Origin of the sequence: Ruminiclostridium sufflavum DSM 19573, from assembly GCF_003208175.1 — a bacterium.
Taxonomy (GTDB): Bacteria; Bacillota; Clostridia; order Acetivibrionales; family DSM-1351; genus Ruminiclostridium; species Ruminiclostridium sufflavum.
On the sequence record NZ_QKMR01000023.1, the window covers coordinates 1 to 57,671 of the forward strand.

General features: G+C 39.3%; 45 protein-coding genes and 1 other annotated feature (1 of these 46 running past the window's edge). Of the genes, 6 read left to right on the top strand and 39 right to left on the bottom strand.

The genetic code is table 11. The annotated features are described in order from the left end of the window. Positions 1-567 precede the first annotated feature (567 nt). From LY28_RS15645 to LY28_RS15655, 3 genes are read right to left on the bottom strand one after another with little or no spacing between them, the layout of a single operon-like run. Positions 568-1,542 (bottom strand): D-2-hydroxyacid dehydrogenase, encoded by a 975-nt coding sequence (locus LY28_RS15645; protein WP_110463123.1) that lies wholly within the window; start codon positions 1,540-1,542, stop codon positions 568-570. A gap of 44 nt (positions 1,543-1,586) precedes the next feature. Further along, a complete protein-coding gene (locus LY28_RS15650) occupies positions 1,587-2,255 on the bottom strand; it encodes a DUF6320 domain-containing protein (protein WP_110463124.1) in 669 nt (222 codons plus the stop codon). After that, the gene (locus LY28_RS15655) at positions 2,242-3,531 is read right to left on the bottom strand and encodes a hypothetical protein (RefSeq protein ID WP_110463125.1); all 1,290 of its coding nucleotides are present in this window, start codon (positions 3,529-3,531) and stop codon (positions 2,242-2,244) included. Before LY28_RS15655 ends, LY28_RS15650 begins: the two co-directional genes overlap by 14 nt. Before the next feature lie 270 nt (positions 3,532-3,801). Between LY28_RS15655 and LY28_RS15660 the strand changes: the two genes are divergently transcribed. Next, entirely contained in the window at positions 3,802-4,644 is an 843-nt protein-coding gene (locus LY28_RS15660; protein WP_110463126.1) for a hypothetical protein, read from the top strand. Positions 4,645-4,872: 228 nt separating this feature from the next. Here the strand turns inward: LY28_RS15660 and LY28_RS15665 are convergent, their stop codons facing one another. The 5 genes from LY28_RS15665 to LY28_RS15685 all read right to left on the bottom strand — a co-directional run bounded on the left by LY28_RS15665 (position 4,873) and on the right by LY28_RS15685 (position 10,954). After that, positions 4,873-5,571, bottom strand: a complete 699-nt coding sequence (locus LY28_RS15665) for an SPOCS domain-containing protein (RefSeq protein ID WP_110463127.1) — start codon at positions 5,569-5,571, stop codon at positions 4,873-4,875. 365 nt (positions 5,572-5,936) lie between these two features. Beyond that, on the bottom strand, positions 5,937-7,256 hold the full coding sequence (xylA, locus tag LY28_RS15670) for a xylose isomerase (RefSeq protein WP_110463128.1): 1,320 nt from the start codon (positions 7,254-7,256) through the stop codon (positions 5,937-5,939). Between the two features lie 54 nt (positions 7,257-7,310). Next, entirely contained in the window at positions 7,311-8,510 is a 1,200-nt protein-coding gene (locus LY28_RS15675) for an ROK family transcriptional regulator (RefSeq protein WP_110463129.1), read from the bottom strand. A gap of 179 nt (positions 8,511-8,689) precedes the next feature. Further along, positions 8,690-10,216: a xylulokinase gene (xylB, locus tag LY28_RS15680; RefSeq protein ID WP_110463130.1), complete on the bottom strand. Its 1,527-nt coding sequence runs from the start codon at positions 10,214-10,216 to the stop codon at positions 8,690-8,692. Between the two features lie 327 nt (positions 10,217-10,543). After that, positions 10,544-10,954 carry a hypothetical protein gene (locus LY28_RS15685; protein ID WP_110463131.1) on the bottom strand — a complete coding sequence of 137 codons (411 nt, stop codon included), beginning with the start codon at positions 10,952-10,954 and terminating at the stop codon, positions 10,544-10,546. 408 nt (positions 10,955-11,362) lie between these two features. On the opposite strand from LY28_RS15685, the gene LY28_RS15690 reads away from it, so the two are divergent. Together LY28_RS15690 and LY28_RS15695 are read left to right on the top strand one after the other, a co-directional pair. Continuing rightward, on the top strand, positions 11,363-12,037 hold the full coding sequence (locus LY28_RS15690) for a response regulator transcription factor (protein WP_110463132.1): 675 nt from the start codon (positions 11,363-11,365) through the stop codon (positions 12,035-12,037). After that, positions 12,034-13,071: a HAMP domain-containing sensor histidine kinase gene (locus LY28_RS15695; protein ID WP_110463133.1), complete on the top strand. Its 1,038-nt coding sequence runs from the start codon at positions 12,034-12,036 to the stop codon at positions 13,069-13,071. Before LY28_RS15690 ends, LY28_RS15695 begins: the two co-directional genes overlap by 4 nt. 79 nt (positions 13,072-13,150) lie before the next feature. Here the strand turns inward: LY28_RS15695 and LY28_RS15700 are convergent, their stop codons facing one another. The 14 genes from LY28_RS15700 to LY28_RS15760 form a co-directional block, all read right to left on the bottom strand. After that, entirely contained in the window at positions 13,151-13,408 is a 258-nt protein-coding gene (locus tag LY28_RS15700; RefSeq protein ID WP_110463134.1) for a hypothetical protein, read from the bottom strand. Positions 13,409-13,697: 289 nt separating this feature from the next. Further along, a complete protein-coding gene (cimA, locus tag LY28_RS15705) occupies positions 13,698-15,263 on the bottom strand; it encodes a citramalate synthase (RefSeq protein ID WP_110463135.1) in 1,566 nt (521 codons plus the stop codon). Between the two features lie 163 nt (positions 15,264-15,426). After that, positions 15,427-16,968 carry a 2-isopropylmalate synthase gene (locus tag LY28_RS15710; RefSeq protein WP_110463136.1) on the bottom strand — a complete coding sequence of 514 codons (1,542 nt, stop codon included), beginning with the start codon at positions 16,966-16,968 and terminating at the stop codon, positions 15,427-15,429. An 86-nt stretch (positions 16,969-17,054) separates the two neighbouring features. After that, on the bottom strand, positions 17,055-18,050 hold the full coding sequence (ilvC, locus tag LY28_RS15715; protein ID WP_110463137.1) for a ketol-acid reductoisomerase: 996 nt from the start codon (positions 18,048-18,050) through the stop codon (positions 17,055-17,057). A gap of 55 nt (positions 18,051-18,105) precedes the next feature. Next, positions 18,106-18,615: an acetolactate synthase small subunit gene (gene ilvN, locus LY28_RS15720; RefSeq protein WP_110463138.1), complete on the bottom strand. Its 510-nt coding sequence runs from the start codon at positions 18,613-18,615 to the stop codon at positions 18,106-18,108. A 128-nt stretch (positions 18,616-18,743) separates the two neighbouring features. After that, positions 18,744-20,366, bottom strand: coding sequence for a biosynthetic-type acetolactate synthase large subunit (gene ilvB / locus LY28_RS15725; RefSeq protein ID WP_110463139.1), 1,623 nt, complete (start codon positions 20,364-20,366; stop codon positions 18,744-18,746). Beyond that, on the bottom strand, positions 20,335-20,457 hold the full coding sequence (locus LY28_RS19705; protein ID WP_278303811.1) for a hypothetical protein: 123 nt from the start codon (positions 20,455-20,457) through the stop codon (positions 20,335-20,337). The genes ilvB and LY28_RS19705 overlap by 32 nt, the downstream gene beginning before the upstream one ends. Positions 20,458-20,526: 69 nt before the next feature. Further along, positions 20,527-20,784 (bottom strand) — a binding site (T-box leader). A 277-nt stretch (positions 20,785-21,061) separates the two neighbouring features. Then, complete coding sequence (locus LY28_RS15730) at positions 21,062-21,421, bottom strand: hypothetical protein (protein WP_110463140.1); 360 nt, start codon at positions 21,419-21,421, stop codon at positions 21,062-21,064. Positions 21,422-21,660: 239 nt separating this feature from the next. Continuing rightward, complete coding sequence (gene tadA, locus LY28_RS15735; protein ID WP_110463141.1) at positions 21,661-22,137, bottom strand: tRNA adenosine(34) deaminase TadA; 477 nt, start codon at positions 22,135-22,137, stop codon at positions 21,661-21,663. A gap of 56 nt (positions 22,138-22,193) precedes the next feature. Beyond that, positions 22,194-22,580 (bottom strand): aspartate 1-decarboxylase, encoded by a 387-nt coding sequence (gene panD, locus LY28_RS15740; RefSeq protein ID WP_110463142.1) that lies wholly within the window; start codon positions 22,578-22,580, stop codon positions 22,194-22,196. A 47-nt stretch (positions 22,581-22,627) separates the two neighbouring features. Next, the gene (gene panC / locus LY28_RS15745; RefSeq protein WP_110463143.1) at positions 22,628-23,473 is read right to left on the bottom strand and encodes a pantoate--beta-alanine ligase; all 846 of its coding nucleotides are present in this window, start codon (positions 23,471-23,473) and stop codon (positions 22,628-22,630) included. After that, positions 23,470-24,312, bottom strand: coding sequence for a 3-methyl-2-oxobutanoate hydroxymethyltransferase (gene panB / locus LY28_RS15750; RefSeq protein WP_110463144.1), 843 nt, complete (start codon positions 24,310-24,312; stop codon positions 23,470-23,472). The genes panC and panB overlap by 4 nt, the downstream gene beginning before the upstream one ends. A 3-nt stretch (positions 24,313-24,315) precedes the next feature. Continuing rightward, positions 24,316-25,161 (bottom strand): Rossmann-like and DUF2520 domain-containing protein, encoded by an 846-nt coding sequence (locus LY28_RS15755; RefSeq protein WP_110463145.1) that lies wholly within the window; start codon positions 25,159-25,161, stop codon positions 24,316-24,318. Positions 25,162-25,424: 263 nt separating this feature from the next. Continuing rightward, positions 25,425-26,195, bottom strand: a complete 771-nt coding sequence (locus tag LY28_RS15760) for a type III pantothenate kinase (protein ID WP_242981368.1) — start codon at positions 26,193-26,195, stop codon at positions 25,425-25,427. A 239-nt stretch (positions 26,196-26,434) separates the two neighbouring features. Between LY28_RS15760 and coaBC the strand changes: the two genes are divergently transcribed. From coaBC to LY28_RS15775, 3 genes are all read left to right on the top strand, one after another. After that, positions 26,435-27,652, top strand: a complete 1,218-nt coding sequence (gene coaBC, locus LY28_RS15765) for a bifunctional phosphopantothenoylcysteine decarboxylase/phosphopantothenate--cysteine ligase CoaBC (protein ID WP_110463146.1) — start codon at positions 26,435-26,437, stop codon at positions 27,650-27,652. A gap of 566 nt (positions 27,653-28,218) precedes the next feature. Continuing rightward, entirely contained in the window at positions 28,219-29,331 is a 1,113-nt protein-coding gene (locus tag LY28_RS15770; RefSeq protein WP_110463147.1) for a hypothetical protein, read from the top strand. 48 nt (positions 29,332-29,379) lie between these two features. Next, complete coding sequence (locus LY28_RS15775) at positions 29,380-30,444, top strand: glycosyltransferase family 2 protein (RefSeq protein ID WP_110463148.1); 1,065 nt, start codon at positions 29,380-29,382, stop codon at positions 30,442-30,444. A gap of 154 nt (positions 30,445-30,598) precedes the next feature. On the opposite strand, the gene LY28_RS15780 is transcribed toward LY28_RS15775, so the two are convergent. The 17 genes from LY28_RS15780 to LY28_RS15860 all read right to left on the bottom strand — a co-directional run. Continuing rightward, positions 30,599-31,570, bottom strand: coding sequence for a carbohydrate kinase family protein (locus tag LY28_RS15780; protein WP_110463149.1), 972 nt, complete (start codon positions 31,568-31,570; stop codon positions 30,599-30,601). A gap of 133 nt (positions 31,571-31,703) precedes the next feature. Beyond that, positions 31,704-32,714, bottom strand: coding sequence for a zinc-dependent alcohol dehydrogenase family protein (locus tag LY28_RS15785; protein ID WP_110463150.1), 1,011 nt, complete (start codon positions 32,712-32,714; stop codon positions 31,704-31,706). 28 nt (positions 32,715-32,742) lie between these two features. Continuing rightward, the gene (locus LY28_RS15790; protein ID WP_110463151.1) at positions 32,743-34,047 is read right to left on the bottom strand and encodes an FAD-dependent oxidoreductase; all 1,305 of its coding nucleotides are present in this window, start codon (positions 34,045-34,047) and stop codon (positions 32,743-32,745) included. A 26-nt stretch (positions 34,048-34,073) separates the two neighbouring features. Continuing rightward, positions 34,074-35,378, bottom strand: coding sequence for an FAD-dependent oxidoreductase (locus LY28_RS15795; RefSeq protein WP_110463152.1), 1,305 nt, complete (start codon positions 35,376-35,378; stop codon positions 34,074-34,076). Positions 35,379-35,408: 30 nt separating this feature from the next. Further along, positions 35,409-36,248: a carbohydrate ABC transporter permease gene (locus LY28_RS15800; RefSeq protein WP_165835601.1), complete on the bottom strand. Its 840-nt coding sequence runs from the start codon at positions 36,246-36,248 to the stop codon at positions 35,409-35,411. Between the two features lie 59 nt (positions 36,249-36,307). Further along, positions 36,308-37,213: a carbohydrate ABC transporter permease gene (locus LY28_RS15805; protein WP_110463154.1), complete on the bottom strand. Its 906-nt coding sequence runs from the start codon at positions 37,211-37,213 to the stop codon at positions 36,308-36,310. 83 nt (positions 37,214-37,296) lie between these two features. After that, positions 37,297-38,589: an ABC transporter substrate-binding protein gene (locus LY28_RS15810; protein ID WP_110463155.1), complete on the bottom strand. Its 1,293-nt coding sequence runs from the start codon at positions 38,587-38,589 to the stop codon at positions 37,297-37,299. A 24-nt stretch (positions 38,590-38,613) separates the two neighbouring features. Continuing rightward, complete coding sequence (locus LY28_RS15815; protein WP_110463156.1) at positions 38,614-39,990, bottom strand: FAD-dependent oxidoreductase; 1,377 nt, start codon at positions 39,988-39,990, stop codon at positions 38,614-38,616. Between the two features lie 45 nt (positions 39,991-40,035). Beyond that, complete coding sequence (locus LY28_RS15820; protein WP_110463157.1) at positions 40,036-41,022, bottom strand: LacI family DNA-binding transcriptional regulator; 987 nt, start codon at positions 41,020-41,022, stop codon at positions 40,036-40,038. Between the two features lie 240 nt (positions 41,023-41,262). After that, entirely contained in the window at positions 41,263-41,682 is a 420-nt protein-coding gene (locus tag LY28_RS15825) for a VOC family protein (RefSeq protein ID WP_165835602.1), read from the bottom strand. A gap of 234 nt (positions 41,683-41,916) precedes the next feature. Beyond that, the gene (locus LY28_RS15830; RefSeq protein ID WP_110463159.1) at positions 41,917-43,089 is read right to left on the bottom strand and encodes an ABC transporter permease; all 1,173 of its coding nucleotides are present in this window, start codon (positions 43,087-43,089) and stop codon (positions 41,917-41,919) included. Beyond that, positions 43,076-44,227, bottom strand: coding sequence for an ABC transporter permease (locus tag LY28_RS15835; RefSeq protein WP_110463160.1), 1,152 nt, complete (start codon positions 44,225-44,227; stop codon positions 43,076-43,078). The genes LY28_RS15830 and LY28_RS15835 overlap by 14 nt, the downstream gene beginning before the upstream one ends. An 11-nt stretch (positions 44,228-44,238) precedes the next feature. Continuing rightward, positions 44,239-45,171, bottom strand: coding sequence for an ABC transporter ATP-binding protein (locus LY28_RS15840; RefSeq protein WP_110463161.1), 933 nt, complete (start codon positions 45,169-45,171; stop codon positions 44,239-44,241). A gap of 528 nt (positions 45,172-45,699) precedes the next feature. Next, entirely contained in the window at positions 45,700-46,668 is a 969-nt protein-coding gene (locus LY28_RS15845) for an alpha/beta fold hydrolase (RefSeq protein ID WP_110463162.1), read from the bottom strand. Between the two features lie 102 nt (positions 46,669-46,770). Next, on the bottom strand, positions 46,771-47,502 hold the full coding sequence (locus LY28_RS15850; RefSeq protein WP_110463163.1) for a 4'-phosphopantetheinyl transferase family protein: 732 nt from the start codon (positions 47,500-47,502) through the stop codon (positions 46,771-46,773). A gap of 202 nt (positions 47,503-47,704) precedes the next feature. Then, complete coding sequence (locus LY28_RS15855) at positions 47,705-56,236, bottom strand: type I polyketide synthase (RefSeq protein ID WP_110463164.1); 8,532 nt, start codon at positions 56,234-56,236, stop codon at positions 47,705-47,707. Positions 56,237-56,293: 57 nt separating this feature from the next. After that, positions 56,294-57,671 carry the 3' portion of a class I adenylate-forming enzyme family protein gene (locus LY28_RS15860; protein ID WP_110463165.1) on the bottom strand. Its footprint extends 110 nt past the window's final position, so 1,378 of the gene's 1,488 nt are visible here — the last part of the coding sequence; the start codon falls outside the window, past its right edge; its stop codon occupies positions 56,294-56,296.

Genomic DNA, 57,671 nt, shown 5'->3' on the forward strand with positions numbered 1-57,671 from the left:
TTATTAGCTCATTAAAATTGCTGACTTTTATTTCTAGTTCTTGTTTCCAAAAACCAGGTTGTAAAGTTCGCAAGTTACTCAATTTTTAAAATCTACTCGTGGATTTTAGTCTACTTTATAGATTTTGGAATTTTTCGAGTTCCTTTACATGGTCTTTCATTTGAAAGACTTGTCACTGTTTACTTTTCAAAGTCCAATCCTTTAAAGCGTTCTTACGTCTGCTTCTCAAGGTGTAGCTGTTTTGCTTGCCGCAATCAGCTTAATTATAATAACACGCTGTTATTATTTTGTCAACAACTAATTTCAAAAAAATTAGTTGGCACTGATAAAGAAGTAATTTAACGGCTATCCTTTAATATTCTCAGTTAGCCTGTTTTTATTCAATTATAGTATTTGCTTCAACTATTCCGCTTATTTATCTGGTACCGGCTATGGAAGCCCGGTAGAAAATGACTGCTTAGAATTGGCAGGCAAAAGCAGGAAGCACAGTACCAATTAAAGCAATTATTTCGGCAGCAGACAATTGCTAAATTTGAGAACCAATAGCCTTTTTATACGGAAAAGCTTTTAAACAGTAAAGGTTGATTTATTTACAACATTTATAGGCTTCTTATCCTTAAATGCCTGAATATTTTCAATCAAAGTGTCCATTAATCTTAGTCTGGCTTCTTTTGCTGCCCATGCAAAGTGCGGTGTCATAATGCAGTTCTTTGCCTTCAGCAATGGATTATCCTCCTGCACAGGCTCAGCTGACACCACATCCACGCAGACTCCGGCCAGCCTTCCGCTGTTTAATGCATCTGCAACATCTTGCTCAACTAACACAGAACCTCTGGAGGTATTAATAAGATATGCACCCTTTTTCATTTTAGCTATTGTTTCATTATTTATTAATCCTTTTGTCTCTTCTGTCAAAGGGCAGCTTAAGCTTATGAAATCAGACCTGCTCAATATCTCGTCAAGCTCGGCAAACTTTATTCTGTTTGTTTCAAGCTCCGGATGCTTAGTTCTGTTGAAAAATATAATATTCATACCAAATGCAGCTGCAATGCTTGCTGTTGTTTGCCCAATAGCTCCAAAACCAACAATACCCAATGTTTTCCCCTTTAGCTCTATCAAAGGATAGTTCCAGAAGGAAAAGTCTTTGCTGTTCGTCCATTCACCTTCATGAACCAGCCTATTGTGCTCGCCTACATGATGGCAAAGCTCAAGAATAAATGCGAATACCAGCTGTGCAACAGAAGCCGTACTATAAGCAGGAACATTTGCGACTATAATTCCAAGCTCTTGGGCCGCTATAATGTCAACAACATTGTAACCCGTTGCAATAACACCTATGTATTTAACTGAAGGTGTTTTCACTAATATTTCTTTTGTTAATACAACTTTATTGGTTAATACAATATCAGCATTACCAATTCTTTCAACTGTCTTCTCCGGAGGCGTTCTGTCATAAACGGCCAATTCTCCAAGCTGTCTCATTCTGTCCCATGACAAATCTCCGGGATTTAACGTATATCCATCTAAAACAACAATTTTCATAAATTTTTCTCCTTGCAAAAAGCCTAGCCGAAATGATAAGCACACTAAAAATGGAACCTTCTTTTCAGCTCGCTTTTAATAGTTTTATCTCCAAAAACAATCATTACCACCAGTACTAAAAATGATGTTGCCGTTGCTATCACGGCTGGAATCCAAGCTGTAATTACACCGCACAGCAAAAGAATGCCCGGAATCAGTCCGCATATTGCAATTACAATTTGATTTAACACATAAGTATGCCAATACATACGATTTACAAATACCAGAACCAAAACTGCTACATTGGCTAATATCATAATTTCAGGTATTACATTGTTTACAGACCAGCCAATGTATCCAACGGAATTGTCCATTACTACGGCAAGTATCGGCACACATATTACCTGCACCAATATATGTGATGTGATATTTCTATTACGTTTTATAGAGTAAAAAATTATCACCCAGAAATATATGATTGCCGAAATAGTAATTGCCGACCACATTACACCATTGTATGTCATATAATTTGTAATAGTTGATACAACAGCTGATAATATTGAAACAAACAGAAATAATCTTTTTATAATATTATATTTATGTGAATTTACTTCTATTTCAGGATACGTCGTATCAGGATTTTCACCGCCCATATCGGTAAGAACTGTTCTGCATAGAGGACATATGTCCGTTTCATCTCCGATACTAAGCCTGCATCTCTTACATGTTTTCATAATAAACACCGTTGCTTTCCAGTCTGACCTCCAGCCCTTCATCACTAAGATGCCTGAAAAAGGCCCTTTGCAAGTAGGGATACCTTAGGATTGAAGTAAATGAAAAAATAATCCTGTTATCAAAAGAACAAATAGTACACTTAATCGGCTCTGATTTTGAAACACCGATCAAAGCTTCAAAGCCATCAATATATTCCTTGAAGCCATCACAAACTTCAATCTTCCCCAGATTTGACAGCACAACTGTATTGGCCTTTGTTGAACTGACATATGCTATTTTTACACCAAGTTGCTTTAAAACCAAGGGTGAAAATCTCACAAAAATATTTTTTTCTGTTGATACATTGCTTGAAATCGTCTGAGATAAATTTTCTTTTGTAAGCTGCTTCTCAAATTGTCCTGAAACCGAGTCCAGCATTTCATCAAAGGTATACTCACTCTTTGTGCTTGTAATCCCGACATTAATATACGAAAAAAAATTCATCTCGGTTGTCGAACTGAAGAAGTGCCGTAAGTTTACCGGAACATTAACCTGTACAGGCTTTTTGTTTGCCTGTTCATTCATATACTCCTTGTAAATACACCAAATAAGAAGTGCCGCTATATATTGTGTGAGACTTACATTCTTCTTCTTGCAAAGTGCCAGCAATAAATCCATATTGACAATTCCGTGAATAACACCCATTGTAAATACAGGAAGCATGTCCCCCTTGAGCTTATATGCCCTTTTTGTTTTATATCTGGGATAAGAATGCTTCCTATAATTTTTATGATAGCTGTCCTCAACATCAGATACAACATCAACAACCGGCATTTTTAATAAAATCTCTGACAGTATCTCCTTGTATGCAAGCTTTATGTAATTATATGTTAATGCCTTTAGAAACTTCAAGGCTCCCGTTCCGTCTGTTATAACATGAAACACCTCAAGGTTAATGCGTTTTGCAAAGTAAGTGACCTTGAAAAGAAATTGATTATTACTGTTTGGGTCTATAAATGCACATGGATATTCCTGTTCCCTTTCAACTTTTGGCTGTTTTTTATTTGTTTCAAAATAGTGCCAAAAAACACCACGCTTTAACTTAACACCAAAGGATCTGAATAGAGGAAGCGTATTGACTAAAGCCTCCTGCAAAAGCTCTCCGTTAATTTCATTTTTAAGGCGAACAGAGACCCTAAAAACACTGCTATAGGTTTTATTTGATATTACAGGAAAAACATTAGCTGTGTTATCTAGCTTGTGCCACCTTATTTCAGAATTAGTTTTGTACTTCATTTATATTGACTCCTTATCACGCAGGGCAATCCCCAGAACCCTAACCATTGCCTACTGCTAATTTTACGTATATAGCAATCTAATGTCAAGGTGCTGATAATTTGTATAAAGACAAGACCTATTGGCTAAAAATCTTATATCATGCTGCCTGCTTAAAAAATAAACCAAGTACGTCATTTAATTGTGTAATATTTCTAAAATGAAACTCATAAGGATAAATAACGAAAAATAACCGTTATACAAAAATAATTTGTTAGGAGATGTAAACATATGGCTCTGGCATATGAAACCACTATAGCATTTTCAAGCACGATTCAATCACAGAAGCCCTATAACTCAATTATAATGAACTGCTATGCAAGTACTGACAGCGTATTCTCCAAAATAATCTCAGATAAGGAAGTCGCAGTCTTTGGAGAGTATAAGGTATTAGTTTTTTATAGACAACCTAATGCAGGCAGAGAATCAAGTTACAAAGCATTTACCTTACGAAAAAACTTTTGTGAAATTGTCCTTTTTGACACACCTGAAAAAGAAGAAATAAAGGCTGACCTCATATTGCAGTCAGCATGCAAGTTTAATTACATAAGCAAGAGCCGTCTCCGTTCCTCCTGGAACATTGATATTTCAGGAGAAATAAGAGTATCCGGTATTGGAAGCGATTCAAATAATACTACCAAAAGTCCTGACAAAGCCATACCTGACGAAGCCATGCCTGCTGAACCCGACAAAGTCGATATCGTAAAAAAGAATTCAAATAATATCAGTGAAATTACAGTCACTAATTCTGCCAATAATACAGGAAAAATAAATTTGGAAAAAATTATAATGTCTGTTAATGCCGATCACAGTAATGAATATAGCCCTTCGGATGCCAAGAGCTCTGCAGACAGTATCAACGCCGAACCTCCAGAAGAAGCTGCAATCGAGGATGATAACAGCCTAATTGATGATTCCGGCTCACTAAGAGAAGATTTAAGCATAAATTCCGAAAAAAATAATAAGTATAATATTACTTCAAAAGTATGGCAATTTGAAGACAGCGACAGTACTAAAGTCGAAGAATTGATGTATATGGATTTCGAAGCGCTGAGAAAAATGGATAAGGACTAAAGAGCTACCTCAGTAGCTCTTTAGTGCCAATAAATGCTGATTTATTCAAAAATCATATTATACTATTTCGCATTTAAAATATAGAAGCCTATACTTTAAATCACCGCTTTATGCGGTGCACTGCAGAAGCAACAGCTTATAGTATTGAACAGCATTTGCAGACTTTGCCCATTACCGCAGATGCGGATGTTTTAAGATGTGATTCCACATTTTAAATGCAAATTAGTATTATTCCAGGCAAGGCTGCGGACCACATTCAGGTTTAACTGTTACATGCTCAATTCTAACAACCTTTGCAGTTATGCGAATCAGCATTTTTTCAAGAAGCTTATTATATGTTACCGCCCATTCAGGTGCGCACTTATCAACAGGATTTGGATCTAACAGCTCCTCGTCTTCTCCTTCAACAATCGCACTTACAATTTCTGCTTTATCAGTCTCTTTAACAGGTTCCTTGGATTTAACTTCAATAAAGGTTGAGAAGTATACACGTGTGGTAATCTGGTTTAGTCCCCCCATTACGTCATCCTTGGTATGGCATGTAATTGTTTTGTATATAACATTTTTATCGACATACCCATTTATTATTATTTTACTCCAATATTCCTTAACAGGGCTGCATGTAGGGATATCTGATTCTATCCTTGGAACTAATTTCGTTTTTGTTATAACTACTTCCTTATCTACATCTACGATTCTGAAAATAGCTGCAGGCAAGCATGGCTGTTCCGGACCTATTCCTTGCTCCGGGGCCGGGCCTATATCTGTTCTTGGTCCGCATCCCTTACCTACGGTTATCTCTTTAACTACTAATTTTTGTTTTTCACCCCAACCTATTATAACAGGAACCTGCAATGTTTTCTTTGTCGGAGGTGGCAATGGCGGTGGCGGTGGAGGAGGAAATCCTCCCATAAATTCATTTGACATAATGACAAGTCACTCCTTTTTACTTTTCTAATTTATAATATGTCAGATAAACATTATGTGACACCATTATGCAAACAAAGAAAGCATTTATAATGTTCCGGCCGCCCCAGTATTATAGAACTCAATTTCTATGGCTTACCGCCGGCTGAACTTCCCATAAGGCTCCTCACAGTACAAGAAAAAGGCATACCGGCAATCACAGAAGAATTTTGCAAAATTTCCTTCTGTAATTTCAAGCATGCCCTTTTTAAGCGTTGAAGCCTTCACAAAATTACTTGAAAGCAGTATTATCAAAAGCAATACATATCATCACGATATTTTATTGTGCGAAGACTCCAACTGTAATTGATTTATGATAGCCTGCATTATTTTGTTTCATAGATATATTGATTTAATAATGCTTCTAACATTTCTTGACGTCCGGACTTGTTCTGCACTGTGATATTCAATGCATACTTTTCCAATTCCTTTAAGCCAACCTTGCCCTCAACAATATCCTTGCCGATTCCTGCAGTATAGCTTGAATATCTGTCAGCGACAAACTTCTCTAATTTACCGTCTTCTATTATCTTATCGGCAACAATAAGTCCCTTTGCAAATGTATCCATTCCGGCGATATGTCCGTAGAACAGGTCTGTTGGGTCAAAGGAACCTCTTCTTACTTTTGAATCGAAGTTTAATCCACCCTTATTTAATCCGCCTGCTTTTAATACTTCAAGCATTGCAAGAGTTGAATCGTAAATATTTGTAGGGAATTGATCTGTATCCCAGCCCAACATTACGTCACCCTGATTTGCATCTATACTGCCAAGCATATTGTTTATTCTGCAGGAAGCAAGCTCATGCTGGAAGGTGTGTCCTGCCAGAGTCGCATGATTTGCTTCTATGTTCAGCTTAAAGTACGGGTCCAAGCCGTAAGTTTTCAGGAAACCGATAACTGTTGCTGCATCAAAGTCATACTGATGCTTTGTAGGTTCCTTTGGCTTCGGTTCAATCAGGAATTGTCCTTTGAAGCCAATCTCCTTTGCATAATCTACTGCCATCCTTAAAAATCTTGCAAGGTTATCCAATTCAAGCTTCATATCTGTGTTCAAAAGAGTTTCATATCCTTCTCTGCCGCCCCAGAACACATAGTTTTCTCCGCCTAATTCATAAGTTATTTCCATTGCCTTTTTGACCTGAGCTGCGGCATATGCAAATACATCTGCATTTGGTGATGTTGATGCACCATGCATAAATCTTGGGTTACCAAAAGCATTCGTTGTCCCCCAGAGAAGCTTTATGTCACTCGATTTCATTCTGTCTTTAATAATAGCCGTAATAACATCAAGATTTTTATTGGTTTCTGCCAGATTAGCCCCTTCCGGTGCGATATCCCTGTCATGGAAGCAGAAAAATGGTGCTCCTAACTTTTCAACAAATTCAAAATTTGCTTCAACCTTGTATTTAGCCATTTCCATGGCATCTGAAATTGTATTCCAAGGTCTCTCATATGATCCTGCTCCGAACATATCTGCACCCGGTGCCGCAAAGGTATGCCAATATGCAACTGCAAATCTCAAATGCTCTTTCATTGTCTTTCCGCCTATAACCGCATTTTCGTCATAGTACTTGAATGCCAAAGGATTATCTGATTTGCTTCCTTCAAACTTAATTTTGCTGATTCCCTTAAATATTTCTGACATAATAAACCCTCCATAAATTTTTTATTTTAAATCTGTCAAGATATTTATATTGTTCTAAATCTGATAGCCAAACAGCTTTTTCAGAGGTATGATTGCTGCTCCAAGGGCAGATGTATCCTCACCCAGCTCTGATGTAACTATTTCAACCCGCGACACAGGATATTTAAGAGCTTTGGCAAACGCTATATTTTTTAAGTGCTCCAAAACATCCTCAGGAAACTTATCCAGCTCCTTGCCCAATACTATTTTCGAAGGGTTAATGGTATTGATTAAATTCGCCACAGCCAATCCCAAGTACCCCGAAGCCTCAATCAAAATTACTCTCGTAGCTTCATTTCCTGCTTTTGCCGAGCTGATAATATCGTCAACGGTAATTGAATCAATATCCGTCAAATCAGCTATCAAACCTTGCTTTATTTGCTTTTGAGCCTTTTCCACCATTGCTCTTGAAGAAGCCAGCGTTTCAAGGCAGCCATAATTCCCGCATCCGCATTTCGGACCATTTGGGTCTACCATTATATGTCCTATTTCTCCTGCACTTCCGCTGCATCCTCTGTATAAATTACCACCTGCAAATATACTTGAGCCAATACCGGACTTCATGTTTATACATACAAAATCCCTTTGGTTAACACAGCAGCCAATCCAGTTTTCACATATCGCAGAACAGATAGCCTCATTGTCAACATAAATAGGAAAGCTCCCCGTACCGGACATCATATTCTCCAAGTCTATCCTTTCCCATCCCAGATTGGGGGCAAAAACAACTTCATGTGTTAAATTATCAATGATTCCGGGGATAGAAACCCCGACACCTAACAGCCTGCCCTCTTCGATCTTATATCTATGTATAATTTGCTTTATTTTTTCTTCAACCAGTTCAATATAGACAGCTGCCGAATAGTTTGCCTTGCTGAGAAATTTGTCCCTGTAAACCACTTGCCCGGTGATATCCATTAATATAAATCTGACAAAATCCACATCAATATCTACACCGATAGAATAATAGCTTTCCGGAATCAGTTCATATAGGACAGGTCTTCTTCCTCCGGTAGATATTCCAATACCTGCTTCGCTGATATAGCCTTTTTCAAGCAGGTTTGTTACTATAATCCCGCATGCAGTCGGCGATAATCCCGTCAGCTGCGCAAGGTCGGCTTTTGATATTTGTTTATTGCTTCTGATTAATTCAAGTATATATGTTTCATTCAACTCTTTTAAAAACTTATTGTTTCCCGTCGTACCAGTCTTCATGCACCTATTCTCCCCAGTGAATATTCAAACTCTGTTTAATCATACACCAAAATATTCTTTAAGGACAGATATATTGCCGCACTGCAAATTACGTTTATGAGTGTATTTCAGGTATATGCATATGACTTGCAGCCGGCATATATCCCCCTGCCTGCAGAGCTGCTTAAAATATTTATAACTTAAATTATAGAGCCGAGCTGTTTAAAATCACCTTTAAGTGACTTGTACAGCTGAACATATAATTTATAAAAATCATCATATTTCTTTATCCTATCCTGAATCGGAGGCAAGGTGTCTTTAACTTTTATTACTTCACTGCATGCCTGCGGTACGCTGTCATATACGCCGGCACCAACACCTGCCAGAATTGCCACTCCCAGTGCAGGACCCTCATCAGAAAAAATCCTGTTTATTCCGGTTCCAAAAACATCAGCCTGCATCTGTCTCCATATACCGCTTTTCCCGCCTCCTCCGGAAGCTCTTACCTCTGAAATTCCAACACCCATTCCCTTGATGATTTCCAAGCAGTCTCTAAGGCTAAAGGTTACACCCTCCATAATCGAGCGGACAAAATGAGGCTTTGTATGCTTGGCAGTCAATCCGAAAAATACTCCTCTGGCATTCGGATCCAGATGAGGAGTTCTCTCTCCCATCAAATACGGCAAGTATATAAGTCCTTCACTGCATGGCGGTATATTTTCCGCTTCTGCATCCAGCAGCTTGTAAACATCAATGTTTGATAACTCTGAAGTCATCATTTCTTCCATACAGAAAGTATCTCTGAACCATTTTAATGAAAGCCCTGCACCCTGCGTTACACCCATAATATGATATGTGTTCGGAACTGCATGGCAAAAAGTGTGCACCCTTCCTAACGGGTCTATTGTAAGTTTGTCTGTGTATGCAAAAACAACTCCCGAGGTCCCAATCGTTGACGAAACAACTCCCGGTTTAACAATTCCGTTGCCTACCGCACCCGCAGCCTGATCACCGGCTCCGCCCACGACAATAGTTCCCTCGTTTAAGCCCGTAACTGCCGCTGCAGAAGCTGTAACCTTTCCGGTTACCTCTTGTGACTCATACATCTTGCCCAACATAGACTCTGAAATCCCAAGCTTGCTTAAAACTTCACTGCTCCACTTTCTTTCGGCAATGTTCATAAGCTGCATACCGCTCGCATCAGAAACCTCTGTTGCATACTCCCCGGTAAGCCTCAATCTTATATAGTCCTTGGGCAAAAGTATCTTTGCTACCTTTTCAAAAATCTGCGGCTCATTGTTCTTCACCCACATTATTTTTGATGCGGTAAACCCTGTAAGTGCAGGATTTGCTGTAATTTCAATCAATCTTTCTTTTCCGATAAGCTGAGTAATCTGTTCACATTCAGCCGCACTTCTCTGGTCACACCAAATAATTGCGTTTCTTAACACCTTATCCTCTTTATCCAGCAAAACGGCTCCATGCATCTGACCTGACAAGCCTATACCCTTTACTTCCCGTTTGTCAGCGCCACTTTTTAACATGACATTATTTATGCTCTCGCATGTACCCTTCCACCAATCTTCCGGATTCTGCTCTGCCCAACCCAAGTTCGGCTGATACAGAGGATACTCTACAGTTGAGCTTGCAACAGGCTTGCCGCCCTCGTCAAACAATACCGTCTTAACTCCGGAAGTTCCTAAGTCAATACCAATAAGAAAAGACAATCGCTCACCACCCTCACGTTACTTTATAATATTATATTATAAAGTATATCAATTTATATTTGCTTTGTCAAAACATTTGTATGTTAAAGCATGCAAATGTTTTTATAACCATATGCTAAGTATTGATTTCTTCAGAAAGCGCAATAATAAAGGAAAAACTTGCCAGACACGCCTTATGGCTACGCTTTTTTACAGCTGCGTTTAACCAAGCTCAAAGCTTTATAAGATGCGCAAAGCAGTGATATAAAGACAGGCAACTCCGGTCCTGTGCTTTATATCACTGCTTTACAAATTCTGCCTTAAATATAAATGTTGAATTTTTAAATTTTACAACCAGATATGCATTTTGAAATCATTATGACAGCAGGGACAATTAACAGTATGCTTCCCCCTCCTTCTGGGCAGTCTCAGAACCTTTTTGCAGCTTGGACATTTACGGAAGCGATGGGTTTTTATCTCACTGATTCTGCGTAAAGTCAACAGGCCTTTTGCTTTAACCGGAGACCATATCTTCATAAACCTTTCATTTTCAATACGCCTTCTGTAAAGGTTTTTAGAAAACGCTCTCAATGTTGCCAAAATCAGGATTAACCATAGCGCAACACTGATAACAACCGATTTTATAAACATATTGAAAATAATTAATATGAAGCCCATTATGATAAATGCATAATACAACTGATCCTGACCATATCTGCCATACATAAAACGCGATAATTTATATTTAAAATTCCCCATTTCAATTTCACTCCTCATCATAGTTTGTGTTATAAGCGTTACGGCTTAAAGTCCTTTCACAATAAAATACCGGGACGATATACTTGCCAGTCAAAAGCCCTCAGGTTGCCGGCTAAGCCAATCCCACTTTGCATTGAAAAGATTGAGTTAATTATATATTATATATTTAAACTGAATATTAACTTCTTGCGCTCTATAAATATTATTTTATATTTTATAAATAAATATCCTCTTTCCTCCATAATCGGAAAAGGCTCCTTGAACTCTCTGCCGATTTTGTTTAAAATCAGTTTATATAAAATTAATAATATTATCATAACATAAATGAATTGTTATATAAATTAATTGCAAGAGTAACAATATGCTTATTTTATCATATGCAAGCTTATATTCCCCAAGGAGGCATTTATGGTCTATATTATGGTAATAGAGGATGATCGCAACACAAGAAAATTAATGGAAGCAATATTACTTCAAAACGGATATGAGGTTCTTCTTGCCGAAGATGGCATTGATGCCCTTGAAAAAATGGAACACCATCACATCGACTTGGTTATTGTAGATCTAATGATGCCGAGGATGGATGGCTACGAGTTCACAGAAACCCTGAGAAAATGCGGCTATAACCTTCCGATATTGATGGTTACTGCAAAAGAAGCTCCTGCGGATAAAAGAAGGGGCTTTATTGTCGGTACGGATGACTACATGGTCAAACCTGTTGACGAAGAAGAAATGCTTTTAAGAATTGCAGCACTTCTTAGGCGCTCTAAAATTGTAAATGAGCATAAATTAACAGTAGGGAATACCGTTTTGGATTATGATTCTCTTACCGTAACTCAGAACGGTAATATTCAAGAGCTTCCAAATAAGGAATTTATGCTGTTATTCAAATTACTGTCCTACCATAATAAAATTTTCACAAGACGCAGCCTGATGGATGAATTATGGGATATGGCTTCAGATACGGATGAACGGTCCGTAGATGTTCACATCAACCGTCTGCGTGACAGATTCAAAGGAAACGAGGATTTCGAAATTGCAACTGTGAGAGGTTTGGGATACAAGGCGGTGATTAAAGCATGAACAGATTTAAATCTCTGAATCTTTCAATGGTATTAATAGTATTTATTATTATGATAGCTTCAGCACTTCTGACAGTTGCAAGCTTTTTATTTTTATATTTGCTTGGCCTGTTTTCAATATATGCCCTTACACCTGCTTTTTCACCTATGGTTACATTAGTTGTCAGCTGCATTATTGGTACCTCAATATCTGCGGTAACCAGCAAGAAAATACTCAAGCCTTTGAACCAGCTTATCAAGGCAACCAAGACAGTCTCAACCGGAGATTTCAGTGTTCGTGTAGATGAAGTAAGCAGTAATTATGAAATATATGAATTGCTTAAAAACTTTAACCATATGGCAGAAGAGCTGGGCAGCATTGAGCTGTTCCGAAATAGCTTTATTAATGAATTTTCCCATGAATTTAAAACGCCTATCGTTTCCATACGGGGCTTCGCAAAGCAGCTTCAGAACGAAAAGCTTTCAGCCGAAAAAAGGAAGGAATACACTGATATTATCGTAAGTGAGTCCGAACGTCTGGCAAATATGTCTGCAAACGTTCTTCTTCTGACAAAATTTGAAAACCAAACATTTATAACCAATCAAACCGAATATGAGCTGGATGAGCAAATCAGAAACTGTATCATTCTTTTTGAAAAGCAATGGGATAATAAGAAGCTTGAAATCAATATTGAGTTGGAACCCGTAAGGATATACAGCAATGCTGAAATGCTTTCTCATTTATGGATAAATCTTATTGAAAATGCAATAAAGTATTCTGATGAAAATGGCCATATTATTATCAGCTGCCGTGAACAGAACAATAATATCGAATTTAAAATAAGCGATAACGGAAAAGGGATGGATGGTGATACATTAAAGCACATTTATGACAAATTTTATCAGGGCGATAAATCTCATGCAACGCAGGGCAACGGAATAGGGCTTTCAATTGTCAAACGGATTATAGAGCTCTGCAAAGGAAAAATTACGGTTGAAAGTGAATTAGGTAATGGTACAACCTTTACTGTAGATTTGCCTAAATTACATGAATAGCAAAGGCTATCTTAGTATACAGCCTTAATTATGCACCCTGAACCATTCTTAGTTTGAAATTAATTGTGCATTTTAAAAATCAATATAATGCTATTTCAAATCTGTCAAAGCTGACAGCCTCACCAAAATGGTTGCTGTCAAAGCTTGTTTTTCTATATATTCCAAATTCCTTTGAATTCTTTTTCAGCCATAAAGGAACCTCTATATCAAGCTCTTTGCAAAGCAAAATGAGGCATTCCTCCAACTGCTCCCTGAATTCCCCGGAAGCGTCCTGTGATTCTGCCCATGCTTCTTTAATTAATTTCCCTTGCCTTACCAATCTTCCATGAAGCTTCAATTTATATTCCCCTTGTAGTAATATAGTCTTTTCATTAATACTATTATACAAGAATAATAAAAAAATGCACCCCCTATAAATTTTTATTTACAATAATATTTTATTTAATAATAGGGTATATAATAGTCATCCGTTAGTTTTCCATGTGAAAGCAGACAATTTCAGGCCCTGCTTCTGCGTAAAAAAGCCGGCTTGAATGCTTAATCCACCTAAAAAGACGATATAAATATCGTCTCGAAGGCTTGAATCCATATTGACCTTAGCTACGGACACCGGCGGAAATAAACAGCTATTCCTTTATAAGCTTATGCTCCACCGAATCCACAAGAGCCCTCCAGCTGGCCTCAATAATGTCAGTAGAAACTCCTACTGTCGTCCATACATCCTCACCGTCAGTGGTTTCAATTAAAACCCTGACCTTTGAAGCGGTAGCATGATTGGAATCTAGAACCCTGACCTTATAGTCCGTCAATTTTATCTCAGCTATCTGAGGATAAAATCTTTCCAGTGCTTTTCTCAAAGCACTATCCAATGCGTTCACCGGTCCATCGCCTTCAGCTGCAGTAATTTCAGTTTGATCACCCACTCTGATTTTTATCATTGCGGAGGAATTAACACTGTTAACAGAAGGTTCATCTACAATAACCTTGAATTCCACCAATTCAAAAAAAGGATTATACTTATTGAGTATTTTGCGGATTACAAGCTCAAATGAGCTCTCAGCTCCCTCGTACTGGTAGCCCTCATACTCCAGCTCCTTTAAACGTTCAATTATTTTTTTGGTTTCAGGGGAGTCTTTCGTTATGGTACTGTCCACCATATTAATCATATTCATTACCGCACTTCTTCCTGCCACCTCGGACATGAGAATGTTTCTCTGATTGCCGACAACAGCAGGATTAATCATTTCATAGGCGGAGGTGTTCTTGTTAACTGCATCCGCATGCATACCTGCCTTATGGGCAAACGCACAGTTTCCCACAAACGGAGCTCTTTCATCATGGATGATATTTGCCACTTCACTGACATAACGCGCTATCGGAGTCAGCATCTCCATGCTTTCGTCAGGAATGCAGCCGTACCCCATTCTCAGCTGAAGATTTGGTATTATCGTGCATAAATTGGCATTGCCGCATCTTTCGCCAAAGCCGTTAATCGTTCCCTGTACCTGAACAGCCCCTGCCTCAACTGCTGCTATTGACCCTGCAACAGCCATACCGTTATCATTATGGCAGTGAATACCTATCGCACATCTGATATTCTCACGAACAATTCTTGTAACCTTAGCTATGTGTGAGGGGAGGCTCGCACCCTTTGTGTCACACAGGCATATGGAATCCGCACCGGCATCAAACGCAGCTTGCAGTGTGGCCATCGCATACTTAGGACTGGCATTATACCCGTCAAAAAAATGCTCTGCATCATATACAACGGTCTTTCCCTTATTTTTAAAATACTTTATTGTATCATAAATCATATTTAAATTTTCATCCAGAGTAGTTTTCAGTATATCGGTGACCTGAAAATCCCATGACTTCCCAAACAATGCGACAGCAACAGTACCTGCATTGAGTAAGGACTGGATATTTGCATCCTCTTCGGCTTTTATATTTGCCCGTCTGGTTGCACCAAATGCAATTATTTTGGAATTTGTAAGCTTAAGTTTCAGTACCTTATCAAAAAATTCCAAATCCTTTGGATTTGAGCTTGGATTTCCTGCCTCTATATAATTTACTCCCAGCCGGTCAAGCTTTTTAACTATTTTGAGCTTATCCTCGACAGTAAATGAAATTCCTAATGCCTGAGCACCATCCCTTAATGTTGAGTCATACATTATAACCTTATTATTTTCCATGGCACTGCTCCTTTCGCAATAAAGATGTCTTTGAGCTGAATACTTACATAGCAGGTGTACTTTTAATTACTCCCTGATTTTATGCAGGCCTATTTACAAATTGAATTGTTATGCCAATAAAAAAGCAACCCCCTAATAGGAGCTGCTTTTTAAGCGGCTCCTATCAGCTAATTATGGCCTTATCAATTTCACTTTTGCTGCCAATCTCACTTATTGACCTGTTTATAGCATTAAGATATGCTTTCACACTTGCTTCAATAATATCAGTGCTCACACCTTTACCTAAGTATACACCTTCATTATTTGATATCTTCACAGTAACCTCACCGAGTGCATCCTTACCTTCTGTTACAGCCTTTATACTGTAATGGATCAGCTCAGCATAAATACCGGTAGCGCGCTCAATTGCTTTAAATGCGGCATCGACAGGGCCATCTCCCGTCGCAGCCTCTGTAATTATTTCATCTTCTCTTTTTATACTTACTGTTGATGTGGAAATCATCTTGTTTCCGCTGTTAATCTGGAAGCTGTCAATTACGAATATTTCCGGCACAGCTATATTTTCATCAACTAATGCCTCAATATCCTTATCAGTAACAACCTTTTTCTTATCTGCCAGATCCTTGAATTTCCCAAAGGCAGTCTTTACCTCCTCAGGAGATAAAGAATATCCCATTTCCTTTAATCTTTCCTCAAAGGCATGATGCCCGGACAGCTTGCCCAGTACCATTCTATTTTTGCCGACACCTACAGATTCCGGTGTCATTATCTCATAAGTAGTTTTCTCAGAAAGAACTCCATGCTGATGAATTCCTGACTCATGTGCAAAGGCGTTTGCGCCGACAATGGCCTTATTGGGCTGGACGCTCACACCTGTGAGGCTAGAAACCAACTTACTTGTTCTATATATTTGAGTTGTATCTATTTTGTGAGTAATATTATAATAGTCTTTTCTTGTATTGATACCCATGATTATTTCTTCAACAGCAGCATTTCCCGCTCTTTCTCCCAGACCGTTAATAGTACACTCAATCTGAGTCGCACCATTTTCAACAGCTGCCAGTGAATTGGCAACAGCCATGCCCAAATCATTATGGCAGTGAACGCTAATCTCTGCTTTATCAATGTTGGGAACTGAATTTTTTATGTTTTTAATTAATCTGCCAAATTCTACAGGTGTTGTATAACCGACTGTATCAGGGATATTTACAACTGTGGCACCGGCTGAAATAACTGCTTCAACAATCTTCATAAGAAATTCTTCTCTTGTCCTGCTTGCATCCTCAGCAGAAAATTCAACATCAGAGCAATAGCCCTTTGCACGCTTAACCATTGCAACTGCTCTTTCTAAAACCTCGTCCTCAGTCATTTTCAGCTTATACTTCAGATGTATATCTGATGTGGCAATAAAAATATGAATTCTTGGACTTTCAGCATATTTCACAGCTTCCCATGCCCTATCAATATCTTTTTCCGCGGCACGGCAAAGGCTTGCTATTGATACCCCCTTAAGATTTTTTGAGAGTGTCATTACAGACTCGAAATCACCAGGGGAAGCTATTGCAAAGCCTCCTTCAATAACATCTACACCTAATCTTACAAGCTGCTTTGCAATCTCCATTTTCTCTTGTAGGTTCAGATTCACTCCCGGTGTTTGCTCTCCGTCTCTCAGTGTCGTATCGAATATTTTTATTCTTTCTGCCATGCTAATACCTCCTTCTAGGGATCCAAGCAATGGATTCCCTCATTTTCAATATCAATAGGGTTATAATCCTTAATCTTCAGCAATAACTATTTCTTGAGCCAGCTCATCATTTTTCTGAGCTCTGCACCAACCGCTTCAACCTGATGCTCGGATTCATTCCTTCTCATTGCAAGGAAGTTTGACCTGCCTCCGGCTGCATTCTCGACAATCCAGTTTGAAGCAAATTTGCCGTCCTGAATTTCCTTGAGAACCTTCTTCATTTCTTTTCTGGTTTCATCTGTAATTATTCTCTTTCCTGTCACATAATCACCATATTCAGCCGTATCACTGATTGAGTATCTCATTTCGGCAAAGCCGCCCTGATTTATAAGGTCCACTATGAGCTTCATCTCATGTACACATTCAAAGTATGCAATCTCAGGCTGATATCCCGCATTTACAAGAGTTTCAAAACCTGCTTTCATCAATTCCGTAACACCGCCGCAAAGTACAGCCTGCTCTCCGAATAAGTCAGTCTCTGTTTCTTCTCTGAATGTAGTTTCAAGTATACCCGCTCTTCCTGCTCCAATTCCGGATGCGTATGCCAAAGCAAAATCCTTTGCCTTTCCTGATGCATCCTGATGAATAGCTATCAATGCCGGAACTCCTCTTCCCTCCTTGTACTGACTTCTTACAGTGTGTCCGGGCCCCTTTGGCGCCGCCATAATTACATCTACATCTGCCGGCGGAACTATCAGATTGTAAATAATATTGAAGCCGTGAGCAAACATGAGAATATTACCGGCTTCCAGATTTGGAGCAATACACTCGTCATACATAGCCTTCTGAGTCTGATCAGGTGTCAATATCATGATTATATCCGCCATTTTTGCCGCGGTTGCAGTATCGTATACCTTTAAACCGTCAGCCTCTACCTGTTTCCGTCTTGCTGAATTCGGTGTCAAACCCACAACTACGTTTACGCCGCTGTCCTTCAAGTTCTGTGCATGAGCATGCCCTTGACTTCCGTATCCTATAACTGCTACTGTTTTACCCTCTAATAAATTTAAGTTGCAATCACTGTCATAATACATTTTTGCCATTTTCTTATTCCTCCGTTTAATTATATTTTTTAATTTTATATTTTACATACTAATGCTATTCTTCACTATTCCCTGCCTTAATGAACCTATTCCCTCTCTCAATAGCTATAGTACCCGTTCTGACTATTTCTTTTATGCCAAACTGCTTCAGCATATCTTCAAGTGCTGTAACCTTTTCATTTGCACCTGAGGCTTCAACAGTAAGAGTATTTTTGGAAACATCGACTATCTTTGCTCTGAATATCTCAACTATCTGCATTATTTCTGTCCTGCTTGCCGGTGTGGCATTTACCTTTATCAGGGCAAGTTCGCGGCTTACAGAATCAGATGATTCCAACGTCCGTATCTTGATAACGTCTATAAGCTTATTCAGCTGTTTGTTAACCTGCTCAACAATGTAGTCGTCACCGTCCACAACTATTGTCATTCTTGACACCTCAGGGTCTTCCGTTACTCCTACTGCAAGGCTGTCAATATTAAACCCCCTTCTGCTGAACAAACCAGCTACCCGCGACAATACTCCCGAGCGGTTTTCAACTAATACCGAAAGAGTATGCTTTGTCATTTCAATTCCTCCTCTCACCCTCCTAATTAAATTTAATTAGCCTTATTATTACATCCTTACGGACTTTTAATTAATTTATCTTAAAAATCAGATAATTTTCCAACCAAATGCCGTTATAGACTGGCCGCCTATACAGTAGCTTCCTCCGAATCAACAACACACTCAAGTATATATGTCCTGTCATCTGCCAAAAATCTATCCAATGCGGAATCAATCTGTGTATTATTTGTGATTCTTTCGGCATTAAAGCCATATGCTTCCGCAAGCTTGACAAAGTCCGGGTTGCAGTCCAGAAACACCTGTGAGTATCTCCCGTTATGCCTGTTTTTTTGAAGCTCCCGCACCATACCCAATCTCGAATTATTCAAAATGATTATTTTAATCCCGATTTCCTCCTGCTTTATTGTTCCCAACTCAGGCATTGACATTTGAAAGCTTCCGTCTCCGCCTACCACAACAACAGTACTTTCAGGCTTTCCAAGCTTTGCGCCGATAGCTGCAGGCAACCCATAGCCCATAGTCCCCAGTCCTCCTGATGTGATAAAAGTCCCAGGCTTTCCAGCCCTAAAGTTATTAGCTGCCCATATCTGGTTCTGTCCGACTTCTGTGGCCATTATGGCATCAACGTCTAATTTTTGAGAAAGCCTATCTATTATTAGTCTTGGATTAACATTATTTGTCTGACTGTCAACAGGCTTCTTCCTTTTTTCCTTTATTTCCTTGACCATGCTTACCCACTGTTCAGTTTCACCTGCTTTTACAATCTCCAGCAGAGCCTCAAGCACGAGCCTTACATCTCCGACTACAGGAATAGTTGTGCTGACATTTTTGCCAATTTCAGCAGGGTCTATGTCTATATGAATTATCTTTGCTTTCTGAGCGATTTTCCCCGCTGTACCCAGTGCCCTGTCTCCTACTCTCGCACCAATCAAAATAAGCAGGTCTGTATTATTTACCGCATAATTTGCAGAATATACGCCATGAGAGCCTAACATCCCCAAATTAAGAGAATGGCTGCCGGGAATCGCACCAATCCCCATAAGTGTCGTAACCACCGGAATTCCACATCTTTCTGCAAGCTTGGTCAATACCTCGGAAGCCTTGGCGGAGATAACCCCTCCCCCTGCACATATCAATGGTGACTTCGCCTTTGATACAGCTTCGGCAATTTTCTTGATTTGCTGAGGGTGCCCCTTGTAGTTTGGCTTATATCCTCTGATTTCTACTTCTTGCGGATATTTAAACTCAACAGTCTGTGTCTGAATATCAATGGGGACATCAATTACTACCGGCCCCGGTCTTCCTGATGCTGCAATATGAAATGCCTCTTTTATAATTCTGGGCAGCTGATTTATGTCCTTAACAAGATAATTGTGCTTGCAAAACGGTTCCGTTGCCCCTGTTATATCTGCCTCCTGAAAAACATCTCTTCCGATTAAATCCAGCTGCACCTGTCCTGTAATGGCAACAAGCGGGATAGAATCAGAATATGCTGTCGCTATTCCGGTAATCATGTTTGTAGCTCCGGGTCCGGAGGTTGACACACATACTCCGGTTTTGCCTGTAACACGTGAATATCCGCTTGCCCCATGAGCAGCTCCCTGTTCATTTCTTGTAAGGATATGCTTAAGTTTTGAATCCAGTAAGGCATCATAAAATGGACTGATTGCTGCACCCGGATACCCGAATATTGTACTTATACCTTCCAATTCCAAAGACTTAACCAAAACCTGTGCACCTGTCAATTTCATGTAAATCGCCTCCTTTTCCAATGTTTACTGCCGCTGCTATATACTTATCTCTTTTAGGCCTTATTAATCCATCCGCTCTTAGCTTACCCATTTTTTAAATCCAGCCGTAGTTTATTTGACAATGATATTTGGGTAATAAAAAACCCTCGGCTCTGCTATATGCAGGGACGAGGGAACTACTCCATCGTGGTACCACCCTGATTCAATACAATTAAAAACTGTATTCTCAGTGAACATCAGACGCGCATCTGTGTTCAAAGCTGTAACGTAGCCATCGCTGATATCTACTTAACACCCAAGTATCTTTTGACATCAGATCTCCGGAATGAGTTATCCATGTACCTCTCATACCGACTCTCACCACCCGCCGGCTCTCTGAAACGATAAGCATACATCTTGATTCCTTCATCGACTTCCTATATGACAAGCAAATTCTTTTACCTGTTAATCTATTTATATGTTATTAATTTCAATTGTAACTTGTAGCCTTATATCATATATAACTCTTATACTAATCCTGCAATCTTCAATTGATATGAAACAACCTCCAGCGAAAATTGAATTTGCCGTAAGTTAAAGCTATTATAGCATTTAAATAATATACCGTCAATAATACTCCGCAAACGATTTCTACCCTATTTGCAATTTGTTTTTCATGTTTTTTGCGCTACATTTACTCCAGCCCGTATTATTGCCTATAAAGCATCAATTATTTCGATGAGGCTCTCTTTACTTATATAGTTAGTCTCTCTTGCCAGCTCCCCTTCTTTGTAGAATCTTAAATAAGGCACATTATAATTTTTCCAGCAGCTCTCTTTAAACGCCATAAATTCAGAACAATAATCAACCTTGTTGTATTCAAGCTCATATATTTCAATATCCTCCTCAATTTCAAGGCCCGATACCCAGCTCTTCATATATATCCACTGAGGACACCAATCCTGAGTAAGAATTACTATTACCTTGCTTTTTGAAGATATAACGCTTTTTTCAAATTCCTTGTTTTTAACGGCATACATTGCCTGTTCTTTGTTTAATATCTTTTTGCTTATCATAAGTATAACATACCCCTCTTGTCTAATAGAAGCAGCAGAAGAATAGGCACAAGCACTGTGTCTCCCTCCTTTATTCCAAATCGAGCGGTTTCCAACAAACCGCATATGTCATCTGAAAATACAGCTCAATCTATATATTAAATTTACCCAATTTGCAAATAAATAAACAAAATCTTTTTACTGTCAAAGCCATCTGTCATCTGATGTTATGGCTTCCTGCAAGTATCAGCTAAGGTCAGTTACTTATAACCTTTATCAGCATCCCTTCTGGCATTCCTAAAAAAATCTTTCAGCAGCTCTCCGCACTCCTCGAAAAGCAATCCGATTACAACATCAACTCTATGGTTAAATTGCCCAATCCGAAACAGGTCTATTGCTGATCCTGCTGCTCCGGCTCTATTATCCATTGCTCCAATGTAGAGTGTGCTTATTCTGGATTGAATTATTGCTCCGGCGCACATAGGGCAAGGCTCCAGTGTCACATACATTTCACATCCGTCAAGCCTCCACGTACCCAGCTTTCTGGCAGCCCTTCTGATAGCCTCTATTTCTGCATGAGAGGTCACATCCTTTTTTGTTTCCTTGAGATTATGGCCTCTGGAAATTATCTGCCCATCCCTCACAATAATTGCTCCCACCGGAGTTTCTCCTTTTTTATATGCAAGCTTTGCTTGATTTAGGGCCTTTATCATTAATTGCTCTTTTCGTGTGTACATAATTGAGTACCTCATTATGAATATTTAAAGCTTAAACCCTTTACAGGCTTAATAAGCTACATCCCAAGCTCTCCATGCCTCTCATAACAGGTCACCTTACTGATTTTATTTTTTTCATCCACAAAAACAACAGAGGGCTTGTGTTCCTTTGCCTCCCGTGCATCCAGCATACAATATGACATTATAATAACCTTGTCACCCACATGTACACAGCGGGCCGCCGCTCCATTCAGGCAAATCATTCCTGAGCCGCGTTCACCTGCAATTGTATAGGTTTCAAAGCGGTTTCCGTTATCTATATCTACAATATGAACCTTTTCATATTCACAGATTCCCGCCGCCTCAAGCAAATCCTGGTCAACGGTAATACTTCCAACATAGGAAAGCTCAGCCTGTACGACCGTAGCCCGGTGAATTTTACCTTTAAGCATAGATATAATCATACTGTTCCTCCTTTTCCCTTACCATATTCTTTGTAAAATTTCGCAAATTATATCTCAAAGCTAAAATTATCAATCAATCTGGTTTTTCCTATATATACAGCAACGGCAATCAAAACCGTCTTCTCCATTCTGCCGACCTTTTGCAGGGAAATGGCATCAACCACGTCCACATAATCTATTTTTGCAAGGGGTTCAGTGTTTATAGCTTCTGTAATGCCGGCGATAACTTTTTTTACATCTCTCTCCCCGTTTTCAAGCAATTTTTTTCCGATTGAAAGAGAGCGGTTCAGTATTAATGCCGCCTTACGCTCCTCAGCATCTAAATACGTATTGCGTGAGCTTTTCGCCAGTCCATCCTCTTCCCTTATTATCGGACAGCCCACAATTTCAATGTCCATATTCAAATCACGCACCATGCGCCTTATTACCGCAAGCTGTTGGGCATCCTTCTGCCCGAAATAGGCACGGTCGGCACCGGCAATATTAAATAATTTATTTACTACGGTGCATACTCCCCTAAAGTGGACAGGACGGCTCTTACCGCATAAGCCTTCTGTAAGAATGCTCATATCAACAAAGCTGCAAAAATCGGGCATGTACATTTCATCAGCTTCCGGCTGAAAAATTAAATGAGCACCTGTTTTCTCACATAGAGCGGCATCACGTTCCAAATCACGCGGATAGCTTTCTAAATCCTCTGTTGGGCCAAACTGCATGGGATTTACAAATATGCTGACCACTACGCGGTCATTTTCCTCAGCCGCACGCCGAATTAAGCTTTGATGTCCTTCATGCAGATAACCCATCGTCGGTACAAGACCAATACTCAAGCCTTCCTTTTTCCATGCTTTTACCCTTTGGCGGACTTCATCTACTGTGTTTACAATATTCATTTAGCCTCTCCCCCATATAACTTTTCAATAATAGCAGCCTCAATATCAAAGCAATGCTCAGATGCAGGAAATTTCCCATTCTGTACTTCTTCTATATATTGCCTGAAAGCATTTTTCATCTGTGTGCCAATATCCGCATAGCTTTTTACAAACTTTGGAGTTAAACCTGAAAACATACCCAGCATATCCTGATAAACCAGCACTTGTCCATCACAGCCATTTCCTGCTCCGATGCCTATTGTTGGAATGGAAATGCTCTGAGAAATAAGAGCAGCCAGCTTTGCAGGAATACATTCAAGCGTAATTGCAAAAGCTCCCGCCTGTTCTATTTCCTTCGCCGAATCTATGAGCTTAAGCGCCGCTTCCTCACTTTTCCCCTGTACCCGAAAGCCTCCGAAGGCATTAACAGATTGAGGAGTCAGGCCTATATGTGCCATAACCGGTATTGAGGCATCAACAATCGCTTTTATCTGAGGACACACTACACTTCCTCCTTCAAGCTTGACTGCATTCGCATGTCCTTCCTTAACAAGGCGGCCTGCATTGCATACAGCATCATAAACAGAGGTCTGGTATGACATGAACGGCATATCCCCTATAATCAATGTGTTTTTCGCTCCTCTGGCAACTGCTCTTGTATGATGTATCATATCGTCCATAGTAACCTGCAGAGTATTCTCATACCCCAGTACTACCATGCCCAGCGAATCACCTACTAATATAGCATTAACCCCCGCTTCATCCATAAGCCTTGCCGTAGAACAGTCATATGCCGTAAGAACGGCTATCTTTTTGTTATTCATCTTATAATCTTTAAAGGTAAGAACTGTATTACTCATCTTTTAACACTCTCCCATCATCGTTTCCAATTGTGCAAAGCTGCAATCCGGTTTTTTTCTTTTTGCAATATCAATTAATTTTCTGGAAAGCAAAATATACAGCTTTCTATCATCTCCGCTTAAACATGACAAATGCTTCATAACGGTTTCTGTGTCGCACCGTTCAACAGGCCCGGTCAGTGCCTCTATAGGCCCCTGCTTTACAATGTTTTTCATATTGCCGAGCATCAACGCATTTAATGCAAGTCTTGCAGCCTGCTCATTAAAGCCGCAGCTTCCAAGTAAATCAATGCTTGTCTGCGCCAATGCAACCATTAAATTGCTGGCAAATACCGCCGCACTGTGATAGACTGCTTTATTTTCCGGTGAAATTATCTGTACAGAATTGCCCAAACTTTTTAAGAGCATTTGCATTTCATTTAAATGACATTGTGAGCCTTCAATTGTAAAAAAAGCATGCGAAAGCTCCTCGTAGGCTTTCAGCTTGTCACTTATCCCTAAGAGCGGGTGGATAGAATAACCATACGCATTATGGTCATCAATATTTGAAAAAACCGATGATGAAATCGAGCCACTGCAGTGGCAAATTATTTTATTTTTAATAGACAACTTTTCAATGTAATCCCATAGCTCCTTAATTGCTCCGTCCGGAACAGTAAGAAAAAGAGTATCACTTGCCTCTACAATGCTTTCAATGTCCTTAAAGTACATCGTGCCTGTAAATTCTGCTGCCTGTAATGCAGACTGAGGATTTCTGCTGAAATACCCTGTGACCTTCAAACCCTGCTCACAGAAATACTTGCCAAGAGAAAATCCAACCTTTCCTGCGCCTATAAATCCAATTTTCATAATACCACCTCCCTGATTAGTTTAGGCTTCTTAAAGCCCTTCATCCTTATTTCAGAGGAAGTGATGCTCTTGAGGTCTCATTCCTATCAGGATACGAGCCGCCATACCAAAAATAAAATAAAGCAGGCTATAGTTTTATAAAAACTTACTGCTATTTATGTAATATAACACCTTATTTAATTGATGTAAAGCCTATGAAACCAATTGCCCCTGAAGTACCTGCCTGAGCTTCACATAAAACCCTTAAGGCTTCCCTATAATAATCAGCAATTCTTTTCATACAGCAGATACAAGCCCTTTAATAAAAGATTTTCATCATAAAAAATCTTCTCCTCGCAATGGGGAACAATTAACCTCGCCAATCCGCCTGTTGCAATAACTGTAGGATGCTTACCCACTTGCTTTTTCAGCTTGCGGATTATTCCGTCAACCATTGCCGCATGTCCGTAAATACTTCCGCTTTGCATGCATTCTATTGTATTTTTGCCTATAATATTTCCGCACTCTTCAAGATTGACAGCCGGAAGCTGTGAAGCTCTGTTTGACAGAGCCTCCAATGCACTTTTCACTCCAAGCATAATCAAGCCGCCGCGAAAATTCCAGCCGTCATCCACAACAGATACCGTTGTTGCCGTCCCCATATCAAAAATTATTACAGGCTTGCTGTAATAATGTACCGCCGCTACAGCATCAACTATACGGTCGCTTCCAAGCTGCTCGGGGTTTTGCACCATAATATTGAGATTTGTCTTTAATCCGGCTCCTGCAATCAGGGGAATGGTATTAGTAACTATTACAACCGCCTTTTTGAGTGCATTTGTAAGCTTAGGTACAACAGATGAAATTATACTGCCCTTAATATCATTTGTATCAATATTCGCTTTAGCTAAAATATTTTTAATGTAAGCAGCATAATCATCGCAGGAATAATTGCCGTTAGAGTCAACTCTACCCGAAAAAATCACCTTGCCGTTTATCATACATCCGATAACTACTGTGGTATTTCCTATATCAATAGCTAAAATTATATCCATATGTGCGCTCCTTGTTATATTCTGCTATCATTTATTTTACATCCCCGTCAACTAATTACCGCTTTGTAAAGAAACCTCCTGAAAGCGTTATTAAATTAAGTTTATTAAAAACCAAGCTACTAATCAATAGATTTTTTGATAAAATTTGTCATTATTCTTTACTGTTTTCATAAAGTCTGCTATAATTCAGCTGATTCCAAATTTTTTAATAAACTTATAAAAAAAAGGAATGATGAAGAATGTTAAACGGTAAAACAGTTATTCTGGGTGTCACAGGAAGTATTGCCGCATACAAGATGGCAAATGCCGCCAGCCTTTTAAAAAAACAGCACTGTGATGTTCATGTAATAATGACTGAAAATTCAACTAATTTTATTAATCCTGTTACTTTTGAAACCCTGACTAATAATAAATGTCTTGTAGATACCTTTGACAGAAGCTTTCAATATAATGTTGAGCATGTGTCCTTGGCAAAAAAAGCGGATTTAATGCTTATTGCCCCTGCAACTGCAAATGTAATTGCAAAGCTGGCAAACGGTTTAGCTGATGACATGCTTACTACTACTGCATTGGCATGTACCTGTAAAAAAATCATCGCACCGGCAATGAATACCAATATGTATCAAAACATGATTGTACAGAATAATATTCAAAAGCTGATGGATTATGGATTTACTATTATTCCTCCTGTTACCGGCATGCTGGCCTGCGGCGATATCGGCACCGGAAAAATGGCGGATGAGAGCCTTCTCTTAGATTATATCATGTCAGAGCTAGCATATAAAAAGGATATGCTTGGATTAAGGCTTCTGATAACAGCAGGGCCTACTCAGGAGTCAATTGATCCTGTCCGGTATATAACAAATCATTCCTCAGGTAAGATGGGCTATGCCCTGGCAAAAATCGCTATGCTGAGAGGTGCTGAGGTTACCTTGATATCGGGCAGAACCTGCTTAACCCCTCCTCCTCTTATTAATGTTGTGGATGTTGTCAGTGCGGAGGATATGTATAATGCAGTTATTTCAAGGCTGAAGGATCAGGATATCGTTATAAAGGCAGCAGCTGTTGCCGATTACTGTCCTGTTAAAGCAAGCAGCGAAAAAATAAAAAAATCTACGGCAGATATGAATATAGAATTAAAGAAAACCTCGGATATCCTTAAAAAAATAGGAGAGCTCAGAGGGGAGAAGCAGTATATATGCGGATTTTCAATGGAAACCAGTAATCTTATTCAGAATTCTAAGGAAAAGCTGTTCAGCAAAAATATTGATATGATTGTTGCAAACAATCTCAAAGAGCCCGGCGCCGGTTTCAGCACAGATACAAATGTTGTAACCATTATAACGGAGGATAAGGAAATCCCGTTGCAGCTAATGTCAAAGGATATGGCAGCAGAGCAAATTCTGACTAATATTTTAGTTGAAAGAGAACGGAAAGACAGCAAAATGCTGCTTTAGTCCAAAACAACCCTTGTTTTTAATTATTAAAGAAAGCATAACTATTTTCATAGAGTATCCATCACCGCAAGGTCTCTAACCCGTAATTGCCTTTTTGCAATTACGGGTATTTGTTTATAAGACCTGCTGGGAAATTTGAGGTTCTTTACTATAAACATAGAAATGTTTTTTAATATTGGCATTTCATCATTACAATATGTAATTTATTTAAAATTTTTACAAAGTAGTATGTACGAATTTTATTAAATATTGTATAATACATATGACATATTCCTACTTAAATTGCTCTATTAAGCACCCTTATTATCAATTTATATATTTTTCAGGCTAATCTTGTCGAAATATTCACCTTGATTCAGTCTTGATTTAGTATTGAGCAATATTACAATCTGGAGCAAAAAAGCTTGAAAGCATGGCCTGCACACAAACATAGTTCTTTTTTACCGGTGTAAGTACAGGCTGAGGCAATTTTAGAAAAGGCGGTGTACCTTTAAAAGCATAGGTTCTACACTGATAGTTTCATCTCTTTTCGTGCCTTTAGAACAGTGAAAGGAATGATTATTAATATGAACGAAACCAGTTTAGAAAAGCATCCTGAATCAAAGGATTTAGAAGTTGTGCTGCAAAAAGAAATTACTATTTATCTGCATAGAAGTCTGCCTCTTTGCATAGTTCTTGCATTCGATAAATATAAGCCCTGGTATTACTCAAACTTTATACAGATTTTCTCCTATACAAATGAAAGAGGATATATTGAGCTTAATTATTTGGAGCCGCGTGATTGCGCCAGTGAAATATTGGATATGATTTGTTTAGGCTTCCCTCTGCTCAAGCATGTAAATAATATTATTGACTACATTATAGAAAACATTAATATGGGATATTATCTCGTAATAAATGTAGATGAATATTATCTGCCCAATAAATGGGCCTGCAATAAAATTCATTTTATCCATCCATCCTTGATATACGGATATGACAATCAAACACAGCAGCTCAAGGCAATAGGCTTTAATCAGAATATCTTTCAGGAAATAACCTTTGATTATTCCCAATTCAGTGAGGCATATGACAATGGTAAAATTCATTATAAAAATTCTGCTCCCTGGAGTGAATGGTCGGCAATCCAGCTAATGCGGCCCAAAAATTTTGAAGCTGAATATCCTTTTAGCCTTGAAAATTTTATAAGGGAATTAAAAAATTATTTATTTTCTACAGGTGACAGTAAAAAGCTCTATTCCTTTGACTATCATGATAGTCAGGTTGAATACGGCTTCCGGGTATATGATGTTTTTATAAAAAGCTTGGAGGATCTTCTTCAGGGCAGTATAACCTCAGACTACAGGGCAATTCATTTACTGGCTGAGCACAAAAAATGCATTTATGACAGAATAGGATATGTCATCTCCACATACAAGCTTACAGGAGAAATTGTTGCACTGCACGAGGAATATATGTCAATTGTCAAGCTCTTTGATATTATCAGAATAAAGATTTTGAAAAATCTTAAAGCATTTGGAAATTCCAATATATACAATCCTAATGTCAATCAGCTGAACCCCAAGCAAAAAGCTAAAGTAGAGGATGATATCAAAAGAATAAAAGAATATAAAGATACGGAGTATAACATTTTGCTTAAAATACTTCATCAACTGGAATTATTTTTTAATACAAAATAAAGTTATTTTTAGTCAGGAGGGTTTCAAACGAAAAAATATAGTTTTGTAATTCCTACATATAATAATAAATTTCAGCTGAGAAATTCTTTAGTTGCTTTAAACTTATTGGAAGGCTTTAAAAGAAATGAATTTGAGGTAATAGTTGCAGACGACGGGTCAAGCGATGATACGGAGTCTTATATAAAAGGGATTAATACCAGCTATGAATTAAAATATATTTATCTAAAAAGGGATGACAGCTCCTGCCGCTCAAAAGCAAGAAATTGCGGTATAAAAGCAGCGGAGGGAGAATTTATAATATTTATTGATGCAGATATAATTGTCAAAAAGGACTATCTTTTGGAAGTAGACAGATTCTGTTCAAAAAACAAAAATATTTTTATGGCAGGACTCAGGTTAATGCTCCCCGAAGATATCCCTTTTGAAACCGTTAAGGATGGAAGCGTCTTTGAAAAATATACCTTTGACCCTGAACATACTGAATTTCATGAATTCAGATGTGATATTCTGGAGGAATTATCATATAATGCAGCAGCTATACTGTATCCCTTTATGTATGGCCAGACTTGCAATTTGGTTGCGCCAAAAAGCATGCTTGATAAAATTAACGGCTTTGATGAAGCCTTAAAAGCATGGGGTCTGGAAGACATTGAGCTATGCTACAGGCTTTGGAAAATGGGACTGAGGTTTGTTTTGAACAGTAAGCTGGAAGTACTGCATCAATTTCACTGGGTTGAAGGGAAAATAGTTGATGAAAGCAAGCTTGCGGGCGTAATGGAAAATACCAGATTGTTATTATTGAAGCATCCTGATATTTTTAACTTACCGGAGGACAAAGTTTATGAGCTTTTCAAAAGTATAGCAAATAATTTCCGGTTTGTTGAAAAGCCAATACCTGAAACCTGCAATCGTATTATAATAGATTTTAAAAATAAAGCTTACCTGAAAGACATAAAGCAGATTATTGTAATGAGCTCTGAGTCAGAGAATAATGATATCATCGTAAAGGATTATCTTGAAAACACAGATCTGGACGTATGGATTCAGCAATTAGGGAAAAGAGCCAGCACACCCAGATACTATCCTATGTCAAGGAAATTGAAAAAGCTGTGATAGTATGCAATAAATTTGTATTCTTATATTACAGGCTGCAGCAGTCACTATATTTTAATATTGGTATGTATCTTTAAACATAGGCTGCCGCAATTGGAACCAGAGCAGGAGTATCTTTTAAATGCGCTGATTTTTAATTGCAGCAGCCTCTTTATCAATTCTGTCCATTTTTATTTTTTATAAAGGCAGCAATAACCTTATCCAAATCAGGTATAGATGGTATCGAACCTTTTTTTTCAGTACTCATGGCAGCTGCAATATTTGCCATAAGCACAATCTCCGATATTTTCTGTGCAGATAGCTCTTGAATATTTCCGTTATTTTCTAAAAACTTAATCAGAAAGGTTCCCCAGAAGGTGTCTCCCGCACCTGTGGTATCTATAACCTTTGCAGGAAACTCAGGATATGAGCCGATAAATTTTTGGGTTGAATATAAGCAGCCCTGCGCTCCCATCGTAACTGCCGCAAAGGATAAGTCATATTCCAGCAGAGCCTTTATGCATTTTTCAGGTTCTTTTTCTCCGGTAACCATCTGTGCTTCTTCAATTGACAGCTTTGCAATATCCGCATATGAAAGTCCGTATTTCATTGCTTCTATTGCGCTATCGGCATCTCTCCATAAGAGAGCTCTGTAATTGGGGTCAAAGGAAATTATTTTTCCGCAGGCCTTTGCATATTCAACAGCACACTTAGTTGCCGAAAGGGAAGGCTCATGGGTCATCGACAAGGTTCCGAAATGAAATATCTTACAGTGCTCAATAATCTCAAAATTAATTTCCGAAGGCAAAAGACATATATCAGCGCCATGATTCCTATAAAAGTTAAAACTTCTGTCTCCCTTATCATCCAGAGCTACAAAAGCCAATGTAGTATTATGTTCGGAATCCATAACCAAGTTTCGGCAATCTATAGATATCGCCTGAAGCTGATCTCTTAAAAACTCCCCGAACATATCAGCTCCCACCTTTCCTATAAAGGCGCACTTTCCTCCATATTTAGATATAACAGCTAATACATTGGCAGGGGCTCCCCCCGGATTCTGCTGAAAGCATCTGGTACCTGCATTATCAGAAGATATCTGTGTAAAATCTATAAGAAGCTCTCCGAGAGCTACAACATCAAGCATAATTCAAACCTTTCTTTTGCAATAATTTTATAAGTATTGAGAAAAACCCAAACCGTCAACGGGATTTTCTAACATTCCATAAACATCAGCGGAAGCAGGCTCCTTCACAGGAAGCCTTGTTCTGCTCAATGTTTTATTTCTCTGTTCCATTTGGGTAAAAAATGGTCTTGAGCCCTGAATTCCCTGACATTATTTCCTCAAAAAGTTTTGGAGCCTCCTCCAATAAAAGCTTTTTATCTACAAGGTCTGTCAAATTAATTTTCCCGCTTCTTGCAATTGCGATTGCTTTACCAAAGGTCTTTTTCAGTGCAAAGCTTCCGCAAAGCTTCAGCTCCCGTTTAAACACCTCATAAGGATTTATTGTCAAGGCACTATTATCCGGGCATACGCCAAAGAAAAGTATTGTACCCGAGTCCTTTACATACTTTATTTCGTTCTCTATAACCTTTGGCACCCCTGTACAATCAATAACAACTTCAAAGGAATTTACGAGTCCCAGCTTTTCAAATTCAGCAGAGGTATAAGTATAATCTGCTCCCAGCTTTTTTGCTAATGCTAGCTTATCCTCAAACAAATCAACGACAGTCACACATGCAGCTCCATTTAATCCAGCCAGCTGAGCATGCATAAGACCTATCGGTCCTGCACCGAATATAAGCACGGAGGAGCCCAAGGGTATTCCTGCCTTTTCCTGTCCGTAAACTACGCAAGCTAGAGGTTCCACCATTGACGCCTCGGTAAAGGAAATATCTGAAATATCAAATACGCAGCGCTCAGGAACAGTTAAATACTGGGCAAATGCGCCATGCCTTGTAACCCCGACCGCATGCATATCAACACAAAAATTCTGGCGGTTTTCCTTGCAGGCGTCACAAGCTTCACAGAATATGTTCGGATCTGCCGCTACCCGCTGCCCAACCTTGAACTTTGTAACTCCTTTTCCAATACCGGCTATAATACCTGAGAATTCATGACCCGGAATTCTTGGATAACTCCCGAAATATTCGCCCTTGTATATATGCACATCTGTACCGCATACCCCTGCCGCCTTTACCTCGAGAAGTATTTCATCATCAGCGGGAACAGGTATTTCTGTCTCCCGGACGATACCAACATGGGGTTTTTCAATAAAAAATGCTTTCATAATAAATCACCTTCCTCGGTCGCTATGCCTAATCTATAATCGCGTTCTGTTCCCGCAGGAGATTTCGCAGCTTGCCGACATCAATATTACATATAGCCGCAGCTGTTTTCACAGCTAGTGCGGCAGCCGTACCTGCCGCCTGTCCCATTCCCATGCAGCATGCCTGAACTCTCATTGTGGCAAAGGCATGCCTGTCGGCAGAAGCGCATCTGCCTGCAACAATCATATTTATACTGTCTTTCGGTATCAGAGCACGCAAAGGAATATTATATGCCTTTTTGAAGGCTACAAGCTCTTGATTTGTATCCTTGCTGCTATGAATATCTATTACATGTGCACCCTTGCATACAGTGTCACTGAAATCCACAGGCTCTAAAATATCCTTTATTGTCATTTCGTAGTTGCCTGTAATCCTGTAAGTCTCTCTGACACCTGTCTGACATCCGGATTTCACAATATAGCAATCTTTAAATTCATCAAAATTATTTTTGAGCACCTCTACCATTTTAAACAGGTCTTCCCTCATACGGCATTCGACACGAGACTGCTCAAAGGCATTACTGCCGTCTCCTGCACATCTGAGCATATTAATGCTTACCTGTCTGTCAACAAAATACCATTCAAACCACGGTCCGCCGAACAAAGGCACCTCTTGGGTTTCTGCCAGCTCTCTCAGCTTTTTTGCAATACGTTCATCCGCAAATCTTCCGTTTTCAATATCCATTATTCTTTCATCCAGCTTTTCAGAATCCACATTGCCAAGATGAAACCAAAGAGACATCGGCTGCAATTCATCGGCTTTTTTTGTTTCAAAGCCTGCCCTTCGGCATACATCCGCATCGCCTGTACAATCAACAACGGTGTCACACATAACGGCCTGTCTGCCGCTTTTATTTTCCACAATTATGTGAGTTACTTTTTTCCCCTGACTATCCTCTGTGATGCAATCGGCAACTATTGTATGGAATAGTATCTGAGCACCGGCTTCAAGTACCATCCGCTGTGCTATCAGCTTATATTTTTCATCATCAAAGGGTATATTGCCATTTTCGTATGAAGTTACAGCCCCTCCAATAGCATGAAGGCGTGATATAAATTCATAAGGTATCCCATCTATCACCCTCTGTTTTTCTTTATTGAATTCACTGATAGGTGCTACAAGCCCTGCTGTCGCCATACCTCCCAGAAATCCATAACGTTCTATAAGCAGTGTGCTGCACCCGCTTCTGGCGGCTGCAATTGCGGCAATAAACCCTGAAGGGCCTCCTCCGCATACAACAACATCCCATTTACCGCATACCGGTATATTTCGTCCCTTTTCCAAAAAGTCCATAGTTTTACTCCTAGATATTGAATTGACTAATCCTCCATTTTTACTCCAAGCTCAATGAGCCTTTTACGAACCAATTCCGGAGATAAATCCCTCGGAGAAACCTTGCCTTTTACTGCCAAGGCCGCTGAAATACCTGCTCCCTGTCCCATTGCCATGCATATTGTCATAACCCGGTATGAGGCATGAGCTCTATGCGTTCCTGAAATACACCTTCCAGCCAGAATTAAATTTTCTGTTTTGACAGGGATAAAGCATCTGTAAGGGATATCATAAGGCTGCACCTCTTCCGGCACTCCTTCTGCCTGCCCTCCGCCTTCGGGATTGTGTATATCTACAATAAAATTGGCATTATGAACAATTGCATCACTGAACTTTCTGCCTGCCGACAAATCCTTATCATTAAGCATGTATTCTCCGATAAATCTGCGTGTTTCACGTACCCCAAGTGTTTCTGCACTTGAAGTGATATAGCATTGTTCATAGCCGGGTACATGCTTCTGCAGGAAATCCACCAGCCTGTACATCTGATTTCTTAAAATAACCTCTGCTTTCGTGATATCATTAACCTTTGTGGCATCTATTCCATTAGCCTGTGTTGTATTGACACATCTTTCTCCGGGTGTTACCGTACGATGCAGGCGCACTGAGGACATAACCTCAGGCAGCAAGCCTTCACTGACACACCTGGCTGTGTAGTCCAGAAACCTTTCATCTCCGAGCCTTACATCATCAACCTCACCAATACAGGTAATTGCCCGGCTTTCATCCACACCCGAAATCGTAAACTCCAGTGTCGTGGGCTGCATAAGTCCACTATCTTCTCTTCCCTTCTCAAATTGAGCTCCGGAGAAAAAAGCCACATCGCCATCCCCGGTTGCATCGACAATCACTTCGGCAGTCAGTGCATACATCCCCTCTTTACCGGCTATAACAAGGCCACGTACCTTGCCGCCCTCCATAATTACATCTGATACAGGTGCTTGAAGATAAACCTCTGCGCCGGATTCATTCACAAATTTTGTCAAGACACATTTTGCTTTTTCCATATCGTGTGCCAATCCAACCACACCAAGTATATCGTTATTCGGAACTCCCAGAAGCGCCATTAATTCATCACGTATGCCGCCGGGAGCAACCTCACCTAAAATCGGCCCTACATGTCCTACTGTAATATTGCCGCCCAGCACACCATATCTCTCAATTAATGCAACCGACGCTCCCTCACGGGCTGCGGAAACAGCTGCACATATACCGGCTGGTCCGCCTCCTGCCACAATTACATCATAGTTCTTTATAATAGGTAAGCTTTTCGTATATTTTATTTCCGGCATGATATCAATCCTCATTTTCCACTTTATTTATTATCCCTTTACAGCACCAACTGTAAGTCCTGCTACAAATTGCTCCTGTGCGAATAAGAATATTATTATTATAGGAATAGTTGATATAGTATTCGCTGCCATCAATACCCCGTATTTCAAATCAAACGGATCTGCATATAAAGTGGCAAGTCCTAACGGCAAGGTCATCATTTCCTGTGATCTAATCATAATAAGAGGCCAGAAATAGCTGCTCCATGAATTGATCCAGAGAAAGATACCTAGAACTCCAAGACCTGGCTTAACAAGCGGCAGAGCAATTTTAAAGAAAATCCCGTACTCGCTCACGCCATCAATACGTGCACACTCAACCAGCTCTTTTGGAAGTGACGTTTCAACATATTGCTTCATCAAAAATATTCCAAACATACTTACTGCATATGGCAATATCAGCGATGCATATTTATCTATCAAATTCGCTTTTACCATTATATCGAAAACTGGAATTATAGTTACTATTTCCGGTATAGCTACCGTACTCAAGACTGTCCAAAAAATTACTTTCTTAAACCTGAAATTATACACTCCGAACGCATAGCCTGCCGCCGAACATATAAGCAAGCCCAATAACACCGATAATATACTTACAACGAAACTATTCCCCATCCATCTTGTAAAAAATGTATCTGCAAATAACTCAACATAGTTTTGAAATGTCGGGTTCAGTGGAATCAGAGATTTTTCTATACTATAAAAATCACCGCTGCTCTTAAATGAATTCACAATCATCCAGTAAAACGGTATAAGCGTAACAACCGCAAACAATGTCAGCATTGTGTGTATAAATATTTTAACTATGCGGTCCTTTCTGGTTTTTGACACTTTAAGATCACACCTTCCTAAGAACATTCTGTTTGCTTAATTTAATCTATATAATTCAATTACTCTTTTTCACTTAATTGCTTTACATACATAATTGAGAAGAACATCATGAAAAGAGTCATTATATATGCAACTGCCGAACCCTTGCTCAAATTCCCATCCAAGAAACTGGTCTGGTACAGATACATTTGAAGAGTAAGCGTTGAATTAGCTGGTCCGCCTTGTGTCAATATCCATGGCTCATCAAAAATCTGGAAGGACAATATGGTGGACATTATAACCACAAACATAAGCATTGGCTTGAGTAATGGAAGTGTTATTTTAAAGAAGGTAGTAATAGCACCTGACCCATCAATATCTGCAGCTTCATAAACATCATCCGAAATACCTGCAAGACCGGCAAGAAAATATGCGCAATAATAGCCTACACCTCTCCATACACGCATGATAATTACGCCCCACATTGCCAGTTTCATATCGCCAAACCATCTTACATCTAATTCAGCTCCAAATACATTAAAAACTGAACTTATTAATCCGATATTTTTTGCAAAAATCAAATCAAATACTATTGCTACTACAGGCAGCATCATAGCCATCGGCATAAAGTATATTGATCTGTATATCCTTCTTCCTCTGATCTTCGGTGAACTCACAATAACAGCCATAACTATAGCCACAAAGATCATTATAACATTGTAGATTATAACAAAATAAAATGTATTACCGACTGATTTCCAGAAGACTCTGTCTTTAAATAGTTCAATATAATTATCAATTCCGATAAATGTTATATCTCCCCCGAAATAGCTTGTAAAACTGATTAAGAACGACCAAACTATAGGCCATAGCCTGAAAATAAGAAAGAAGGCTATAAATGGGAAAAGGAATATATAGGGCACTACTTTTTTACTATTTAGCATTGTCTTTATCGCAACCGTAACTTGTCCCACCTTTCTAAGCAATTTAGGCTTGCACCCCTTGTGGTTATTATAGGCACAAGCCTAATTTATAAGTTATTTATCTGAAATTCAGATATATATAATGTCTACCTTCCTGTTGCACTGGCTATAGAATTTTCTATGTTTCTGGCAGTAGCAGCTGCGTCCTGTTTACCGGAAAACATCAGGTCAACCTGCTCGCCAACTATTGCCTCAACCTTGGAGAAATCATAATAGTAGAAAGGCTTTACGTCGTTGATTTTTTCAAGCGGATTCGAGCCTGAAAAATATTCATCACCCTTTGAGAAAAATGAGTCCTTAAGAGCTTCATTATTACTTGGAACCGAACCCCATGATGTATACATGGCTTGTTGTCCTTCATTTGTGGTACATAACCATTGTGCGTACTTAACAACCTTTTCCTTTACAGGAGACATTTCAGGAATAGCTATTGCAGTACCGCCCCAGTATCCTGTCAATGTTTCTGTCTTATCATCCCACTTCGGGAAAGGCATTACATCCCATTTGCCTGAAAGCTCAGGAGCATTTTTCTTGATATTTGCTCCTTCCGCAATATTCATTGGCCATGCAACGATTTTGCTTGCCTTGAATTCTCCCCAGAACTCAGGAGTAAAGAAAGTAAGGCCTTCTGCAATTCCATTTTTAAGAGCATCATTAAACCAGTTAAGCGTAAATTCAAGCTCAGTATTATTCTTGATTACCTTTCCGTCCTCGGTGAAGAAATTGCCTCCGCGTGACTGCATAAACATGGCTATTTCATTTGCTCCCCATGTTCCTGCCGGGTTAAATACAGGCATTATATACAGCCCCTTTTCTTTCAGCTTTTCTCCGGCTGCTAAAAACTCATTCCAGGTTTTTATTTCTCCTATGCCGTTCTGCTCAAACACATCTTTTCTGTACCATATAACTCCCGGAGATACATCGGGCGCCATTCCGTATATTTTTCCCTCATAAGTGAGCAAGCCGGTCACAGCCGGTGAAAATTTATTAATCGAGTCCTGGATGTAAGGAGTCATATCCATCAGCTTACCTGTCTTGGATATGTTTGAAAATGTTCTTTGCGGCTGCTGGAACATATCAGGAGCACCTGTTCCGGATGCTAATGCAATTAAAAGCTTTTGTGCGATATCTGTGTGAGACATCTGGACAAGCTCTATTTTCACTTCGTCCTGCATTGAATTATATTTATCAATTGCAGGCTGCTGCGTAGACAGCCAAGTCCAAAAAACCGCCTTTTCATTTTTTACTTCTGTCCCTGCTGTAGATGAGGATGTTTGTGCTGATGAGTTGTTAGCATTGTCAACTGTATTGCCACAGCCTGCCAGTACCATCGTAAATAGCATTACCAATGCGAGTGTTGCTGAAATAGCTCTTCTCATTTTCTTTTTTCCTCCTGTTATATATTATTGTTTGTCTAAAAAAACACCCTGACTAATCAGTGTTTTTTGCAGTTTATTAACGGATACAGCCTCCGGACTTACAGCATCCTTAATACAGATAGCCGCAGCAGTACCCGCCGCCTGACCTATGCCAAAGCATGGCGGCATTACTCTAAATGCTGAAACCGCTTCAGACGCAGATGATATTGACCTTCCCGCAACAAGCAGGTTGTCACAATTATTGGGAACAAGTGAGCGGTATGGTATCCCGTACCATTTATCAACAACAACATACTCACCGCCCGATCCGTCATCAGCATGTATATCTATTGCATTTGCACACAATAAAATATCATCCTCAAAGGTTCTGGAATTTAAGATGTCTTCCTTCTGAATTACATATTTACCCTCAATATGCCTTGTCTCCCTGATACCGATAGCTGCTCCGGTTTCCATCATCTTTGCATTCTCAAAACCGGGTACGTGCTTTTTAAGAAAGCTGTATACCTTTCTCGCCTGTTTACGCCCTTCTATAGATGCCAGCGTAAGCTCTGAGCTTTTTGTCCCGTCAACTTCTGTAATACGGGTTGTATTAAGCTTCCATTCTCCCTTTTGGTTTGTCTCATACGTTCCCATCTCATCACGCTTTATATCCCATTCACCGGTTTTTCTGCCTTCTTTTATAAGCCAGTTGAAGGCGCCAAAAAATGGTTTGTCCATAAGGTGCTTATTTTCATCGACATATTCATATACTCTGTCAGAATCTACATTACATACTCTGAAAAACATGGTGGCCGGCTGCATGGAATTATCCTTTTGCCTCCCTTTAACAGTTGGTACACCTGCTTTTTCAGCCACATCCGCATCACCGGAGCAATCAATTATTATTTTTGCATTTATTGCACACAGGCCTTCCTTACGTCCTGCAATTACACTTTTAATTTTATTGCCCTCGGTTATGCAATCAATAAATTGCGTGTAATAAAGAAGCTTTACACCGCTTTCCTGCAGCATATCTTCAGCAGCAATTTTAAGCACCTCAGAATCGAAAGGTGTTACATGATGGTGCCCCTTTTCTATAAATGCCGCATAAGAAGTTGACCATCCCACCTTTGAAGGATGTATAGCACCTCCGAGTTCTTCCATCCTCCTCACAAGCTCATCAAAAACTCCTTTGATAATCTGTGTTTCTCCTTTTCCGTCATAGCAGGTCATAAAGGGACCTACCAAAGCATTTGTTGCCATTCCGCCTAAAAAGCCGTATTTCTCAATCAGCATTGTTTCTGCACCGTTTCTTGCCGATGAAATTGCTGCAGCAATACCTGCTGGTCCGCCACCTACCACCAGCACCTCTGGAGTATAAATATCTCCGATTTTTGCAATATAGTTTACTTCCGGCATTTTCCTTCCTCCTAACAGCCATACTTATTTATATTTATATAATCTCTAGCAGGATTTACGTACTATAAATTCCGCCGGAAGATTATATTCCGTATAAGGTCCTTCCGGATTTTCTATCCTTTTAAGTACAAGCTCTGCTGCCATGGCTCCCAGCTTTGCAACCGGCTGCTTTATGGTTGACAAGGGAGGATTGGTTATTGTAGACCAGTTGTAATCATCAAATCCAATTACAGCCATGCTTTCAGGAATAGAAATGTTTTTATTGGAAAGACACTTTAATGCTCCTACCGCCATAAGATTATTTGATACAAATATTGCGGTAGCATCGGTATTTACAAGTTCCTCTGTCAGTTGATAACCGCTCTCATGCCTGGAGTCTCCTCTTTTTATGAGCTTCTCGTCTATCTGCAGACCATTTTCCCTTATAGCTTCCAAATATCCTGAAAGCCTTTCGTCAGTCGTACTTAATCCATCACGTCCTGCAATATAGCCTATCCGCCTATGGCCCTTCTCTATAAGACTTGATACCGCATCATAGGTTGCTGTTTTCCCGTCTACCATGACTACATCCGCCTGTGATTTATAGGTTTTTCTATCTATAAATACAATGGGGTAATTAACATCTGTAAACATAGACCTATAATCAAAATCACGGCTTGTAGGTGCTATAATTATTCCGCTTACCAGCTGCGAACTCATTAGCATTATTTGTTTTTTTTCTATATATATACTTTCTCCTGTATTACAAAGGAAAAGGCTATATCCCTTTTTACTTAAAACTCTCTCTATAGCCTCGGCCACTTCTGTGAAAAAAAAGTTTGAAATATCCGGTATAAGAAGAGCCACAGTTTTCGTTTTATTTGTTCTCAAGCTTCTGGCCATAGAATTTGGCACATATTTAAGCTCTTCCATGGCAGTCAGAATTTTATTTTTTGTTGCCTCTGAAACAAAGCGAGTGTTGTTTATTACATGGGATACTGTTGCTACCGAAACTCCCGATTTAATAGCTACATCTTTTATACTAGCAGACACCTTTTTCTCATCCCCTTGTTTTTATGTTCTCCGTAAACGATTAACGTAATCGTTTACGTAATCGTTTAATTAAATAATAAATCATTTCTTTCGACCTGTCAATACTATTTTAGATATATTTCGACACTTTTCTTTTTTGTCCGCAAGTGCTCTCTATACCTCAAAAAAAGAAATCCCTGAAATTCAGAGTCTTCTGAATTTCAGGGATTTCTTTTTTATTTTTCCATGATACCATTATTTTTATAACTTTTGGTTAAACTCAATTTTTTCCTTGTCAGGGCCTAATATAGTTAGAAACTTAACGCCATTTTTCCAAAAAGGCAGAAATTTTGGAGTCCCTTCAATGGTATCAATTCCTGATTTTTTTATTTCTTTATATATTTCGTCAATATCGTCTACGTCAAATGCGATATGGTCAATATGTCCATGCCCGCGCCCTTTTATTTCTTCATACTCTTCACCCGACAGCTGGTATAGCTCCAATATAAAATCCTTCAGCTTAATAAAAGCCACATTAACCTCACCGTTGCTGTCGTTTATTTTCATTTGATACATCAGCTGGAACCCTAAAGTATCTATATACCATTTCTTGCTCCTCTCAATATCCCTGACCGGTACTCCTAAATGCTGAACTCCGTTTATATTATCTATTATACTCATATTAGCTATCATTCCTTTCGCTGTGCTCAAGGCACAAAAATCAGTAAAAATCTCTGCTTCAAAGCCCATTCCGTCTAAAAATACGATATAAATATCGTCATAAAGGTTGAACTGCAATTGACTTTAGTAATTCAGATTAATACTAACCCTTTTTATACGAAAACTCAATAATTACTTTTTCAATATTAAATGCTACTTTTAATGATTGCCAAAGAAAAAGTATTTTCTTTCATATCAGCTTCCATTCATTTGCTTTCTTTTAGTCAAAACAAGCGCAACTGAAAGAAGAGCCGCTCCGAAGCACAATTCTATAAGCATATATTGAAATATCGGTGTCAAGTTTTCAATATTGAAGTTCGTCAGGTTTGATATCTCATTGTTTGCCTTTACATACCAATAAGCAGGAGTGAATTTTGCTATGTCAAGGACAGCTTTGCTTAAAAACTCCTGCGGTACAAATACACCGCTTATAAATGATAAGCCGAGCCCTAAAACATTTGTAACGCTTGACTGTGCATTGCTGCTCTTGACAAAAATTCCGGCAAAAAAAGCCAAACAAAGTGCCATCACTGTGAAAACAAGTGAATTTATACAGAAATACAAGCCATTCAATGTAAACATATCATCTCTAAACAATAAAAAGTTGCAGACCATCATCAATCCCCAGCAGGCTGCGGCATAAATGATATTTCCAAGTATGATCTGCATATTTAATGAAGAATTTTTAATCGGAGAGCAAAGGGTTCTCCTCCTTATGTTTTTGTTGTTAAATACCATCATAATAGAGGTTACCCCTAATAGAAGGATGCTTGTTATTGCATATGCCAGATAATTAAAGAAATATATGGCATTATCCCCTGTTTTGCTGTTCTGATTTTCATCCCTTTTAATTTGAACGTGTGTGGCAACTTTCAAATCATCTGCTGCTTTCTCAGCCAGCTCAGCCTGAGTGATATTGTTATAATAGGTTAAATACATCTTAACTGTGCTTAAGTATTTATTTACCAGCATATCTGTGTATATTCCGTTCGTAGACTCTGAAACCGTTATTTTTCCGATTTTAGCGTCTTTTCCCTCCATAATGTCCGCAGTGAACCCCTTCGGTATTTTCACAATATACTCTACATCTCTGAAAAATAGTGCATCCTGAAGCTTTTGTGTGTCATTCTCCAAAGAAACGTACACCGAGTAATCCTTCAAATAATCTCTAAGCCCGTCAATCAGCGGGGAATGCTCATCTTCATTGATAAAAGCAACTCGTGTTTTGGCTTGCATAAAATTATCAAGGTCTTTTGAAGGAGATGAAAACGAAAATAATATTGCAAGTGTTAGAAATACTCCTATATATATTGATATCTGACCCATATTCTTTTTTATTATCCTGAAGTATGTTTTAAATACTTGCATATCTCCGCCTCCTTATAATCAGATAAGTCAACAGGCAAAACAATATTGTAAACCCGCTCAGCAAATTGATATTTATAAAGAACCGTGTATGAGTATCATAGTAGTATAACGCATACAAGGCATCAGTTATTAATGTTATAGGGTTAATATATGCCAGCACCGGTATATCTTTTGCAACAAGGTACTTTATGTTGCTGCTTCCTCCGCTCATCATACCTGCCAGAAAGGATGCTGCCATTGTACTCCCTATCAAAACAGCAGTCTTTACACCCTCCCCCTTTTTCACCGCAGCACCGATAAAGGCTCCGAAGGTTATCCCTGCCGCACATCCCATAAAGCAAGTCATCAAAATATATCCTGTTTGTTTTCCAAAATCCACTTTTATCACAAAAATTAAATATGCTAAAAGAATTAATATTTCCATCACTAAGATTACGTATCCTGCAAGAAGACCTGCCGTCAGTACCTTTAATTTATGAACCGGAGCTACATTCAGTCTTGCGGCTCTTTTTGAGAGATTTGCCTGAGTATCCGTAATCTCTTTCATCCCTATGAAGGCACCGTAAAAGCATGCCATAGCTATCAAGGAATAAAAATAGTTTACTGTTGTATCCGGTTTATCGGTTGTTCCTAACGGAACAGCCTCAGTATATTCCCATGTACCTCCGGCATCCTCCAATAATCCGTTCTGCAACGCTGCCGGATTATTTTTAATTATAGCTGTTAAAGTGGTAACGGTCTGGCTGTATCCATCCAGAGCCGATTTTATAATAGACTGTTTAAAACCTGACTTTTTTACCACCAGCTCAGTTTGCGGACCGCCAATTATATACCCTGCAATTTTATTATCATCAAGGAGCTTCTCTGCCTCATCCTTTGTAGCAGCAATAATGTTGAACAACTTCCCCTCTCCCTCGGAAACAGCTTTGAGGAATTTTCTAAAGTCCTCATTCTTTTGATATGCATCATTATTTATTACTGCCACATCAATGCTGCTAAAGTTTTCCGAGCTTGAAATATTCGTAAAAGCCATACCAAATAAGGTGGCTAAAATCAATGAAAATACTAAAGTCCAAAAAATGAGAACTTTATCACGAATAATACATTTTAATCTGTTTATAAATATATGCCGGAACATTTATCTGCCTCCTAATCCCTCAGCTCTTTCCCTGTAATTTCCAGAAACACGTCATTCAGCGTCGGCTGCTCTGAGTATACTCTGCCATAGGTTATCTCATTATCTCTGAAAAAATCCAATAGAGTATTCAGATTATGCCTGCCTTTGCTGTATTTTATGAACAAATTTTTCTCATCGTATTTAATACTATTAACATTTGGCAGCCGCTCTATTTTTTTTAAATTATCAGCACTCAGATTAAATATTTCTGCCGTTATTCTCTCACCCAGCTTAATCATTGCCATGAGCTCTTCCTTTGTTCCTGCTGCTATAATTTTCCCTTTATCCATAATTACAATTTTGCTGCACAATTGCTCAACCTCTTCCATGTAGTGCGAAGTATAAATTATAGTTGCACCTTCATTATTAAGCTTTTTTATGCCGTCAAGAATATTATTTCTGCTTTGTGGATCAACTGCTACTGTCGGCTCATCTAATATTATAAGCTTTGGCTTATGAGCTATTCCGCATGCAATATTCAAACGGCGTAGAAGCCCTCCGCTAAGCTTCTTGGGATAAAACCTCCTGAAATCATTTATCCCCACAAATTCTATTGCTTCCTCCACCAGCCCTTTCCGGGTAGCCTTATCTGAAATATACAGCCCGCAGAAGTAATCTATATTTTCATAAACAGTAAGTTCATCAAAAACAGCAACATCCTGCATTATAACGCCTATATCCTTTTTTATACCGTATTCATCCGGTGCCATAGGTTTATCAAATATATTTATTTCTCCCTTGTCATAAGCCAGCAGGGAAAGAATACAATTAATGGCTGTAGTCTTTCCGGAGCCGTTTGGTCCTAGCAGTCCGAATATCTCTCCTTCTTTCACCTCGAATGACAAATGATCTGTGGCCACCAAATCACCATATCTCTTAACTAAATTGTTTACACTGACAACCATGCTTCTACCTCCTGATTCGCTAACACTTTATTCAGTTATTTTACACATCTCCGCTATTTTTTTCCCTTTTGACTTTAATATATTCAAAAGTCAAGTACTATCAGCTAAAGAAACGGTATATCGTCCCCGATATTCTATCATCGCGGAGGCTTGAACCGTAATTGACCTTAGTCAAATCCTTCAGCTATATCTTACAGCATGGCAATTTATTTATTAAGTGTTTGAAATCAACTGTTAATGTGACAATTGTCATCTATATAGACATTATATTGCAAATTACATCCTGTTTTATCGTTTTTGGTTTTATAATTGACATTTTTGTTGTTTTTTGGTATATTAGAAGTGTCGGGTAAAAGGTATGTTCAGTAAAAATATACGGCGTAGGATTTATCCGGATTAACTGGTAAATGCTATGTGGCATTGGAACAAAAATTATTAGTTTTTTTGGTCTTTATTATGAGACAAGTTGCGATTTTTTTCGCAACTTCCTTTTTTTAGGAATACTTATTTCAAATTTTACGAAGGAAATTATGTACTTTTTTCAAAGCCAAAGCCTTTTAATATATCATTAGCCAGCCTTGGAACCCTGAGTATATTTAAGTGCCCTGCACTATATTTATTAACTCCGCGAAATTCTATGTTTCCTATCAGATACTCATAATCTTCCTGAAGAACTATCTGATCATAGAGTCCATATGCAAGGATAATATTTTTTTCATGCAGATAGCTGTTTTTTCTGGATAGAGGCTCAAAATCGATTAAAGCTTTTTTAATATCTTCAAAACAATATCCGTAGCTGCACATATCCTGCTTTATATTTACAAGCAGCTTGCTTTCCCAGGTAAGCTTTGAAAGGACACTGACAGAATTAATAATAAACAGATTATTTATCTCTTTGCAAACCGATGCCAATATAAGAGACATACATCCACCCATGCTGAATCCCGTCAGCTGCACAGGCAAGCTGCTTTTTTCAGATACAATTTTACAGACGGAATACAAGTCATATACCGCCTGTTTCAGCGCCCATTGAGATCTTGCAACATCAGCGCTCCAGAAATATTCCCCGCTATAGCTACTATCCTTGGGTTTTCTGTCGTAATGATATGGAAGCATCATCAGATATACATTTAAGCCCAGCTTATTAAGCATTGTAACGAGGAATTGATAAATCCCCAAATTATCCTCATACAAGCCATGTACAAAAACAACATTTCCTATAGCCTTTTCAGCATTATATACAATGACACCGGCGCAATTATTTTCAGTATATGGTGTATGTACAAAGGACTTAAAGCTCAGCCTTTCGCAGGCTTCTTCCCTTATGCAAGCGACCTCGAGAGCCTTCGTATTTATATTATCCATGTCTTCAAAAGGATTCCCCTCAATTAATTTAAAATAGCTGTCCTTTGGAGAATGTCTTGCTTTTGACAGCTTATTCTCTATTATTTTATTTATAGCTATAGTATCCACATAACGTGAGCTTTGTTCATTCATAATAACCTCCACTCCCAGCTTGGCATAAAAATTTGGTGAAGCAGCTGTGGTAACCCTCTTCCTCACAAAGCTTTACCAGTATTCTTGTACGGCTTCTTCTTCCTAGCTTTCCACAAATGCCAGCGATAGTGAGCAATATCTGTTTTGGATTGAAACGGTTCTTACCTTTTCAATATTGTTTATTTTTATAATATTATATACAGTATCTATTTCGTGAAAATCCATATTCATTCCAAGCCTATAGAGCTTTGAAACAGCTTCCTTTCTAGTCCAGTACAATGTGGCAAGGCAGTTGACCTCACAAGCCTTGTCATCGTTGCCCGGGTAATAAAGTTTATTAAGCTCTTTAATTTCATTTTCTGTATAATAAAATCCAAGTAAGGATTTAATTTCACTTATAGTATTCTCAATATCCACTCCTATCCTGCGCTGTGATACTACTGCTACGCAATAGGGATAGGAATGGGAGATAGAAATATTTAAGCCTGGGTATCCTTCAATATACGGCGCCGAATTTAATCCATTCAGTATACGAATTTGCTTTAAATCTATCTTTTTGAAATCAGAACCGGTGTCATTAACTGCCGCCATTTTCACAAATGCCATCTTACCGGCATACCTGCCTGCCATCCATTGTATTCTCTTTTTTGGACTCTTGAATTTATGCTGGTCAGCCTTTTCTCCATCCGAAAAGGCCGACCAGACATTTTCGTCTTTAGTGAATACCTTTCTCATGAAGTGTCTGATATTAATAATCTCATAATAAAATTCAAATTCCTTGGAAGCATTCCGCAGGAAATTATTTATTTCTCTTTCAACACTCTCATATTCCATGGGTCTGCTCCTAATCAGTATCAGCTGCCGCAAATAAAAACCTTCACTAAAGTCAATTACGGCTTCAAGCCCTCGTGCAATAGAATATCGGGCCGATACGTATCGTATTTCAGACGTATTATGCTTTCAAAACCGGCTTCAAACAAAGCTCGGGTTTTATCCCGCAGCCAAACCATCAGCCGGCAGTAATTGACTTGCACAGCTAATTACTGATAAGCCTGAAGGTAGCATTTCTTGCATAGCTGCAAAGTTCATCCTTCTCATCCAGAATGGCTATACGGTAAGTACGGTATTCCTCATCCTCCGATACAGCTTCCGCAAAAACCCTGAAGAACCCATCCTTTCTTGGTACCTTAATTATTCCGAATTCTTCAACTCTCCATGGCAGATATATATTTTTCTTTTTTGTAACACAATCCTGAGCCGCTCCCTGATACATTGCATCAATGAAGCAAGGATTTATTAGCAGCCTGTCAAGAGGATAATTGCTGTTATATATTTGCTCAGTCGGGAATAGCTCCGGAAATATGACTCCTCTTTCATTATGAAGAAAATTATCTAGTTCCCTTAATTCATCAGTTTCCGCCATCCTCCAGTACAATGCTCCAAGGCTCAGTATTTGATTCCCGTTACTGTCAAGCAGAATATCTTTGAGATCAAGCTTGCTGGTGACACTGAAATTATTGCTGGTTACCCATTCCCAGTTCAAGGGATGCATATCATCATAGTTCTCCGCTTTTCCGGAAACCAACATGCCGCCATGCCTGATCAAGGTCTCCCCTCCCATCTTTTGAGGCTTGAAATAGGAATATACTGATATATCCCAGCTGTCATTGTCCGGCTTGCCTTCAATAAAAAGTTCTCTGTCCGCATCCCGGAATAGCTTGAAGGGATTTAAAAATTCCAGCTTTCGCAGACAATAGCCTTCCTGCCTTCCTGCCTGCAGTGCAAAGTATTCCGCACAAAGCTCCATAATACAAGCAGCCGGCAACAGAGGCACATTTCTGAGTCTGTGTTGATCTATCAAGGCATCCTTATTCACTGAAAAAGTCTTATATGCCTTAGTTATAAGGCTTCCTCGCTTATCCACCCTGTCAATCAGGACTGCATTGTCCAGCTCATTAATAAACAGCCTCGGATCTGTTAAATTTTCAAGGCCCTCACTAAGAATGACTTCGCTTATGTCCAATTTGCTTTCCAACAGCTTAATAAATCCATCTACGCCTGATTTCGTATTAATCAGCTTGATTCCGATTTTTGAAGCATTTTGCTTAATATATTCGTTTCTCGAGGCTATTCCAATATCCTTCCACCCTGACCAAACAATGCTTACTGCATTGACAGAAGGGCTTTTTGACTTAATTGCCTTGGCCAATACATTCAAGAAACTGTTTCCTGCACAATAATCAAGCTGCGCTTCATTTCCAAACCTGCCCGAGATAGACGAAAACAGGATTACCTCCTTTAAGTCCTCCGTATTGCAGAATTTTATCAGATTGCATGCCCCTATTACTTTCGTTGTATATACTTCATCAAATTCCTTTACCGTTTTCTGCTTTATAAAATGACTTCTGTCAATTCCTGCTGCATGAATCAAACAATTAACCGCACCATTTTTCTTTACGGCGCTGTTGACTGCCTTTTTCACAGATTTCTCATCTCTGACATCGCATCCGGTATAATTTATACTATTTCCTGATGCTTTAATGTCCTCCAGCATATTATAGATTTCCACAGCCTTAGTAAGCTTCTCAAATTCAGCCTGAATAAGAACAGGTGTGACCTTCCTGTAAGTTTTAGCCAGCCTCTCCTGTATTTCAGATTTTTTTTCATTTAATTGCTCTTCACTTAACTTGGCTAAAGCTTCAATATCCTCAGGAAGCTCCGTTCTTCCTAATATCGTGAAAGCTCCCTTATATTTTTTATTAAGCGCCCTTGTAATCTCTGCAGTAATACCCAGAGCTCCGCCTGTTATTAAAAAATGCACATTGCCGCCCAGATTGACGTGACTCAACTCCTGCTCATTGAAATTACCGATTCTGACAACCATTCTTTTTCCGGAATTATAAGCAATTTCGTAATCAAATCCGGAAGCTTCAATTTCACTGATTATATGAAATACAAATTTATCTTTGTCACATACAAGCTGCTTATCAAAATCAACTATTCGTATGCTGCAATTTATCCACTCTCTTTTTAAGCCCTTGTAAAATCCGGTGACTGCTCCAAAGGAAGGATCTATATCCTGAACAGCCTTATCAAGGTAACCCATTCCTCCGTCAATAGACACAGCACATAAAATTCTGAGGGACAAATCATTTATTTGCTGAGCAGCTTCCTTGTAAAATATAAATCTGGCTTTTCCGCACGACTGGAGAACTTCTTTCTGCTCTGTCAGGCTCAACGTGCTGAAATCAATGCCAGCACCTAAATGAGAGCAATCTATTATTACATCAATAGGCTTTGATACACATTCCCTTGCAGCCTTCACTAATTCATCATCCGATAATTCAGTGTCAAAAACAAATGTAAATATATCATTAGCCTTATCGGCAAATCTCAAGGCAATTTCATTGACAAAGGCCTCATTATCCCCAATAATGCAAATATTGTTTGCTTTAATATCAACCGCTTTCTCCGGCAGCTCCTGTTCAACAAGCATCGGCACCTGCCATACTATCCCGGCGGGTTCTTCTTCTCCAAGACAAGTCTCGGATAATATCTCTTCACATCTGTTGATATTTTCTTTAAAATAATCAATAAGCTCACCGACAGTGTTCATCCTGCTTACTTTTTCAATACCAAAATCATCAACATTGAAGCAGTCCGAGATATCTTCCAATATTGATGTCATTTTGTTTTTATCAAGGTCCAGATCTTGCTGAAGCTCCATATCAGATGTAATCATTTCAACCGGATATAATGTGTGCTTAGCTATTATTTGAAGGATGCCCTCCGCAATGCCGGTTTTTGGCTGTTCAGCCGCTGCCGCTTCTTCGAAAGCATTAGCCTGAAAGCCTGCATCCTCAGAGAGCCTTTTATTTATAATATTTAATAAGGTACTTATAATACTTTCAATTTTGAGCAGCTCTGAAACCTGAGGCCATTCTTCTTTCAGGATATCATACCTTTCAGACAGCCTAGTTATAACCGTTGCCTGTTTTACTGTATCTATTCCCAAATCAGCTTCCATTTCCATGTTTATGTCAAGCATGTCAACGGGATATTTTGATATTTCAGAAATAACCTCCAATACTTCTGTTTGAACCTTATCCCAGGAAACAGCCTCTGAGCCTTTCTGCTTATCCTGCCTTCCTGTCTGAACAGGGGAGTCGGGTATTTTTGAGTATATCAAGTCAACCACCTGACCTATTGTCGGGTAACCGGCAATACCCTGTCCTTCCTCTCTGTTAAGAGCAAACCTCTCCCAGAGAATTGATATGATTGTTGCCTGCTTTACTGTGTCTATTCCCAGATCAGCTTCCATTTCCATATCTAAGTCAAGCATGTCGGTAGGATATTTTGATATTTCAGAAATAACCTTTACTACCTCTGACTTAACGTCATCCTTTAAATATTTCCTGCCTTCTGCAGGTTCTATTGCTGCTTTCATTCCTGCTGCACCTGAAATATTCTGAGCATTATTTTCTATATCTGCTGTATTTGCGGCAGCTTTAGCTTCATCCGTTTTATATGTGCTGAAAGCCGGCGAATCCGACATCTTTGAATATGCCAAGTCAATAATCTGACCTATCGTCGGATAATTTGAAATATTGCTTCCTTCCTCTCTTTCTATACCGAACCTTTCCCAAACCATTGAAAAAATTGTTGCCTGTTTCACTGTGTCTATTCCCAGATCTGCTTCCATTTCCATATCCAAATCCAGCATTTCCTTAGGATACTTTGTTACCTCCGAAAATATATCTAAAATACTGTCTATAATACTTTTCTTCTCCGGGATATCTGACTTTACAACAGCCTTGACAGAAGATATGCCAGCATTATTGCCTGCAATATTTTTATCGGCAGCGAAAAAATCTTTATTTGATTGACTGATAGCATTGCAGCCTTCCGATAAAGTGCTCTCCGTATCAGCTTCTTTTCCCTTTTGTGTCTTTATTACAAGCAAGCGTCCATCCTTGCACAAAACCCCCTCAGATGATGGCGCAACAGCCTTCAGCCATGCCTGATATTTAGAAGCATTGACTATCCTATTGTCACCAATGGATATATTTTGCAATAAATTATAATTGCCCTGTCCTCCAAAGCCTGCCACACCTCTGAGAGCATATTTGAAGCTGTAGCTTCCTCCGCCGGACAGCTTGAGTCCTGCCAGTTCCGGATCCTCAACCAAATAATTTACTATCGGAGGCACCTTCTGATATTGAAGGGCTTTTGCCGCGACCGCTTCCTCGATTGAACCTCCCATCGTATGGCCTGTCATACCTTTTGTATTACATATAAGAATATCCCTGTATGCGCTTCCGAATACCCTTTCAAGGGAAATTTTCTCAGTCTGCGAGCACCCGCCCTTTTTTGGAGTATATGTTTCGTGAGAAAAATAAACAGTATCAGAGGCTATCTGTGTACGGCTGAATCCATTTTCTCTTTCCATCCTTGATATAAACTTCTCAAGCTCTTCACTGAATTTCACAGGGTCAATTTTTGTTTGATGCCCCGCCATATTAAAGGCATGAGTACCCACTATCCTGCATATTCCTGCCATTCCGCGATCCTCGACAGCCTGTTCCTTTTCTATCACAAGACCTACCGCACCGGCACCGATTATCATACCGTTTCGCCTGTTATCAAAAGGTACTGCCGCAGAATAGAGATCCTCCGAGGTAGTTGCCGCACCGGCGGACAAGAATCCTCCGCCCAGCCATTTCAGGCTGTCCTTCGAGGATGCATTATCTGCTCCTATAACTATCATTCTTTCGGCACGGCCTGCACGAATCATATCCTCAGCCAGTGATACCGCATATGCTGTTGAAGAGCATGCGGCATTTATCTGGAAGTTCGGTCCCGATGCACCAATAAACTGGGCTAACCGGTTATTTGCCTGTGAGGCAACCTGACTCATAAAATCAGAATTAAAGCTGTAGACATCATCATGCCCTGAGCAGTCACTAAGTCTTGAGTAATTCAAGGTGAACCAGTCGGACAATTGTTTTTTAATACTATAATCACTGGTATGACTTATTATATATTCATAAAAAGCTATCATTTCCTGTCTGGATTTCTTTCCGAATTTGTAAGCCACAAACCTGGAAACCTCCTGAATAAACGGCTCTACCATAGGAAACCCGTTAGCAAATATAATCCCTGTACTCTCTCTCATTTCCTCAGGAAGCACATACCTGCCTTCTAATACAGCACCGTTTGAGGCTATCCTTACTTCCTTGACCATAGGGATTCCTGCGTCAGCCAAGGCCTCATAGCCTGCAGCAACTGCCGCACACACCGTCTTGGTCATTTGCTTCTGAATATCGGCATCTACTAAGTAATCCTCCATATTCAAATTACCAAATTTGCCTGCCAGTGCTATGACCTCATTTATTGCGGATAAAATCCTGAATTCAGAGCCCTGTTCCTTTTTAACAAGCCTTGTAATATTCAGCTCAGCCATACTTTGACGTTCATCATCAGTCAACCTCTCAATTAGATTCCTTCCCTCAAATAACAAATCAAAATTATCATCGCTGAATATCCTTTTATATGTTCCGGGCAATCCGATAGAAACACCGCTGTATACCAGCTTCTCAGAATAAAGAGCCGCCCTCTGTGTATTATTGGAGAATTTTTCGGATACATTAATATCCTCAGAATTTGCAGGTATTCCTTCTTTATGTGCATGGCATTCCGACGGCATCCTTACTGTTTCGGCTGTGTTATTCACAGGTAAAGAAACCTGAATATGCACACCTGCCGCAAACAGTTCTCCTATCGCCTTATTCAGGCACTCAATATCATTCTTCTTTTTTAAATTAGAGGTAATTACTTTTATATCCTTACCTGCCAATATATCCTTTATAAGATTACTGAGAACAGAGCCCGGGCCTATTTCAACAAACAGCCTGACTCCGTCATTGTAAAGCTTGTTTATAGAATCAGCAAATCTTACAGGGCTTGTTATTTGTTCCCTTAGCAATTGGGGTATTTTGTCTGCGGCATCATCAGACGCAGGGTAATAGTCTGCCAAATGATTTGCAATAACTTTTGCATTGCCCTGTTTGAATTTTATATCCCTTATTTCATTATAGAAGCTTTCTGCCGCACTGTTTATCAGAGGTGAGTGGAAAGCGTGGGATACATTTAATACAGTATGGGTAATCTTATCTTTTTCCAGAATTGCCGCCAGCCTTTCGATCTCCGATGCCTCTCCTCCGACAACTGTCTGGCTGGGTGAATTTATATTTGCTGTATAAATTCTTAGTTCTGTTTTTTCCAGAAGCTTTTCAGCTTCCTCCTGCGAGTCCTTGATACTGAGCATTTTCCCGCGTTTATCCTGCGGAATGGAAGCAAACGCATATCCTCTTTTGCCTACAAGCTTTGCCGCATCCCTGAAGGACAGCATTCCATTTGCAGCTAGAGCACTTACCTCTCCAAGACTGTGTCCTATCATATATCCCGCCTCAAACCCCATATCCTTGAAAAGCCTGTACATGCAATAGCTGCTTATAAAAATTGCAGGATGTGTATTTTGTGTTTCTTTTATTATCTCATTTATTCTATTCTCATCTTCTCCAAATACCATTGAAGAAACCGTATTACCGTATTGAGCCTGCCAAATAGCATCAAAGCTGTCGTATGAAGCTTTGAAGGAAGGATAACAGCCGTAAATATCCTTCTCCATATTGGCATATTGTGATGCCTGCCCGGGGAATAGTACTGCAATTTTTTCAGGAGCAAGCTCTTCTCCTGCTCCGAAGCTTATTCCTGCAAGTGCCAGCTCTTCTGTATTATTAATTCTATTGCTTTCATACAGCTTTATAAAGGTACTCCATTTCTTTTTCAGCTCCTCAGCTCCTGAGCACATTAGTGAAAGCCTCAGATTTCTGCCATATTCAACTATTGAATTATTCCGGAAAACAAGCTGTCTGAAATCTCTTGGTGAAGCTGTTTCTGCGGCAGCAATAAATTTTTCATACTCTTTTTCAAGCATATCCCTTGTATCCGCTGAAAATAAAACAGCCTCCTGAATTAATTTTTCTCCGCCCTGAACAGAAGCCTCCGTATTGATGCTTTGATTTTTATCTGCCGGATAAGGAATGTTATATAGCTTTCCTATAAATTCCTCTCTAAACTCTTCAAGAGAGATATGATAATCAGCGCCTCCAAAGCCAAACGCACTGACACCGGCTCTTCTTGGATGGCTGCTGTTTGCTTCCCACTGTTTTGCATTTTTCAGAACATAAAAAGGGGAGCCTTCTAATTTTAATTTTGGGTTAACCTCCCGAATATTAGCTGTAGGAGGAAGTATCTTTTTATCTAACGCCATAATAGCCTTCAGTACGCCAGGCACACCGGCAGCTGAGCGCAAATGCCCGATATTGGATTTTACCGATCCTATTCCGCAGAATTCCTTTCTGGAACAGCCTAAATTATTGAATGCTTTTTTCAAAGCATTTACCTCAGTCGGATCTCCTACTTGCGTGCCTGTGCCGTGTGCTTCCAGCATTTCTATTGTATCAACAGGATATCCTGCCATTCTGGAGGACATTTCTATGGCCCTTACCTGTCCCTCCTCACTGGGGGCAGCTATGTATTTCCCCTTGCCATCACTGGCTCTGCCATAGCCTGATATAACAGCCAGTATCTTATCCTTATTCTGTATGGCATCGCTAAGACGTTTCATAATGATAACTCCAGCACCCGAGCCAATTACAAATCCATTTGCACGGGAATCAAAAGGATATGATCCATCCGGTGATAAAGCATTTATTCCTGAGAATAAGCTTAATCCGGGTGCCAATACGGAAACATCGGCGGCACCGGCTATCACCGCATCATATTCTCTGCTTATCAGACCCTCAGCACCGCATGAAATAGCCGCAAGCGACGATGCACATGCGGCATCAACAGTGAAGGAAGGCCCCCGTAAGTCAAAGACATTTGTAATCCGTCCTGCAACGATATTCGGCAAAACACCCGGAGAGCTATCCTCTGTAATTTGTATAGTACCTTTTAAAAATTCCTCCCTAAGCTTACTAATAACCTCCTCAAATTCCTCCGAAGAAAGTTTTCCCTGTACCAGCGTATCCTTTCTAAGATAATACTCTATTTCCTGAAAGCTCATCCTTTGAAGAACCTGATCATACTTTATTCCGGGCAGACCGTTACCGAGAATGACTGCCGTATGCTCCTTGGGAAGCGGCTTGCCCCCCATAAACTCAAAGGCTTGATCCACACAATATATAGATGCAAGCTGATTTCTATCCATGTGCTCCGCCACAGCCGGAGGAATCTTATGCTTAAAACCTGACTTCTGGTAAGTCTGATGATCAATAAGCCCTGCTATATGAGTATATGACTTGTCCTCTTTATTAATTTTTCCATATAGCTCAGGGCGGAAAAATATTTCACTGCTTACTATTTCATCGGGTATTCTTTTTATAGAAACTTTTTTGTTGAGTATATTATTCCAAAACTGATTTACATCGGCAGCCTCCGGAAAAATACCTCCAATACCAATAACTGCAATTTCATTCTCTGAATAATTATATTTGGCCACAGAAGTACCCCCTGTTTCTATTCTAAGTTATTTAAAGACAATTTAAAGCTTGAGTTCTTAATATTTTGACAGTACGTTTTTATCTATTTTTCCAATATTGTTTCTTGGGAAACCTTCAATATATGTAATACTTCTGGGAACCGAAAAACTTGAAAGCTTGCTTGACACAAACCTTATCAGCTCCCTTTCAGTAAGTGTTTTCTCCTGTTTCAATACAACGAAAGCTCTTACAACCTCTCCGTACATCTCATCCTTCTGGCTTACAACCGCTGCTTCTGATACATGCGGATGCTGGTTCAGCACTGCCTCAACATCAACCGGTGATACCTTTATTCCTGCCACATTGATGAATTCCGTATTTCTGCCGCACAAAACAAACTCATCCCTGTCGTTTTTATATGCAAAATCTCCTGTATAAAACCAGCCCTCTCTTAATTTCCTGCCGGTTTCTTCAGGTTTGTTCCAATAGCCCAGCATTACGTTCGGCCCTTTTACTCTTATTTCTCCAACCTCATTCTGCCCAAGAGGCCTCCCCTCTTCATCTGCAATTTCAACCTTGGCAGCCTTTGTTGCCGGCTTTCCTACATTACCGGGAGTGATCTCTATTGATTCATCTCTGAAAATTGTTAGTGTGCAGGTTTCTGACAGTCCATATCCTTCGTTTAAATATATTCCTGTTTTTTCTTGCCACTGCACCGCTGTTATATGGTTTAAAGGCGCTGCCGCAACAAAGGCTGCTTTTAGCATTCTTAGCTGCGGAAGTATGGTTTCATATCTTAATAATTGAGAATAATGTGTCGGGACTCCAAAAAGATGTGTTATCCCTTCCGACTCTATAAGCCTTGCAAGCTTCTGCGGCTGAAATGACCTCATCATAACAACGCAAGCACCATATTCCATAGCATCAAACAGTATATCAACACATCCGTATGCATGTGAAAAGGGCACAAAGCAGACAAGCCTGTCCTCCTTAGTAAAGGTATAGCCTATCTCCTTCTGTATCTCAATATGAGCCTTACATCTATATACATTATGCATAACTCCCTTGGGCTTGGAGGTCGAGCCTGAAGTATACAGAATTATTGATACCTCATCCTCCTTTATATCGTAAGGCTCTGAATTGATTTGCTCTCCGTCAGGAACATCACAAATTGTGTCTATGTCAGTGTCATGCATTATAGAAATATCCATGCCTAACTCTTCTATATCCTTTTTACTTTTTAAGAATGTAATAAGGCAGACGGCTTCCGAATCCTCTAAATAATATTGCAGCTCAAAGGGCTTAAACATCGGATCGACAATACATGAAATAAAACCGCAATATTGGCAGGCAAGATACGCAATTACAGTTTCCGAGCCATTATATAAATGAATGGCAATAGTAGCACCCTTTTTGAAATGCTTATCCATTAAAAATTTTGCAAACTTTTTTACA

Bases quoted from the DNA above. Each gene is read 5' to 3' on its own strand.
- LY28_RS15730 (WP_110463140.1), bottom strand. From the start codon at position 21,421: ATGATAAGCAAAAAGATATTAAACAAAGAACAGGCAATGTATGCCGTT.
- LY28_RS15830 (WP_110463159.1), bottom strand. From the start codon at position 43,089: ATGCAAGTATTTAAAACATACTTCAGGATAATAAAAAAGAATATGGGT.
- LY28_RS15650 (WP_110463124.1), bottom strand. From the start codon at position 2,255: ATGAAAACATGTAAGAGATGCAGGCTTAGTATCGGAGATGAAACGGAC.
- LY28_RS19705 (WP_278303811.1), bottom strand. From the start codon at position 20,457: ATGGGTAAGCTAAGAGCGGATGGATTAATAAGGCCTAAAAGAGATAAG.
- LY28_RS15660 (WP_110463126.1), top strand. From the start codon at position 3,802: ATGGCTCTGGCATATGAAACCACTATAGCATTTTCAAGCACGATTCAA.
- xylA (WP_110463128.1), bottom strand. From the start codon at position 7,256: ATGTCAGAAATATTTAAGGGAATCAGCAAAATTAAGTTTGAAGGAAGC.
- LY28_RS15785 (WP_110463150.1), bottom strand. From the start codon at position 32,714: ATGAAAGCATTTTTTATTGAAAAACCCCATGTTGGTATCGTCCGGGAG.
- coaBC (WP_110463146.1), top strand. From the start codon at position 26,435: ATGTTAAACGGTAAAACAGTTATTCTGGGTGTCACAGGAAGTATTGCC.
- LY28_RS15755 (WP_110463145.1), bottom strand. From the start codon at position 25,161: ATGAAAATTGGATTTATAGGCGCAGGAAAGGTTGGATTTTCTCTTGGC.
- LY28_RS15695 (WP_110463133.1), top strand. From the start codon at position 12,034: ATGAACAGATTTAAATCTCTGAATCTTTCAATGGTATTAATAGTATTT.
- LY28_RS15840 (WP_110463161.1), bottom strand. From the start codon at position 45,171: ATGGTTGTCAGTGTAAACAATTTAGTTAAGAGATATGGTGATTTGGTG.
- ilvB (WP_110463139.1), bottom strand. From the start codon at position 20,366: ATGAAATTGACAGGTGCACAGGTTTTGGTTAAGTCTTTGGAATTGGAA.
- LY28_RS15710 (WP_110463136.1), bottom strand. From the start codon at position 16,968: ATGGCAGAAAGAATAAAAATATTCGATACGACACTGAGAGACGGAGAG.
- LY28_RS15685 (WP_110463131.1), bottom strand. From the start codon at position 10,954: ATGGGGAATTTTAAATATAAATTATCGCGTTTTATGTATGGCAGATAT.
- LY28_RS15665 (WP_110463127.1), bottom strand. From the start codon at position 5,571: ATGTCAAATGAATTTATGGGAGGATTTCCTCCTCCACCGCCACCGCCA.
- panB (WP_110463144.1), bottom strand. From the start codon at position 24,312: ATGAGTAATACAGTTCTTACCTTTAAAGATTATAAGATGAATAACAAA.
- LY28_RS15780 (WP_110463149.1), bottom strand. From the start codon at position 31,570: ATGCTTGATGTTGTAGCTCTCGGAGAGCTTCTTATAGATTTTACACAG.
- cimA (WP_110463135.1), bottom strand. From the start codon at position 15,263: ATGGAAAATAATAAGGTTATAATGTATGACTCAACATTAAGGGATGGT.
- tadA (WP_110463141.1), bottom strand. From the start codon at position 22,137: ATGTACACACGAAAAGAGCAATTAATGATAAAGGCCCTAAATCAAGCA.
- LY28_RS15795 (WP_110463152.1), bottom strand. From the start codon at position 35,378: ATGCCGGAAATAAAATATACGAAAAGCTTACCTATTATAAAGAACTAT.
- LY28_RS15690 (WP_110463132.1), top strand. From the start codon at position 11,363: ATGGTCTATATTATGGTAATAGAGGATGATCGCAACACAAGAAAATTA.
- panC (WP_110463143.1), bottom strand. From the start codon at position 23,473: ATGAATATTGTAAACACAGTAGATGAAGTCCGCCAAAGGGTAAAAGCA.
- LY28_RS15790 (WP_110463151.1), bottom strand. From the start codon at position 34,047: ATGGACTTTTTGGAAAAGGGACGAAATATACCGGTATGCGGTAAATGG.
- LY28_RS15835 (WP_110463160.1), bottom strand. From the start codon at position 44,227: ATGTTCCGGCATATATTTATAAACAGATTAAAATGTATTATTCGTGAT.
- LY28_RS15850 (WP_110463163.1), bottom strand. From the start codon at position 47,502: ATGGAATATGAGAGTGTTGAAAGAGAAATAAATAATTTCCTGCGGAAT.
- panD (WP_110463142.1), bottom strand. From the start codon at position 22,580: ATGATTATATCTATGCTTAAAGGTAAAATTCACCGGGCTACGGTCGTA.
- ilvN (WP_110463138.1), bottom strand. From the start codon at position 18,615: ATGACAAAGCATACTCTTTCGGTATTAGTTGAAAACCGCTCGGGAGTA.
- LY28_RS15845 (WP_110463162.1), bottom strand. From the start codon at position 46,668: ATGAATGAACAAAGCTCACGTTATGTGGATACTATAGCTATAAATAAA.
- LY28_RS15645 (WP_110463123.1), bottom strand. From the start codon at position 1,542: ATGAAAATTGTTGTTTTAGATGGATATACGTTAAATCCCGGAGATTTG.
- LY28_RS15675 (WP_110463129.1), bottom strand. From the start codon at position 8,510: ATGAAGACTGGTACGACGGGAAACAATAAGTTTTTAAAAGAGTTGAAT.
- ilvC (WP_110463137.1), bottom strand. From the start codon at position 18,050: ATGGCAAAAATGTATTATGACAGTGATTGCAACTTAAATTTATTAGAG.
- LY28_RS15655 (WP_110463125.1), bottom strand. From the start codon at position 3,531: ATGAAGTACAAAACTAATTCTGAAATAAGGTGGCACAAGCTAGATAAC.
- LY28_RS15760 (WP_242981368.1), bottom strand. From the start codon at position 26,195: ATGGATATAATTTTAGCTATTGATATAGGAAATACCACAGTAGTTATC.
- LY28_RS15770 (WP_110463147.1), top strand. From the start codon at position 28,219: ATGAACGAAACCAGTTTAGAAAAGCATCCTGAATCAAAGGATTTAGAA.
- LY28_RS15810 (WP_110463155.1), bottom strand. From the start codon at position 38,589: ATGAGAAGAGCTATTTCAGCAACACTCGCATTGGTAATGCTATTTACG.
- LY28_RS15825 (WP_165835602.1), bottom strand. From the start codon at position 41,682: ATGAGTATAATAGATAATATAAACGGAGTTCAGCATTTAGGAGTACCG.
- LY28_RS15815 (WP_110463156.1), bottom strand. From the start codon at position 39,990: ATGCCGGAAGTAAACTATATTGCAAAAATCGGAGATATTTATACTCCA.